At 43.2% G+C, this 57,671-nt stretch carries 45 protein-coding genes and 1 pseudogene (2 of these 46 only partly in view); 27 read left to right on the top strand and 19 right to left on the bottom strand.

Annotated elements, in window-relative coordinates; translation table 11 throughout:
- From sdhA to AC2SLO_RS12190, 14 genes are all read left to right on the top strand, one after another.
- Window positions 1-1,274: the 3' portion of a succinate dehydrogenase flavoprotein subunit gene (gene sdhA, locus AC2SLO_RS12255; protein WP_486541517.1), read on the top strand. Its footprint begins 577 nt before the window's first position; 1,274 of the gene's 1,851 nt are visible here — the last part of the coding sequence; its start codon lies beyond the left edge, outside the window; it ends in the stop codon at window positions 1,272-1,274.
- Between the two features lie 175 nt (window positions 1,275-1,449).
- Window positions 1,450-2,160 (top strand): succinate dehydrogenase iron-sulfur subunit, encoded by a 711-nt coding sequence (locus AC2SLO_RS12250; RefSeq protein WP_486541519.1) that lies wholly within the window; start codon window positions 1,450-1,452, stop codon window positions 2,158-2,160.
- Between the two features lie 754 nt (window positions 2,161-2,914).
- The gene (locus AC2SLO_RS12245) at window positions 2,915-5,794 is read left to right on the top strand and encodes a 2-oxoglutarate dehydrogenase E1 component (protein WP_486541638.1); all 2,880 of its coding nucleotides are present in this window, start codon (window positions 2,915-2,917) and stop codon (window positions 5,792-5,794) included.
- A 240-nt stretch (window positions 5,795-6,034) separates the two neighbouring features.
- On the top strand, window positions 6,035-7,276 hold the full coding sequence (gene odhB, locus AC2SLO_RS12240) for a 2-oxoglutarate dehydrogenase complex dihydrolipoyllysine-residue succinyltransferase (protein ID WP_486541521.1): 1,242 nt from the start codon (window positions 6,035-6,037) through the stop codon (window positions 7,274-7,276).
- Window positions 7,277-7,502: 226 nt separating this feature from the next.
- On the top strand, window positions 7,503-8,960 hold the full coding sequence (gene lpdA / locus AC2SLO_RS12235) for a dihydrolipoyl dehydrogenase (protein ID WP_486541523.1): 1,458 nt from the start codon (window positions 7,503-7,505) through the stop codon (window positions 8,958-8,960).
- 183 nt (window positions 8,961-9,143) lie between these two features.
- Window positions 9,144-10,307 carry an ADP-forming succinate--CoA ligase subunit beta gene (sucC, locus tag AC2SLO_RS12230; protein ID WP_486541525.1) on the top strand — a complete coding sequence of 388 codons (1,164 nt, stop codon included), beginning with the start codon at window positions 9,144-9,146 and terminating at the stop codon, window positions 10,305-10,307.
- A 74-nt stretch (window positions 10,308-10,381) separates the two neighbouring features.
- Entirely contained in the window at window positions 10,382-11,257 is an 876-nt protein-coding gene (gene sucD / locus AC2SLO_RS12225; RefSeq protein WP_486541527.1) for a succinate--CoA ligase subunit alpha, read from the top strand.
- Window positions 11,258-11,660: 403 nt separating this feature from the next.
- Window positions 11,661-12,539: a UTP--glucose-1-phosphate uridylyltransferase gene (locus AC2SLO_RS12220; protein WP_486541529.1), complete on the top strand. Its 879-nt coding sequence runs from the start codon at window positions 11,661-11,663 to the stop codon at window positions 12,537-12,539.
- Between the two features lie 125 nt (window positions 12,540-12,664).
- Window positions 12,665-14,317 carry a glucose-6-phosphate isomerase gene (gene pgi / locus AC2SLO_RS12215; RefSeq protein WP_486541640.1) on the top strand — a complete coding sequence of 551 codons (1,653 nt, stop codon included), beginning with the start codon at window positions 12,665-12,667 and terminating at the stop codon, window positions 14,315-14,317.
- Window positions 14,318-14,702: 385 nt separating this feature from the next.
- Entirely contained in the window at window positions 14,703-15,953 is a 1,251-nt protein-coding gene (gene sat / locus AC2SLO_RS12210) for a sulfate adenylyltransferase (RefSeq protein ID WP_486541531.1), read from the top strand.
- Between the two features lie 239 nt (window positions 15,954-16,192).
- Window positions 16,193-17,920 carry an SLC13 family permease gene (locus AC2SLO_RS12205; protein WP_486541533.1) on the top strand — a complete coding sequence of 576 codons (1,728 nt, stop codon included), beginning with the start codon at window positions 16,193-16,195 and terminating at the stop codon, window positions 17,918-17,920.
- A gap of 114 nt (window positions 17,921-18,034) precedes the next feature.
- Window positions 18,035-18,634, top strand: coding sequence for an adenylyl-sulfate kinase (gene cysC / locus AC2SLO_RS12200; RefSeq protein WP_486541535.1), 600 nt, complete (start codon window positions 18,035-18,037; stop codon window positions 18,632-18,634).
- A gap of 396 nt (window positions 18,635-19,030) precedes the next feature.
- Entirely contained in the window at window positions 19,031-20,017 is a 987-nt protein-coding gene (locus tag AC2SLO_RS12195; protein ID WP_486541537.1) for a DHH family phosphoesterase, read from the top strand.
- A 266-nt stretch (window positions 20,018-20,283) separates the two neighbouring features.
- Window positions 20,284-21,648 carry a UDP-glucose/GDP-mannose dehydrogenase family protein gene (locus AC2SLO_RS12190; protein WP_486541539.1) on the top strand — a complete coding sequence of 455 codons (1,365 nt, stop codon included), beginning with the start codon at window positions 20,284-20,286 and terminating at the stop codon, window positions 21,646-21,648.
- Between the two features lie 171 nt (window positions 21,649-21,819).
- On the opposite strand, the gene AC2SLO_RS12185 is transcribed toward AC2SLO_RS12190, so the two are convergent.
- Window positions 21,820-23,274 carry a phosphohexomutase domain-containing protein gene (locus tag AC2SLO_RS12185; RefSeq protein WP_486541541.1) on the bottom strand — a complete coding sequence of 485 codons (1,455 nt, stop codon included), beginning with the start codon at window positions 23,272-23,274 and terminating at the stop codon, window positions 21,820-21,822.
- A 273-nt stretch (window positions 23,275-23,547) separates the two neighbouring features.
- On the opposite strand from AC2SLO_RS12185, the gene mazG reads away from it, so the two are divergent.
- Together mazG and AC2SLO_RS12175 are read left to right on the top strand one after the other, a co-directional pair.
- Window positions 23,548-24,417: a nucleoside triphosphate pyrophosphohydrolase gene (gene mazG, locus AC2SLO_RS12180; protein WP_486541543.1), complete on the top strand. Its 870-nt coding sequence runs from the start codon at window positions 23,548-23,550 to the stop codon at window positions 24,415-24,417.
- A complete protein-coding gene (locus tag AC2SLO_RS12175; protein WP_486541545.1) occupies window positions 24,410-24,835 on the top strand; it encodes a ComEA family DNA-binding protein in 426 nt (141 codons plus the stop codon). The genes mazG and AC2SLO_RS12175 overlap by 8 nt, the downstream gene beginning before the upstream one ends.
- On the opposite strand, the gene AC2SLO_RS12170 is transcribed toward AC2SLO_RS12175, so the two are convergent.
- From AC2SLO_RS12170 to AC2SLO_RS12160, 3 genes are all read right to left on the bottom strand, one after another.
- Complete coding sequence (locus AC2SLO_RS12170; protein ID WP_486541547.1) at window positions 24,813-25,334, bottom strand: hypothetical protein; 522 nt, start codon at window positions 25,332-25,334, stop codon at window positions 24,813-24,815. The genes AC2SLO_RS12175 and AC2SLO_RS12170 overlap by 23 nt on opposite strands.
- 260 nt (window positions 25,335-25,594) lie before the next feature.
- On the bottom strand, window positions 25,595-27,463 hold the full coding sequence (locus AC2SLO_RS12165; RefSeq protein WP_486541549.1) for a sodium:solute symporter family protein: 1,869 nt from the start codon (window positions 27,461-27,463) through the stop codon (window positions 25,595-25,597).
- Between the two features lie 5 nt (window positions 27,464-27,468).
- Complete coding sequence (locus tag AC2SLO_RS12160; RefSeq protein ID WP_486541551.1) at window positions 27,469-27,729, bottom strand: DUF4212 domain-containing protein; 261 nt, start codon at window positions 27,727-27,729, stop codon at window positions 27,469-27,471.
- A 695-nt stretch (window positions 27,730-28,424) separates the two neighbouring features.
- Between AC2SLO_RS12160 and AC2SLO_RS12155 the strand changes: the two genes are divergently transcribed.
- Complete coding sequence (locus AC2SLO_RS12155) at window positions 28,425-29,909, top strand: alanine/glycine:cation symporter family protein (RefSeq protein WP_486541553.1); 1,485 nt, start codon at window positions 28,425-28,427, stop codon at window positions 29,907-29,909.
- Between the two features lie 144 nt (window positions 29,910-30,053).
- On the opposite strand, the gene AC2SLO_RS12150 is transcribed toward AC2SLO_RS12155, so the two are convergent.
- Complete coding sequence (locus AC2SLO_RS12150; protein WP_486541555.1) at window positions 30,054-31,721, bottom strand: electron transfer flavoprotein-ubiquinone oxidoreductase; 1,668 nt, start codon at window positions 31,719-31,721, stop codon at window positions 30,054-30,056.
- A gap of 320 nt (window positions 31,722-32,041) precedes the next feature.
- Here AC2SLO_RS12150 and AC2SLO_RS12145 point away from each other — a divergent pair, with 320 nt between their 5' ends.
- The 3 genes from AC2SLO_RS12145 to AC2SLO_RS12135 all read left to right on the top strand — a co-directional run bounded on the left by AC2SLO_RS12145 (window position 32,042) and on the right by AC2SLO_RS12135 (window position 34,405).
- A complete protein-coding gene (locus tag AC2SLO_RS12145; protein ID WP_486541557.1) occupies window positions 32,042-32,650 on the top strand; it encodes a DUF1285 domain-containing protein in 609 nt (202 codons plus the stop codon).
- Between the two features lie 229 nt (window positions 32,651-32,879).
- Complete coding sequence (murI, locus tag AC2SLO_RS12140; RefSeq protein WP_486541559.1) at window positions 32,880-33,902, top strand: glutamate racemase; 1,023 nt, start codon at window positions 32,880-32,882, stop codon at window positions 33,900-33,902.
- Between the two features lie 203 nt (window positions 33,903-34,105).
- Entirely contained in the window at window positions 34,106-34,405 is a 300-nt protein-coding gene (locus tag AC2SLO_RS12135; RefSeq protein WP_486541561.1) for a hypothetical protein, read from the top strand.
- Between the two features lie 242 nt (window positions 34,406-34,647).
- Here the strand turns inward: AC2SLO_RS12135 and AC2SLO_RS12130 are convergent, their stop codons facing one another.
- The 4 genes from AC2SLO_RS12130 to msrA form a co-directional block, all read right to left on the bottom strand.
- Entirely contained in the window at window positions 34,648-36,060 is a 1,413-nt protein-coding gene (locus AC2SLO_RS12130; RefSeq protein WP_486541563.1) for a lytic murein transglycosylase, read from the bottom strand.
- 240 nt (window positions 36,061-36,300) lie between these two features.
- Window positions 36,301-37,254 (bottom strand): D-hexose-6-phosphate mutarotase, encoded by a 954-nt coding sequence (locus tag AC2SLO_RS12125; protein WP_486541565.1) that lies wholly within the window; start codon window positions 37,252-37,254, stop codon window positions 36,301-36,303.
- Window positions 37,255-37,305: 51 nt separating this feature from the next.
- A complete protein-coding gene (locus AC2SLO_RS12120) occupies window positions 37,306-37,998 on the bottom strand; it encodes a class I SAM-dependent methyltransferase (RefSeq protein ID WP_486541567.1) in 693 nt (230 codons plus the stop codon).
- 165 nt (window positions 37,999-38,163) lie between these two features.
- The gene (gene msrA, locus AC2SLO_RS12115) at window positions 38,164-38,688 is read right to left on the bottom strand and encodes a peptide-methionine (S)-S-oxide reductase MsrA (protein WP_486541569.1); all 525 of its coding nucleotides are present in this window, start codon (window positions 38,686-38,688) and stop codon (window positions 38,164-38,166) included.
- Between the two features lie 145 nt (window positions 38,689-38,833).
- On the opposite strand from msrA, the gene cmoA reads away from it, so the two are divergent.
- Window positions 38,834-39,625: a carboxy-S-adenosyl-L-methionine synthase CmoA gene (gene cmoA, locus AC2SLO_RS12110; RefSeq protein ID WP_486541571.1), complete on the top strand. Its 792-nt coding sequence runs from the start codon at window positions 38,834-38,836 to the stop codon at window positions 39,623-39,625.
- On the top strand, window positions 39,622-40,188 hold the full coding sequence (locus AC2SLO_RS12105) for a bifunctional adenosylcobinamide kinase/adenosylcobinamide-phosphate guanylyltransferase (RefSeq protein WP_486541573.1): 567 nt from the start codon (window positions 39,622-39,624) through the stop codon (window positions 40,186-40,188). The genes cmoA and AC2SLO_RS12105 overlap by 4 nt, the downstream gene beginning before the upstream one ends.
- Window positions 40,189-40,273: 85 nt before the next feature.
- On the opposite strand, the gene AC2SLO_RS12100 is transcribed toward AC2SLO_RS12105, so the two are convergent.
- Complete coding sequence (locus AC2SLO_RS12100; RefSeq protein WP_486541575.1) at window positions 40,274-41,359, bottom strand: WG repeat-containing protein; 1,086 nt, start codon at window positions 41,357-41,359, stop codon at window positions 40,274-40,276.
- Between the two features lie 72 nt (window positions 41,360-41,431).
- Here AC2SLO_RS12100 and AC2SLO_RS12095 point away from each other — a divergent pair, with 72 nt between their 5' ends.
- Entirely contained in the window at window positions 41,432-41,992 is a 561-nt protein-coding gene (locus AC2SLO_RS12095; RefSeq protein WP_486541577.1) for a hypothetical protein, read from the top strand.
- A 141-nt stretch (window positions 41,993-42,133) separates the two neighbouring features.
- The gene (cmoB, locus tag AC2SLO_RS12090) at window positions 42,134-43,195 is read left to right on the top strand and encodes a tRNA 5-methoxyuridine(34)/uridine 5-oxyacetic acid(34) synthase CmoB (protein WP_486541579.1); all 1,062 of its coding nucleotides are present in this window, start codon (window positions 42,134-42,136) and stop codon (window positions 43,193-43,195) included.
- A gap of 57 nt (window positions 43,196-43,252) precedes the next feature.
- On the opposite strand, the gene AC2SLO_RS12085 is transcribed toward cmoB, so the two are convergent.
- Window positions 43,253-43,483, bottom strand: a complete 231-nt coding sequence (locus tag AC2SLO_RS12085) for a DUF2788 domain-containing protein (RefSeq protein WP_486541581.1) — start codon at window positions 43,481-43,483, stop codon at window positions 43,253-43,255.
- 359 nt (window positions 43,484-43,842) lie between these two features.
- Here AC2SLO_RS12085 and argS point away from each other — a divergent pair, with 359 nt between their 5' ends.
- The 3 genes from argS (at window position 43,843) to AC2SLO_RS12070 (ending at window position 47,526) form a co-directional block, all read left to right on the top strand.
- The gene (gene argS / locus AC2SLO_RS12080) at window positions 43,843-45,672 is read left to right on the top strand and encodes an arginine--tRNA ligase (protein ID WP_486541583.1); all 1,830 of its coding nucleotides are present in this window, start codon (window positions 43,843-43,845) and stop codon (window positions 45,670-45,672) included.
- Between the two features lie 153 nt (window positions 45,673-45,825).
- A complete protein-coding gene (locus AC2SLO_RS12075) occupies window positions 45,826-46,683 on the top strand; it encodes an SPOR domain-containing protein (RefSeq protein ID WP_486541585.1) in 858 nt (285 codons plus the stop codon).
- A gap of 84 nt (window positions 46,684-46,767) precedes the next feature.
- Window positions 46,768-47,526: an IclR family transcriptional regulator gene (locus AC2SLO_RS12070; RefSeq protein ID WP_486541587.1), complete on the top strand. Its 759-nt coding sequence runs from the start codon at window positions 46,768-46,770 to the stop codon at window positions 47,524-47,526.
- 83 nt (window positions 47,527-47,609) lie between these two features.
- Here the strand turns inward: AC2SLO_RS12070 and mmsB are convergent, their stop codons facing one another.
- The 8 genes and pseudogenes from mmsB to AC2SLO_RS12030 form a co-directional block, all read right to left on the bottom strand.
- Window positions 47,610-48,554, bottom strand: a complete 945-nt coding sequence (gene mmsB, locus AC2SLO_RS12065) for a 3-hydroxyisobutyrate dehydrogenase (protein ID WP_486541589.1) — start codon at window positions 48,552-48,554, stop codon at window positions 47,610-47,612.
- A 69-nt stretch (window positions 48,555-48,623) separates the two neighbouring features.
- The gene (locus tag AC2SLO_RS12060; protein WP_486541591.1) at window positions 48,624-49,847 is read right to left on the bottom strand and encodes an enoyl-CoA hydratase/isomerase family protein; all 1,224 of its coding nucleotides are present in this window, start codon (window positions 49,845-49,847) and stop codon (window positions 48,624-48,626) included.
- A 126-nt stretch (window positions 49,848-49,973) separates the two neighbouring features.
- On the bottom strand, window positions 49,974-50,756 hold the full coding sequence (locus tag AC2SLO_RS12055) for an enoyl-CoA hydratase (RefSeq protein WP_486541593.1): 783 nt from the start codon (window positions 50,754-50,756) through the stop codon (window positions 49,974-49,976).
- Window positions 50,757-50,942: 186 nt separating this feature from the next.
- A complete protein-coding gene (locus AC2SLO_RS12050) occupies window positions 50,943-52,109 on the bottom strand; it encodes an acyl-CoA dehydrogenase family protein (protein WP_486541595.1) in 1,167 nt (388 codons plus the stop codon).
- A gap of 304 nt (window positions 52,110-52,413) precedes the next feature.
- Window positions 52,414-53,901 (bottom strand): CoA-acylating methylmalonate-semialdehyde dehydrogenase, encoded by a 1,488-nt coding sequence (locus AC2SLO_RS12045; protein ID WP_486541597.1) that lies wholly within the window; start codon window positions 53,899-53,901, stop codon window positions 52,414-52,416.
- A gap of 306 nt (window positions 53,902-54,207) precedes the next feature.
- Window positions 54,208-54,704: pseudogene (locus AC2SLO_RS12040) on the bottom strand (GntT/GntP/DsdX family permease); the annotation flags it as partial.
- A gap of 97 nt (window positions 54,705-54,801) precedes the next feature.
- On the bottom strand, window positions 54,802-56,820 hold the full coding sequence (locus tag AC2SLO_RS12035; RefSeq protein ID WP_486541599.1) for a propionate--CoA ligase: 2,019 nt from the start codon (window positions 56,818-56,820) through the stop codon (window positions 54,802-54,804).
- Between the two features lie 425 nt (window positions 56,821-57,245).
- Window positions 57,246-57,671 carry the 3' end of an MFS transporter gene (locus AC2SLO_RS12030; protein WP_486541601.1) on the bottom strand. Its footprint extends 789 nt past the window's final position, so only the last 426 of its 1,215 coding nucleotides appear in the window; its start codon lies beyond the right edge, outside the window; the stop codon is at window positions 57,246-57,248.

Genomic DNA, 57,671 nt, shown 5'->3' with positions numbered 1-57,671 from the left:
AACAAGAAACAGGTACTGTTGCGGTATTCCAAGCAAACCATACTGTTCTTGCTACTGGTGGTGCTGGTCGTATCTTCTCGGCATCTACTAACGCTTATATCAACACCGGTGACGGCCTTGGTATGGCAGTACGCGCAGGTATTCCATTACAAGATATGGAGTTCTGGCAGTTCCACCCAACGGGTGTATTCGGTGCCGGCGTACTATTAACCGAAGGTTGCCGTGGTGAAGGCGCTATCTTACGTAATAAAGATGGCGAAGCATTCATGGAGCGTTATGCACCAACTGTTAAAGACTTGGCACCTCGTGACCTAGTATCACGTTCAATGGACCAAGAAATTAAAGAAGGCCGTGGTTGTGGCCCTAATGCTGACCATATCGTAATGGATATGACTCACTTAGGGGTTGAGACCATTATGAAGCGTTTACCATCAGTGTTTGAGATTGGTAAAAACTTTGCTAACGTTGATATCACTAAAGAGCCAATTCCAGTTATCCCAACCATTCACTATATGATGGGCGGTATTCCAACCACTATTCATGGTCAGGTTATTGTTCCTGATTTGGACAGTGGTCCAAACGAAGAAGGCTTATACACTGAAGGTAAAGTAGTTAAAGGCTTATACGCTATCGGTGAATGTGCTTGTGTGAGTGTTCACGGTGCGAACCGTTTAGGTACTAACTCACTGCTTGACTTGGTTGTATTCGGCCGTGCTGCTGGTAAGCACATCACTGATGATTACCATCATGCAGACCACAACTACAAGCCAATCGATCCACGCGTTCTTGACTATACTGTTGGCCGCTTAAACAAATTGCAGCAATCAACTCAAGGTCACAACGCACAAGACGTCGCTGATGAGATTCGTGCATTGATGCAGAAGCACGCCAGTGTATTCCGTACTCAAGAATTAATGGACGAAGGTGTTGAGAAACTATTGGCGCTAGGCGAGAAAGTGGAGAATATTCATCTTGCTGATAAGTCACAAGTATTTAACACTGCGCGTATTGAAGCATTAGAAGTGGCTAACCTTTATGAGGTCGCTAAAGCAACAATGATTTCAGCATCAAAACGTCACGAATGCCGCGGTGCGCATACCGTACTTGATTATGATCGTCCAGAAGATGATCCAGTTGCACCAAACGGTCGTAACGATAACGAGTGGATGAAGCATACGCTTTGGTATTCTGAAGGCAATAAGGTTATCTATAAGCCTGTTCGCAAAGTACCACTGACTGTTGATTACGTTGAGCCTAAAGTACGCGTTTACTAATTTACCGGTAGGTTAGAGGCGATAATCGTTTTTCTAACCTACTTATAGAAACGCTTAAATAAGCTATTTGACGTTAATTTTTGAATTTAATTTTTAAATTAGTAAAGCTGTTTTATCAGATGTCAGATTTTAATGCGTTTGAAAAAACAGCTCTACACCGTGTGGAGTTAGCACTATGAGCCGAGGTACTCGCACCATTGAGTTATACCGCTACGACCCTGATAAGGACGCAGCCCCTTACATGCAAACATATACGGTTGAGCTTTTAGACTCAGATCGTATGTTGCTTGACGTTTTACTACGTTTGAAAAAACAAGATGAAAGCATTACTTTCCGCCGTTCATGCCGTGAAGGTATTTGTGGTTCTGATGGTATGAACATCAATGGTAAAAACGGATTGGCATGTTTGCTTAACATGAACACGCTTCCTGAAAAAATTACCATTCGTCCATTACCAGGTTTGCCAGTTGTACGTGACCTAGTTGTGGATATGAACCAGTTCTATGAGCAGTATGAGAAAGTTCATCCTTTCTTAATCAACGAACAGCCTGCACCGCCAACAGAGCGTCTACAATCTCCTGAAGACCGTGAAAAGCTAAATGGTCTTTATGAATGTATTCTATGTGCATGCTGTTCAACCAGCTGCCCATCATTCTGGTGGAACCCTGATAAATTCTTGGGCCCATCTGCGCTATTGAATGCTTACCGCTTTGTTGCCGATAGCCGAGATAGCGATACCCAAGCTCGTTTAGCACGTCTTGATGATCCGTTCAGCTTATTCCGCTGCCGTGGTATCATGAACTGTGTATCGGTTTGTCCGAAAGGCCTAAACCCAACGCGTGCTATCGGCCATCTACGTAACTTACTACTTGAGCAAGCGGGTTAAGCGTGCTCTTTATTATTAAGTTTTAACTGTTACAGAATAGATAGCATATATTAGCGATACTTTACGTGATTACGACAGACCTCTATTTGTTGATAGGGGTCTTTTTTTGTTAAAATTGCGTTAGTGCGAATGATGAACATTTAGTTTCTAAATATCTACTATTGAACAAACAAACGATGAAGATTTAGGTTCCATGTTACCCTTATATTCAGTGAGCAACTGTAGCCTAAACTATCGTAGTCTAAACCTATAAATAATAAATAAATGTTCAGGTAAGTTAAGTACGCATAAAACTGGCACGGTATCTGCATCAAAGTAGGTAAGAGGTGCCGGCTTTTATCGTTGTCATAAGACTGGCATCGTTTTAAGTCAAAATAAAGGCTAAAAGCGGTGTTATTTGGCAAGACTATTAAAATAAAAGCCGCCGATAGTCTTAAAGTTGTACTTTGTACCCTAAACATACAACACTCGCTATAACTGTGAGTAAAATAAACACTAATCTAGGTTACGGATAGCGAAAAGAGAGAGTAAAATAGAGGGTTTTTAATGGTCAATAGTGCCGTTTACTCTCAAATATGCATTCTGGTGGTATAAATAGAAGAATAATGGCTTATCATTTTTAGAGTCGCTTGTATAAGCCACTATAAATTTGCACTAAGCATCCCATAATGTTGAATCATCCATAGCCAGTGTGACTTAATCGCGTTTTATTTTAATTAAACCTTAATGTAAATAAGAAAAGACTATGAATACTATGAATCAAGATGTCCAAAAAGCCGCGGCCACAGAGCTTGCTGGAGACAATGCAAGCTATATTGAGTCTCTATATGAGCAGTATCTACAGGATCCAGACAGTGTAGATGCTGACTGGCAAGCCTATTTCAAAGAATTTGAGACAGGTAACGATGCACTGCATCATGTCATTCAAGATCAGTTCTTACTACTTGCTCGCAACCAAACTGCGAATAAGCTACCTGCTGTAGGGGCTGCTAGTAACACTGGTGCACAAGGTAACAATGTCGCCAACTGTGTTGACCCAAGACAGATGGGTGTGCAGAAGCTTATCTCGGCTTATCGTCGTCGTGGTCACCGCCGTGCACAGCTTGATCCTTTACAGCTACATCCACGTGCTGAAGTAGAAGATCTAACGCTTGAATTCCACGGGCTATCAGAAGCGGATTTAGACACCGTGTTCCCGACCAGTGATTTTAATATTGGTAAGCCTGAAGCGACACTTCGTGAAATTATTGAAATTGCTGAGCGTGTTTACTGCCGTCACATTGGTCTTGAGTACATGCACGTGACAACCAGTACTGAAAAGCGTTGGTTTGAAGAGTACGTAGAAACCAATTTAGGCCATATCAAATTTGATGCTGAAAAACGCAAATCAATTCTTGAGCGTTTAACGGCTGCTGAAGGTCTAGAGAAATACTTAGCACGTAAATACACTGGTGTTAAGCGTTTTGGTCTAGAAGGTGGTGAAAGCTTCATCCCTGCTGTTCACGAAATCATTCAACGTGCTGGTGGGTATGGTACAAAAGAGATGGTTATCGGTATGGCTCACCGTGGTCGTCTAAACTTATTGGTAAATATCTTGGGTAAAAACCCAGCTGATTTGTTTGATGAGTTCGATGGTAAAGTCGTTCCTCAAAAAGGTTCAGGCGACGTTAAATACCATAATGGTTACTCTTCAAACATCATGACCCCAGGTGGCGAAGCGCATTTAGCTTTAGCGTTCAACCCATCGCATCTTGAAATCGTCTCTCCTGTATTAGAAGGCTCTGTTCGTGCGCGTCAAGTACGTCGTAACGACACAGACGGTAATCTAGTATTGCCATTAGTTGTCCATGGTGACGCTGCGATTGCTGCACAGGGTGTGGTTCAAGAAACTTTCCAAATGTCACAGACTCGCGCCTATACCACAGGTGGTACGGTTCACTTAGTTATCAATAACCAAGTGGGCTTCACAACCAGCCGTCAAGAAGACGCACGTTCTACTGAATACTGTACTGATATTGCGAAGATGGTTCACGCACCAATTCTACATGTGAATGGTGATGATCCTGAAGCAGTGGTATTTGCGGCTCAAATGGCGTTAGATTATCGTCATGAGTTCCATAAAGACATCGTGATTGACTTATTCTGCTATCGCCGCAATGGTCATAACGAAGCAGATGAGCCATCAGCGACACAGCCATTAATGTACTCAGTTATTAAGAAGCTACCAACGACTCGTACGTTATATGCGCAAAAACTAATCGAAGACGGTGTGATCTCTGATGGCGAAGACAAAGCATTAGAAGATGAATACCGTGAGTCATTAGACAAAGGCGAGTACGTTGCCAGCGCTCTAGTTAGTGAGCCAAACGAAGAATTATACGTCGACTGGACACCATATCTTGGTCATGACTTAGAAGATGACTGGGATACCAGTGTTGATATTGAGAAGCTAAAAGAATATGGGCGCCGTATGGCTGAGATGCCAGAAGGCTTCAAGCTACAGCGCCAAGTTAAGAAAGTAATCGAACAGCGTTTAGCGATGCAAACGGGTGAAGAGCCACTTAACTGGGGTGCCGCAGAAACATTAGCTTATGCCTCACTAGTTGATGAAGACTTCCTAGTTCGTATTACTGGTGAAGACGTGGGCCGTGGTACTTTCTCTCATCGTCATGCAGAGATTTATAACATTGAAAATGGCGATATGTATGTGCCATTAGCCCATGTTACTGAAGACCAAGCCCGCTTTGCGATTTATAACTCGCTATTATCAGAAGAAGCGGTGTTGGCCTTCGAATACGGCTATGCGACCACAGTGCCTAATGCATTGATTATTTGGGAAGCACAGTTCGGTGACTTCGTAAACGGTGCACAGGTTGTTATCGACCAGTTTATCTCTAGTGGCGAAACCAAATGGCAACGTGTTTGCGGCTTAACTATGCTACTACCACATGGCTTCGAAGGTCAGGGTCCTGAGCATTCATCAGCCCGTCTAGAGCGCTTCTTACAATTATGTGCTGAAGATAACATGCAAGTGATTACACCAACAACGCCCGCACAGATTTTCCATGCGCTACGTCGTCAGGCTGTTCGCCCAATCCGTAAGCCATTAATTGTTATGTCGCCTAAGAGCTTGTTACGTCATAAGCTTGCGACCTCTCAATTAGAAGAGCTTGCTAATGGTAAGTTTGAGACTGTATTGCCAGAGATTGATGAGCGCGATAACGATAAAGTAACTCGCTTAGTAATGTGTGGTGGTAAGGTTTATTATGACTTACTAGAGCAGCGCCGTGAGCTTGGTTTAGACCATGTAGCGATTGTTCGTATCGAGCAGCTATATCCATTACCAGAAGAAAGAATGGTGGCGGAAGTGCAAAAATACAGCAACCTTGAAGAAATCGTGTGGTGTCAAGAAGAGCCATTGAACCAAGGCGCTTGGTACTACTTAGCACCGCATATGTTCCGTATCTTCGGACCAAAAGGCGATCAGCCACGTGTGACTAAAGCACGTATTGTTGAGCCAGTAGCGCGTCCAGCATCTGCTGCGCCAGCAACTGGTCTAACCTCTATCCATGTCCGTCAGCAAAAAGAATTAGTCGCGGGTGGTCTGGGTGTTGACGTTGATCAACTTAAATAATTAAAAAGGGACCTAGGCAGAGTGCTGCCTAGGTCCTCACGCTTATCTAAACGTTTAAAAAAGTTTATTTTAAATAACAGGTTATTTTGTCGTTAATTGGCTTGAAAATTTTCGAGAAAAGATTATTTAAGGGCAGGTTTAACCGCATTAGTTTTGCAAAGCACGCGTTACTTTCTAAATCATAAAAAACAATGTGCTAATCATTAAGATCTTAATATTAATATAACAGGAGCAATTCCCATGGCAGAGATCAAAGCCCCCGTATTTCCAGAATCAGTTGCTGACGGTACTATCGTAGAATGGCATTACAGCGAAGGCGATCAAGTTAATCGTGACGATATCCTAGCTGAAATTGAAACAGATAAAGTGGTATTAGAGGTTGTGGCACCAGATGACGGTGTACTGACTAAAATCGTTAAGCAGGTAGATGACACTGTATTATCTGATGAGCTTATTGCTGAATTTGAAGCAGGCGCAACAGGATCTACTTTAAGCGATGACAGCTCAGATGATAAAGAAGAGTCTAGCGATGCTGCTGCAGAAAAAGAAGCATCAGACGGTGGCGAGCCTAAGCAAGCATCTAAAGATTCTGCAGATGATCATAAAGATCAAAGCCCAGCAGTTCGTAAAGCTGCAAAAGAATCTGGTGTAGATCCTAAGAATGTTGAAGGTTCAGGCCGCGGTGGTCGCGTAACTAAGCAAGATATGGCGAATCCTAAACTGAAAGCAGACAGCTCTATCAAGTCTGACAGCGGTCGCCCTGTTGCAGAATCTGTCGGCGAGCGTACTGAGAAACGTGTTCCAATGACTCGTCTACGTAAGACTGTTGCGAACCGTCTATTAGCCGCGACTCAAGAAACAGCAATGTTAACCACGTTCAACGAAGTTAACATGAAGCCATTAATGGATCTTCGTGCTAAGTATAAGGAAGAGTTCGAAAAACGCCATGACACGCGCCTAGGCTTTATGTCTATGTTTGTTAAAGCGGCAACTGAAGCTTTAAAACGCTTCCCAGCAGTTAACGCATCAATCGACGGTGATGACATTGTTTATCATGGTTACTATGATGTTGGTGTTGCAGTATCTTCTGACCGTGGTCTAGTAGTACCTGTACTACGTGACACTGACCGCATGAGCATGGCTGATATCGAATCAGGTATCCGCGAATTTGCTGGTAAGGCACGTGATGGTAAATTGTCTCTAGATGATATGACTGGCGGTACATTCACTATCACTAACGGTGGCGTATTCGGTTCATTAATGTCAACTCCAATCTTGAACCCACCACAAACGGCTATCTTAGGTATGCATGCGATCAACGACCGCCCAATGGCAGTTAATGGTCAAGTAGAAATCCTACCAATGATGTACCTAGCATTATCATACGACCACCGTATGATTGACGGTAAAGATGCGGTACAGTTCTTAGTAACTATCAAAGAGCTTATCGAAGATCCAGCTAAAATGTTATTAGACCTATAAGGTCAACGGGCTTGTATCGGAGCAAATCTGGTACAAGCTTTTTCGTTATGGATTGATTATTGAGCTCATTAAAAACGATTGTTGTTAATCATAAGGCAGACTTAGAGAGTAATCGAAGCTGCCTTATTCATTAACCTGATAATAAAAGCTTAAGCAGATCATTTCATGATTCAAATTATAAATAAAAGAGCTTTTAAAATTCTCTGATTAAAAGACGGAATATATTATGAAAGACAGTTATGATTTAGTTGTTATTGGCGGTGGTCCAGGTGGTTATGAGGCGGCAATTCGTGCCGGTCAGTTAGGTATGAGCGTTGCTTGTATCGAAAAGCGCGTTTATAAAGGTGAGCCTGCTTTAGGTGGTACTTGCTTAAACGTTGGTTGTATCCCATCAAAAGCATTGTTAGATTCTTCACATCGTTATGAAGCCACCAAGCATGAGCTTGAAGAGCACGGTATCACGACTGGTGATGTTGAAATCGATGTTCCTAAAATGATTGAGCGTAAAGAAGCCATCGTTAAACAGTTAACCGGTGGTGTTGCTGCTTTATTAAAAGGCAACAAAGTAGACTGGTTACAAGGCTGGGGTACTTTAGTTGACGGTAAAGGTAGCGATAAAAAAGTTAAATTTACTGCGCTAGAAGATGAATCAGAAACGACTATCACTGCTAAAAACGTTATTTTAGCAGCAGGTTCTGTGCCAATTGATATCCCAGTTGCGCCAGTTAACAACGAAGAAGGCATTATTGTTGACTCTACTGGTGCTCTAGATTTTACTGAAACGCCTAAGCGTTTAGGGGTAATTGGTGCTGGTGTTATCGGTCTTGAGCTTGGTTCAGTATGGCGTCGTTTAGGTGCCGAAGTGGTAGTTTATGAAGCGCTTCCAGAATTCCTAGCTGCTGCTGACAAAGACATCGCTAAAGAAGCAGGTAAACTACTTAAGAAGCAGGGTCTAGACATCCGCGTTGATACCAAGGTAACCAATGCTGAAGTAAAAGACGGCCAAGTAGTGGTGACCAGCGAAAAAGGTGGTGAGTCATCTGAGGAAACCTTCGACAAATTAATCGTTTGTGTCGGTCGCCGTGCTTACTCTGAAAAATTACTGGGTGAAGACTCAGGTATTACGTTGACTGACCGTGGTCTGGTTGAAGTTGACGATCAGTGTAAAACCAATCTAGAGGGCGTTTACGCTATTGGCGACTTGGTGCGTGGTCCAATGCTTGCCCACAAAGCAATGGAAGAGGGCATGATGGCCGTTGAGCGTATTCATGGCGAAAAAGCACAAGTTAACTATGACACTATCATCAATGTTATTTACACGCATCCAGAGATTGCATGGGTTGGTTTAACTGAGCAAGCCGCTGAAGAACAGGGCTATGAGGTTAAAACGGGTTCATTCAACCTAGCAGCTAACGGCCGTGCATTGGCTCAAAGCGAAGGCCAAGGTTCAATCAAAGTGGTGGCTGATGCTAAGACCGATCGTTTATTAGGTATGCATGCGATTTGTGCGGGTGCCGGTGATATCGTTCACCAAGGTATGATTGCTATGGAATTTGTTTCAAGCATTGAAGACCTACAGTTAATGACCTTTGCTCACCCAACCATCAGTGAGGCGGTACACGAAGCAGCGCTATCAGCAGATGGCCGTGCTATTCACGCTATTCAACGCAAAAAACGCAAATAAGACATTATTGTGCGAATAGTGAATCATTGTAAATAGACTTAAACATCATATTATTAACACAATATTATTTATCTAAGTCTGTTGCGAATAAAGCGGCTGGCTCTAATTTAAAATAAAATGTCCTGCATTTTTGGGTTAGAGCCAGTCTTAAAACTTAAAATTAAAAAATTAAAGGATAACTTTATGAATTTACATGAGTATCAAGCCAAACTGTTATTAGAAAGCTACGGCTTACCTATCCAGAAAGGTATTATCGCGTATAGCGGTGATGAAGCTGCTGAAGCATTTGACAAGACACCAACTGACGTTGCCGTTATCAAAGCACAGGTACACGCTGGTGGCCGTGGTAAAGCGGGCGGTGTTAAGCTTGCTAAGACTCGCGAAGAAGCGAAAGAAATCGCTGATGCGCTAATCGGTACCAACTTAGTCACTTATCAAACTGATGCTGAAGGTCAACCAGTAAACTTCGTATTGATTGCAGAAGATATGTACCCAGTACAAACTGAGCTATACCTAGGTGCGGTTGTTGACCGTGCAACTCGTCGTGTGACTTTCATGGCATCTACCGAAGGTGGTGTTGAAATTGAGAAAGTTGCAGAAGAAACGCCAGAGAAAATCTTTAGCATCACAGTGGATCCATTAGTGGGTCTAATGCCTTTCCAAGCACGTGAAGTTGGTTTCAAACTGGGTCTTGAAGGCAAGCAAATCAACCAGTTCGTTAAACTAATGACGGGCGCATACAAAGCATTCGTCGAAAATGATTTCGATATGATTGAAATCAACCCACTAGCCGTTCGTGAAAATGGTGAATTGGCTTGTGTTGACGGCAAAATCGGTGTTGATTCAAACGCGCTATTCCGTCAGCCAAAAATTGCTGAGCTACATGACCCTTCACAGGAAAATGAGCGTGAGCTTAAAGCGGCCGAGTTTGACCTAAACTATGTTGCGCTTGAAGGTAACATCGGTTGTATGGTTAACGGTGCTGGTCTTGCAATGGCAACAATGGACATCATCAAGCTGTATGGCGGTAAGCCAGCTAACTTCCTAGACGTTGGCGGCGGAGCAACTAAAGATCGCGTTGTTGAAGCATTCAAAATCATTTTAGAAGATGAGAGTGTAAAGGGCGTTCTAATCAATATTTTCGGTGGTATCGTACGTTGTGACATGATTGCTGAAGCAATTATTGCTGCTGTTAAAGAAGTAAATGTCACTGTACCTGTCGTGGTTCGCTTAGAAGGTAACAATGCTGAATTAGGTGCTAAGTTATTAGACGAGTCGGATGTTGAAGTTATTTCAGCACAAGGTCTATCTAATGCTGCACAAAAAATTGTTGATGCTGTTGCTTAATAGCAAGCCCAACACAAAAAATTCAAATTTATAAATAACCTTTTAAGTTATATAACCATAATTCGGAGTAAATAATGAGTGTATTAATCGACAAAGACACCAAAGTATTGGTGCAAGGTTTTACTGGTAAAAACGGTACTTTCCATTCAGAACAAGCGATTGAGTACGGTACTAAAGTTGTTGGTGGTGTGACCCCAGGTAAAGGTGGTCAAACTCACTTAGGCCTACCAGTATTCAATACTATGAGCGAGGCAATGGAAGCAACGAACGCTGATGCGTCAGTTATCTACGTCCCAGCGCCATTCGTTCTAGATTCAATCATCGAAGCAGTAGACGCTGGTGTTAAGCTAATTGTTGTGATCACTGAAGGCGTACCTACTTTAGATATGCTAAAAGCGAAGCGTTACATCGAAGAAGCGGGTGATGTGAAAATGGTTGGTCCTAACTGCCCAGGCGTTATCACTCCAGGTGAGTGCAAAATCGGTATCATGCCAGGCCACATCCATCAGCCAGGTAAAGTGGGTATCATCTCACGCTCTGGTACATTGACTTATGAAGCGGTAGCTCAAACTACTAAACTAGGCTTCGGTCAGTCTACATGTATCGGTATCGGCGGTGACCCAATCCCAGGTATGAACCAAATCGATTGCTTAAAGATGTTCCAAGAAGATCCTCAAACTGAAGCGATTGTACTAATCGGTGAAATCGGTGGTACTGCTGAAGAAGAAGCGGCAGCTTACATCAAAGAGCACGTAACCAAGCCAGTTATCGGTTACATCGCTGGTGTTACTGCCCCTAAAGGTAAGCGTATGGGCCATGCTGGTGCGATTATCTCTGGCGGTAAAGGTACTGCTGAAGAGAAATTCAAAGCATTCGAAGATGCGGGAATCGCCTACACCCGCGACCCATCTAAGATTGGTGAAACAGTTAAAGAAGTTACCGGTTGGTAATTTGCAGACCCTGTTAGCCTAAATGCTATTGTTTTTTATACGAATAGCATTTAGAACCTGTATTCATAAGCTACAGTTATGGTATTTTTAGAATAAAATGAGACAATACGAGGCAAAATTGGGTTGAATAGTCATTCTATTCGAGCCGAATTTTAACAAAGTAGTGGCTTGTTTTAGGCAAAAAGAGCCAATTATAGCTTGTGAATACAGGTTCTTAGCTAAAATAATAAAAGAGCATCCTTCGGGGTGCTCTTTTTTTTGTTTATATTAATTTGTCAGTCATCTTAATTGATTATGATACGGATATTTATATCAATGCTTATAGAGATAGCGGTTAAGTTTGCTACAATAGCTTCATAACCGATAAATCATTCTAATTTTACTCATACTGAACTGGATGCTTATGAACTCACCTGTTACCCATGCCGTTATTCCTGTTGCTGGATTTGGTACCCGTATGTTGCCACTATCAAAGTCAGTGCCTAAAGAGCTGTTACCTTTGGGCAATCGTCCGGCGATTCATTATGTGGTTGAAGAGGCGATAGCCGCCGGCATCAAAAACATTGTACTGGTGGGTCATGCACAAAAAAGTGCTATTGAAAACTATTTTGATGTTAATGCTGAGCTCGATAATCAGTTACGCGCCAAGAGTAAAGATGAGCTTGCCGATAGCTTAAACTGGCTGCCTGATGACGTGTCGGTGTCAGTGATTCGGCAAGGCAAGCCCTTAGGTTTAGGTCACGCGGTATTAAAGGCACGTCCTATCGTGGGTGATAATCCTTTTGCCGTACTGCTGCCGGATGTGGTGCTTAATCCATTTACGACCAATATGAGCACAGATAACCTAGCGTTTATGATGACAGCGTTTGAGAAGTCCCAACACTCACAAATCTTGGTCAGCGCCGTTGCCGATGACGATGTGCATAAATATGGTATTGCTAAGTTAAAACAAGCAGAGCAGCTTGAGCGTATAGCCAATACCGACAATAGTAATGCCAGCTTTGCGGTTGATGGATTTGTAGAAAAGCCAAGTCTAGAACAGGCGCCTTCAAATCTGGCTGTGGTTGGTCGCTATGTGTTCGCCCCTGAGATTTTCAATTATTTAGCGAAGACTGAACCGTCAGTAGGTGGTGAGATTCAATTGACCGATGCTATCGATGCCTTAATCAGTACTCAAGGCGTAGATGTGACGACCATGTTAGGTGATAGCTTTGATGCCGGTGATATGACCAGTTATATGCAGGCCTTTATTTATTTTGCTCAAAAACAGCTTGAGAGCTAAAAGCTTGCAGCTCATGAATTGTGTGTACTGGTCTATATTTTTTAAATAGGTAAAAAGTCATGTCTTTAAATCAACCCACTTCATCGGCCGATAAATCAGAACGTGCAGCAGTCTTGCCAAGCGCATTGCCAGAGTGGCAAACGCTTGAGAAACTGGGTCAAAAGTCTTGGTCATTAAGTACGCTTTTCGATGATGATCCAAGTCGAGCCGAGCGTTTTAGTGTCAGCACTCAAGGTATATATTTTGATTATTCCAAGCAGTGTATGGATGATGAGGTACGCGCTAAACTGATGGAATTGGCTCAAGCGTGTGGATTAAAGCTGCGCATCCAATCGCTATATCGAGGCGACAAAGTCAATAGTAGTGAGCAGCGAGCAGCATTACATACCGCACTGCGTCTGCCAGGTGATGCACAGTTGATCGTTGATGGCCAAGATGTGGTTACAGAAGTACAAGACAGCTTAGATAAAGCCGCTGATATTGTTGAGCGTATCCGCAGTGGCGTATGGCGCGGGTATTCGGGTAAAGCAATTACCGATGTGGTTAATATCGGGGTTGGGGGTTCTGATTTAGGACCGGTCATGACCAATACGGCGCTCGATGAGTGGGCAGACAGCCATATTAATGTACATTTCGTGTCCAATATGGATGGTACCCAGTTAGGTAGTCTGCTTGAACGCTTAAACCCAGAGACGACTTTATTTATCATCTCATCGAAATCTTTTGGAACGGTAGATACGCTTTCAAATGCGCAAACAGCTCGAGCATGGCTATATGCGACCGGTGCGAGCCAAACAACCTTGTTACGTCGTCACTTTATTGGTATCTCTGCAAACCCTCAGCGCGTCAGCGAGTGGGGGATAGACCCTAAGCATCAGCTTAAGCTTTGGGACTGGGTGGGTGGTCGTTTTTCTATGTGGTCGGCCATTGGCCTAGCGGTTGCGGTTCGTATCGGTATGGACCGATTTAAAGAGATGCTCGCAGGTGCTCATGCGATGGATGAGCACTTTTTAACTGCTGACTTTGATCAGAACCTGCCTGTATTATTAGGACTAATTGGCGTGTGGAACAGTACCTTTATGGGTATTAACGCCCATACGGTATTGCCTTATGATGGCCGCTTAAAATATCTACCTAGCTACTTAACCCAGCTTGAGATGGAGAGTAATGGCAAATCGGTTACTCATACTGGCGAGCCTGTTCGCTATGCTACTTGTCCTATTTTATGGGGCGAGATTGGCTCCAATGCGCAGCACGCTTTTTATCAGCTGCTGCATCAAGGCACACAAAAAGTGTCCTGTGATTTTATTGCTTGCGTTAATTATTATGAGGGTAGGGATGCCGGCGAGCTTAAGCATCAGCATGCACTATCATTAGCCAACTGCTTGGCACAGAGCCGTGTACTTGCTTTTGGTAATAATGCGCTAGCACCCAAGCTGAACCAACCTGTCTCAGAGCTTGATAAATTTAAACGTTACCGTGGTAATCAGCCGTCAACAACCATTCTGTTAAATGAGCTAACCCCAACCAGTTTTGGTGCGCTCATTGCTTTGTATGAACACAAAGTATTTGTGATGGCCAGTGTTTGGGATATTAACCCATTTGACCAGTGGGGCGTGGAGATGGGTAAGCAGGTGGCAAATGAAGTCTTCGCTAGCCTAATAGCAGCAGATTCAGAAGAAAGCGCACAAGCTCAAGCTGAGGCGACGAAGCTAAGACTACAATTTGATGGCTCAACACGGACGCTGCTTAATCATATTAATAATAGTAGTGGTTAAACCCTTTATTCCAATACCTTCTATATCACATCAATTCTTTATTAAAAAGCAACGCCTTGACCCTACAAAGCGTTGCTTTCTTATTCTTATTTAGCCTTTACTTTTTCTGTTCAGAAATTTTTACCCTGCCTATTATTTATAAGCTATTAAAGTATATTAGGCTGACAGCTAGAGCACTCATGGCCTATCGCTATACTCCTTCAAGATTTAGGCTACCCGTTTATCGTCTATTTTGTTGCATAGAGCATCGATGAAGCAGGCCGTAAGGCTTTGCTGTACTTGATAATAACGACTGCTGACTTCTATACTAGCGGCTGATACCTTCAGCTATCAAGCTATATCGAATTATTACATCAATAACCCTATTTAAAACAGGATGTCTCGAATGTCAAACAGCCTTGAAGCAGCATTAGATAAATTAGTAACTCCGCACGGTAGCCCTGCTCTAAACATTCTTCTACTTGAAGGCGAAATGTTAGAGAATGCACTTAAAAAAGCCCAAACCCTACCTAGCGTGACCATGACTTCGCGAGAACGTGGTGATTTAATTATGCTAGGCATTGGTGGTTTTACGCCTCTAGATGGCTTTATGAATAAAGCGGATTGGCAAGGCGTCTGTGATGATATGGAGCTAAAATCAGGCGAGAACGAAGGTCTGTTTTGGCCGATTCCTATTACATTATCAGCCAGTCAAGAAGAAGCGGACAGCTTTGAGATTGGCGATGAGATTGCGCTAAAAGCAGAAGATGGTGAAATCATGGGTATTTTATTCTTAGAAGAGAAATACACCATCGACAAAGCACACGAATGCCAAACTGTTTTCGGCACTACTGACACTGACCACCCAGGTGTTAAAAAAGTGATGGAGCAGGCTGATGTTAACTTAGCTGGCCGTGTCGAAGTATTTAGCCAAGGTGAATTCCCAACCGAATATGCCGGTATCTATATGACACCAACCCAGACTCGTGAAGAGTTTGCTAAAAAAGGCTGGAAAAAAGTCGCCGCTTTCCAAACCCGTAACCCGATGCACCGCTCACACGAATACCTAGCCAAAATCGCTGTAGAAACATGTGATGGCGTGATGATTCACTCATTATTGGGTGCGTTAAAGCCAGGTGATATTCCTGCAGAAGTGCGCCAAGAAGCCATTGTCACTTTGATTGATAACTACTTCAGAAAAGACACAGTTATCCAGTCAGGTTATCCACTAGATATGCGCTATGCCGGTCCACGTGAGGCATTATTACATGCGTTATTTAGACAGAACTATGGTTGTTCAGAGCTTATTGTTGGTCGTGACCATGCCGGTGTTGGCGATTATTATGGTGCGTTTGATGCACAAGATATCTTTGATGAGATTCCAGAAGATGCGTTAAAAACCAAACCCATTAAAATCGATTGGACGTTCTGGTGTAATGCGTGTCAAGCAATGGCATCAACCAAGACATGCCCACATGATGCTGAGCATCACGTTAAAGTGTCAGGTACTAAGCTACGTAAAGCGCTGTCTGAAGACCAAGAAGTTCCTGAAAACTTCAGCCGTCCAGAGGTATTACAGATTTTGCGTGATTATTATGCAACGATTGCAAAAGAGGACCGCGCTAAGGTCGAGCTTAAAGGTGCATCAGCAAAATAAGCTGAATAAGAGTTGGGTTTATCTGATGCTTAATCCTGTATAGGGTTAAGCGATATTTAGATGTTAAATGGGTAGTTAAATAACGAGCATTATCGTAGTTAAGCTGCTCTATATACTGATTCGCTATAACGCTTTTCATTATATCCATTTGCAACCCAACAGTTAGGCCTCTATAGTAAATTCGTCAACAAAGTCTCTTCTGGTTGGCGTTATTTCTATTATATTCAGGCCGTTATGTCATGACCCTAACCATGTATTTACTGAGCGCGATATTAGTCATTCTTGTCGCACTCCTTATTAGGTTTCAGCAGCATACCACCGCCATCTTTGGCGGTGTTTTACTGTTGATATTTGGCCTAGGGTGGGTGGACAGTGCTACTTTGCTCGACAATGCGACTAATGAGGGCTTAGCGACGTTGGTACTGCTGATACTAATCTCGTATGCGCTTGAAAAGACCAGTATATTAAATCACCTAACGCGGTATTTGTTTGCTAAGTCAGAGAAGAGCTCAGTTCTACGTACCATTGCTTTTTCTGGCTTGTCGTCAGCGGTATTAAATAATACCGCTGTTGTGGCCGCTATGATTGGTAGTATTCAAAAAAATCCGCAGGTGAATACGTCGCGCTTACTGCTTCCCATGTGTTTTGCAGCCACATTAGGCGGCACGATGACGTTAATAGGCACATCGACTAACCTTGTGGTTAATAGTATGTGGGTCAAGCAGGGTCATGAAGCGATAGGGTTTTTTACCTTAACGCCGGTTGGTATAGCGATATTTTTCTTTGGTTCAGTGATCCTTTATTTCACCAGCTCTATGCTGCCAAAGCATGTAGATAAAAAAGAGTCGGTTGAAGAGTACTTTGTTGAAGCCAAAATTGAAGCAACTTCTAGCCTGATAGGCAAAACAGTGGGAGAGGCAGGTCTACGCAATCTATCTGACTTGTTTTTAGCGGAGATTATCCGTGGTAATCGTCTAATCGCACCTGTATCGCATTCACGTGTCCTGCAAGCAGGCGATAAACTACTGTTTAGTGGAGATGTTAAAAAAATACAGATTTTAAACCAGTTCGATGGGCTGGTGTTGTTTGCAGAAAATAATGGTCTACCCATTCAAGAGCTGACCGAAGTGGTGATTAAACAAGAGTCGAGCTTAACGGGTAGAACGCTTAGAGAAATTGGCTTTAGAGCGCAATTTGATGCCGCTGTTGTGGCGATTCGCCGAGAAAGTGGTAATGTTAGCGGTCGACTTGGCGAAATTACCTTAAGGGCAGGTGATATCTTGCTGTTAGCCACTGGTGCGGACTTTGCCAGTCGTAGTAATATTAGAAAAAACTTCTTTGTACTCTCAGGTATCAATCCTGACAATATGATTAGTGGCTGGCGTGAGAAGCTGGTGTTAATCGGTTTCATCAGCATGATTGCTGCCTCTGTTATCACCGGTAGGCCGTTATTTGATTTAGCACTTATCTTATTTTCAGCGCTATTATTTACCGGCTGTATTACGGTTAATGAAGCGAGACGTCATTTTCCAGTCAGTATTTGGCTGATTGTGGTCAGTGCCTTATGTTTGGCTAATGCAATGCAAACCGTCGGCCTAGATGGACAGATTGCTAACTTTGCGGCCCAAACATTAGCGGGTCATGCGCCATTATGGACATTGTTGGGTGTCCTGCTAATCACTATTAGTATTACCGAGTTATTAACCAATAATGCCGCAGCGGCATTGATGTTTCCTATTGCCTACAGCTTAGCTGAGGGTATGGATATCAATGCCTTTCCCTTGGTATTGGCCGTTTGCTTTGGCGCCTCTTGCTCGTTTATCAGCCCTTTTGGCTATCAGACTAATTTGATGGTGTATAACACAGGACTATACCGATTGCAGGATTTTGCCAAAGTAGGCGGGTTAATTACTGTGGCCTGTATAGCAGTCTGTGTAGTGATGATTCCCATCATCTATCCGTTTTAGGTTGTTGGTATTAAGCTGTCTTTAATAAAAAACTGTCTATATCAAAGCAAACAAACCAGTGAATAACTTTATTGAATAAAATCTAACCCCTAATCGTTTAACTAAGGATGAATTATGAGTAAAGCAACCAATATCGTTTGGCATGATGCAGCAGTAACACCAGCTGAAAGACAAGATAAGCTAGGTAATAAACCGTGCATCTTATGGTATACCGGACTGTCTGGTTCAGGTAAATCAACCATTGCCAATGCCGTTGACCGTATGCTCCACGACAGAGGATATGCCACCTATCTGTTAGATGGTGATAATGTGCGTCATGGCTTAAATAAAGACTTGGGTTTCTCTGATGAAGACCGTGTGGAAAATATTCGCCGTATCACAGAAGTGAGCCGCTTATTTAATGACGCAGGCTTAATCGTATCAACTGCGTTCATCTCTCCTTTTGAGAGTGATAGAGATGCCGCACGCGAATTAGTGGGTGATGACTTTATTGAGATTTTCGTCGATACCCCGTTGTCTGAGTGCGAAAAGCGTGATCCTAAAGGTTTATATAAAAAAGCACGCGCCGGCGTTATTCCTAACTTTACTGGTATCGACTCACCTTATGAAGCGCCAAGTAATCCTGAGCTGTGCTTAAAAACTGAGGGCAGAGCGATCGAAGAGGTAGCAAAAGAAGTCGTCGATTACTTAATCGAGAATAACTATATCAAATAAGATGTCGATTAGGGCGTGTGGAACATTCGACCATGGCACTGGCGGCGACTATTTTTTAGTCAATATGCAGTGAAATTTTTGATGCTTAGTCATTCTAAGTTAGACAATTTCGCAAACTATTGGCAAAAAAGAGTCCCGCCCCTGAGAACGGATTAAGCAAAGCACTGCTTTGCCCGTTCGCAAGGCGAGAGCTGTTCTCGAGTGAGGCTGATGCTAAAATCGCCCCAGACGCTGTTGCAAACCTAGTCAAGGTCTAGACATTAACTACGGTTTAAGCCTAGTCTGAAACAATTTTAGCTATCAGCAGTGCTAATTTGCGAATGTTCCACACGCCCTAAATAAACGCTTGTACATAAATGATGTGCACTGATTTTAGTCGCAAAAAGGCATCTGTATATGACTCAATTTATTGATGTATTTAATGGTGATGCAGACGGGATATTCTCGCTAATTCAATGGCGGAAAGCTTATCCGGTTAGCTCCGGTGACAAGCAAATGCTAATTACTGGTGTTAAGCGGGATATCTCACTGGTCGATAATATATCAGACAAGATGGCAACTAATGCCGACGTGACAGTATTGGATATCTCATTTGATAAGAACTGTCAGGGCGTTAAGCGGGTTTTAGACAGATGCCAACATCTGTTTTATTGTGATCACCATAAAGCGGACTCGCTGTTTGAGCACCCTAAGCTGATCACCAAAATAAACACCAAGCCAACAGTCTGCACAGGGCTGTTGGTTAATGGTGTGTTGAAAGGCAGTCAGGATCTATGGGCAATTGCTGCTGCATTTGGCGATGGTCTCAATGAGGTCGCCGATAAATATGTGGCAAGCCAAAGACTGAATACTCAGCAGAGAAATCAGCTCAAAGAGCTTGGGGTGCTTGTTAATTATAATGGCTATGGCAGCAGCGTGCAGGATTTACATTTTGCGCCCGATACGCTGTATGAATTGCTGATGCAATATAACTCACCTTTCGATGTGATAGCAGATTCCCAGTCGCCCTATGCCCGTTTAAAACAAGGCTATAATGCAGATATCGCTTTGGCTAAAAATAGCGAGCAGCTGACCCAGCAAGGATTGATAGCGGTACTACTAGAGGATGCTGCTTGGGCAAGGCGTATTAGTGGCACTTATGGTAACCAGCTTGCCGCCGATAATCCCGATAAGCCAGTCGTTATTATCACCACCAATGTATTAGGCTCCTATACCATTAGTCTAAGAGCTCCAAAAAGTAATCCGTATGGCGCCAGTACCATTTGTAGCCAGTTTAAAACGGGTGGCGGCCGAGAAGGAGCTGCCGGTATTAACGAGCTACCAAAAGATGAGCTTGATACCTTTTTAACGGCGGTTCGCAAGTTTACGACAACCAATAATTAGATCTTTGCTTAATGAATCCTAGATTAAATCTGGCTAACCTTTAGTCGAATTAGAGGCGATTGTGGTATATTTAGAGAAACCTATCGTTATTCATGTCAAATAAATAATACCCTCTATAGTCGTAGTCAGATATTTGAGATACAAGGCAACCGAGCGTAAGTACTACAAATGTAGGCTTAGCGAGGTTAACACCGTACCTCATTTATATGACTATGACTATAAATAACGACTTAATATATTAATAATAGCTAAGGATTCAGACCATCATGGTTAACAGTATCTCTGCAAGTAAAGCGAAGCCTAAACCGCACTGTGTCATTGTCGGTCATTCAATTGAAGCGATTACAACTGCCACTGTGATGGTCAGTCTAGGTAATACAGTAAGTTTATATGCGGATAATGACGCGTTAGACAGCACTCTGACTAACTATAGCTTTGAGCATCAGCAGCAAGCATTGTGGCAGCTGTACTTAAGTCAAGAATCTATTAGGGTTCATCCGTTACCAGAGCAAGCATCAGAAGTATTTGTAAGTTCTGAGAGTGCCGTACAGGAAACTCAGCATGGAGTAGAGCCAAGCTTGTATTGGGTGTTCTATGGTGATTTACCAGAGTCTTGGCGAGTACAGCAGGGTGACGAGCAAACGTGGATTAATCAGTTAAATGACAACCAAGTACCGGTACAGACCCCGCTTATATTAAGTGGTATCAGTACGTTAGGTATTTTCGCTAATTTGGCTAAGCAGTGTCATCGACCTTGGGTATATTATGTGCCGTTTGTATTCCTACAAGACGGCAGAGCTTATCCGTCTATGTTGTCACCTAAGATATGGTTGATGGGTGAGAAAACAGCAGATTCTGTTGATAAGGTGGTGGTATTACAGCCTTTAATGCAGCAAGCCCAACATCATTTTATTACTGATATTGCCACTATTGAATTCTCGCGTAGCGCCATCATGAGTATGCTAGCGACTCGAGTGAGCTTTATGAATGAATGGTCGCGCCTAGCGGATCAACAAGGCGTTGATATTCTAGAAGTAGCGACCATCATGGGTTTAGACAAGCGTATTGGCAGTAGCTATCTAAAGGCAGGTTGGGGCTTTGGTGGTCAAACCCTGCCGGCGGAAATTGCTGCACTAGAAGATACTTTGCGAGACACACAGGTTGATAACCGTTTGATGCAAGCAGTCACCGCCATTAACGATGATCAAAAAGAACTGATTTTCCGTAAATTCTGGCAGTATTTCGACGGGGCTATTGAGAATAAGCAGGTTAGTATTTGGGGTGCCAGTTATAAGTCTGGTTCTGGGCGCACTTCTGCAGCGGCGATTCATCCGTTACTGCGCCTATTATGGTCATACAACATTACCACTTATGTTTATGCGTTAGAGGCCGAAAGTGAACTAGCAGCTTTATATCCAGATCAGCCACTGCTTAAGTTTATTTCACAGTCTACTGAAAAGTTAAGCAGCAGCGATGCGCTATTTGTGTTGTCTTGGCCAAGCACTAAGCGTTTACCAATCAGTGCGATTAATGAGGTGGTTGTGCCTATTTTTGATGCACAAAATGCCTTTAGCCATCAGCAAATTCAAAGTCTAGTTGGTGATTATCAAGGCATTGGCCGCAGTAAATAAGCGACTGGCTTATTGCGATTAGAATGATTTTATCTGCATAGCTAAAATCATGTGTTCTAGTGGATGGTCCAAATAACAAAAAGCCCCGTTGACTGAGTCGACGGGGCTTTTTACGTTTACTATCGCTACTATAGAGTTTGACTCATCTTTGACGAATATTAATAAAATAAACTAGGCAACCTGAGCACCTTGCTCGGCTAGCCATTGTTTAATCTCATCAATCTTTTGAGTCAGTAGTTTCTCATCACCTTTGGTTTCAATATTGAGGCGAATTAGAGGTTCTGTATTTGATGCACGAATATTAAAACGCCACTGACCAAAATCTAAACTTAGACCATCAAGAGTATTTTTCTGAGGATTTTGCGGCTGATAATAAGCATCGATACGCTGTAATATCTCGTCGCTATCAACATCGGTTAATCTAAAATTAATCTCACCAGAGCTTGGGTAGGCGCTAATACGCTCGTCTACCAGTTGTCCCAGAGTTTTACCGGTTGTGGAGAGCAGTTCAATGGTTAATAACCAAGGAATCATACCGCTATCGCAGTAAAAGAAGTCACGGAAGTAGTGATGAGCGCTCATCTCACCGCCATACACAGCGCCTGATTCACGCATAACTTGTTTGATAAAGGAGTGACCAGACTTACTGATAATTGCCTTACCATCTCCTTCGGCGATAATCGCCTCGGTGTTATACAGCACGCGTGGATCATAAACGATTGCAGCGCCAGTATTCTTCTGTAGGAAGGCTTGTGCGAGCATACTCACGGTATAGCTGCCTTCAACAAATTCACCCTTGTTATCAAACAAGAAGCAGCGGTCAAAATCACCATCAAAGGCGATACCTAAGTCAGCCTTATTTTCAATAACAGCCTGTTTGGTAGACTCACGATTGGCGAGAATCATAGGGTTAGGAATGCCATTCGGGAAGCTGCCATCTGGCGTGTGATGTACTTTGATAATATCAATGGGTGCACCGCTTTGCTGCAAACGCTGCTCTAGTAAATCAACTGTCGGACCAGCGCTACCATTGCCTGAGTTAATCACAATCTTCAAAGGAAGAAGCTTATCGGTATCAATAAAGCTCATTAAATGATCGACATAAGCTGTCTTATCTAATTTTTGAGCAACTTGCCCTGTTTCGATAACGTCCGCGAACCCACCTTGTTCAGCAAGCGCCTGAATATCAGCAAGTCCTGAGTTCGCGCTTATAGGTTTGGAATTTTCGCGTACTAGCTTGAGGCCATTATAATTAATTGGGTTATGGCTGGCCGTTACCTCTATACCGCCCAATGCTTGATAATAACTGGTGGCAAAATAGACTTCTTCGGTACCGGTCATGCCCAAGTCAATAACATCGACGCCGGCATCAATGATACCTTGAATAGCCGACTGCTTGAGTGTCTCGCTTGAGTCTCTGATATCCGCGCCAATCACAATGCAGTTGTCAACATCATCACTGACGTTATTATTTTGACGCTGGTTAGATAAAATCTGAGCGAAGGCGCGGCCAATACGGTAAGCAATGTCTTCATCCAAATTAACGCCTAATTCTCCGCGAATGTCGTAGGCTTTAAATGAAGTAATAGGGCGATGCGGAAAGGTAGCGCTTGTGTTATCTGTCATAGGGCACTCTTTTTGTTGGTAGGTCTTTTTATTATGGAAGATAGGTTATGGATAATGAGTTATTAAAAATGGATAGCAGCTTTTGTTAATATCGTTATGGTTATTCTAGCATTTTTAATCGGTATTTTTGCAGTGTGAAAGATGAGATAGCTTGACGGTAAATGATGTACGGCTAAGATGCTAAACTATGCAAAAGAAATAGCTGTTTAATCAGTTAAAGATGACAGACCTTTATTAACCACTCTATTGAAAAAAGGATAAGAGACGACTGTTATGCAAAATAAGACCGCTAGACAGAATAACGATGTTCAACCGCCAGCGCCAATACAAGGCACCCCTGAAGCGACCGATAATATTAATGACTTATTGGCATTGATGGCCAGACTGCGTGCAGAGTGTCCATGGGATATTAAGCAGACCAATCATAGCCTGATTCCTTATGCTATTGAAGAGGCCTATGAGCTGGCAGAAGCAGTACAAGAGGGAGATATTGAAGACATTAAAGGCGAGCTTGGGGATGTGTTGCTACAAGTCATCTTTCACTGTCAGATTTATGCAGAGCAGCATCAGTTTGATTTAAGTGATGTTATTTATACGTTGCAAAGCAAGTTAATCCGTCGTCATCCGCATGTGTTTGAAGCAGATAAGCTGCCCGATGATGAAGCAGTTAAGAAACGTTGGGATGAAATTAAAGCATTAGAAAATGCAGAGCGTGAGCGCCGTGGTAAGTCCAAACGCCGCTTGGATAATGTCAAAGCAGGTAGTGCCTTGATGCAAGCACAGAGCCTACAAAAAGAAGCCAGTAAACTTGGGTTTGACTGGGACGGTATTGAGGGCGCGATTGAAAAGTTAGAAGAAGAGATTGCTGAACTAAAACAAATTATCCCAACGGATGGGCACAAGCCCGATGCAGCGTTAAAGGCTGAGCTTGAAAAAGAGTTGGGCGATTGTGTATTTGGTTTGGTCAATGTGGCGCGTAAGCTTAATTTGGATGCCGAAGCCGCAACTTTAACCTGTGTACATAAGTTCCGCTCACGTTTTGGCTATATCGAAGATGAGTTGACTAAACAAGGCAAAACCCCTGAGACCATTAGCTTACAAGAGATGGATGTACTGTGGGAGCAAGCCAAACAGCATGAATAAAGCGGAAATGCTTAACCTATATAGAGATAATGGTCTGAGCCAAGTAGTGATGGTTTTGGCGATTGGTTTGGCTTTGATGCTATCGACGATGCCAGTTTATGCCCAAGGGCAAACCTTACAGTGCTTTAGTGATATGAATAAGGCGTATAGCTACTTAATGACGCAAGAGCAATCAGCTGGCAAGAATAGTCAGCAATCAAATACGACATCTTTGATTAATATAAATACTGCCACTGAGGGTGAGTTAACCGGATTAACCGGCATTGGTAGCCGCAAAGCGCAAGAAATTATACGCTACCGCGAAGCATTCGGAGATTTTGATACGATTGATACGTTGGTCGCCGTCAAAGGCATTGGCGTGAGAACTGTCGAGAAAAACAGATCTCGACTCACGATTAGCTCTGACACACAGCCTTAATGAGCGCGTCGTTTTTTGTTAAAGAATGCCATTTGACGTCACTGGCTAAATTAGCTGACTCGGGAATACTGGCATAAGCAGATTGGGTGCAGTCGATAAGCTGCGGCACAATTTTGGTACTGATACGGCGTTCAAGCAAGTATAAGTTCACTTTATAAACATTAGATGATTGAGTACTCTCACTGGCCTTAATAGGCTGGGCTTCATTAACGGCCATAAAGCGAACAACTTGTGGTTTAAGATAGCTCCAAGGTCGATACCAAGTTGTCTCTTCAATACTTTTGACCACACTGACTTGCTCAGGTAGCTGATTTAACTGATGATCCTGCCAGTTATATTCTTGATGTAATTGAAAACCAAGCATGCCAATACCTGCAAAGATAGGCAGTAGCCATTTGGGTGCAAGATGCCCTGTAAACTTGCTTAAATGCCGAATAATAAGGGCAATTCCCGCCATACCAAATCCTGCGGTAATAGTGGCAATAAATTCATAAATCATAACGCTTTTCCTAAGTGCTCTATACTCATGTGTTTCTGTATAGGGTTTTTCTGTGTTCTATAGTCAAAATTATTTAAAGGTCATCTAGTAACACGTGAAGTGATTTTCTTATCGAGTAGTACGGCGAACTAAGCTAACGGCATATTCGTCTAAATGACTTTGACTATAAAACCTATGGTAGGTTAGGGCTGTGTCCGCTTGCAGTAGCAAACGGATACAGTTTTAAGCAATTTAAAAGCAGTTTGTTTTAGTGATGTAGATTAATGATCGACCGCACCTGTCGCACCGCGGGGGGTACGTACACTTTCAACCAATTGTTGAATATGCGCAGGTGGTGGTGCAGTCATAGACGATACTAAGAAGGCTACGCCAAAGTTAATCAATGCACCAATCGCACCAAATGACAGTGGCGAGATACCAAATAACCAAAACTCTGCGGTATCTGGGAAATTCGCTGTGCTTGATACAAAGAACCAGCCTTTAAACACAAAGATATAGACAAGCGTTGTGATTAAGCCTGCAAGCATCCCTGATATAGCACCAATGCTATTAATGCGTTTTGAGAAGATGCCCATCATCAATGCTGGGAATAAAGAGGCACCGGCGATACCAAAGGCAAGTGCTACAACCTGAGCGGCAAATCCTGGTGGATTTAGACCTAAGTAGGTTGCCACAACAATCGCCACACCCATAGAGATACGCGCTGCTAATAGCTCACCTTTATCACTAATATTAGGGTTTAAGTTACGCTTGATTAAATCATGGCTAATGGCAGATGAAATAGCCAATAACAAACCTGCTGCGGTTGATAGAGCGGCAGCCAGACCACCAGCAGCGATAAGACCAATAACCCAAGGTGGCAGATTGGCAATCTCAGGATTAGCCAGTACCATAATATCTTTATTTACATTAAGCTCATTACCCGTCCAACCAGAGCTATCAAACTTACCTTCTAATACGAGACCGTGTGCTAAGCGTGCTTCATCTAATAGTGCAGTAGCCGCCGCAATATCGCCACCATTGGTTTTAGCCTCATCAAGATTAAGCTGTGCTTGACCTAAGCCACTATCATTGTACATTTGAATACGGCCGTCATTATTTAAGTCGTTATATTGGATAAGACCAGTTTCTTCCCAAGTCTGCATCCAGTTAGGACGCTCATCGTAAGACAATGCGGGTGCGTCAACACCTTGAGGATAAATGGTATCGATAAGGTTTAAACGGGCCATAGCACCGACCGCTGGTGCAGTGAAGTAAAGTAGTGCGATAAATACCAGTGCCCAACCTGCTGACCAACGCGCATCAGAAACCTTAGGAACGGTAAAGAAGCGAATAATAACGTGAGGTAGGCCTGCTGTACCAATCATTAATGATAAGGTAAACAGTACCATGTTTAGTTTGTTAGGAACGTCCGCAGTATAAGCGGTGAATCCTAACTCAGTGACTACTTGATCAAGTTTGGTTAATAGAGGAATACCTGAATCTACATGGTCAGAGAACAGCCCTAAACCAGGAATCGGATTACCCGTTAATTCAAGTGAGATAAATACTGCAGGCACAGTATAAGCAATGATAAGAACCACATACTGAGCGACCTGAGTATAAGTAATGCCTTTCATACCACCAAGTACAGCGTAGAAGAAAACAACAACGGCAGCAATAATGAGGCCTGTTGTGTTATCCACTTCTAAGAAGCGAGAAAATGCCACACCAGCACCGGTCATCTGACCGATAACGTAGGTCGTTGAGGCAATAATCAGACACACCACAGCGACTAAAGCAGCTGTTTTGGAATAAAATCGATCACCGATAAAGTCGGGCACCGTGAACTTACCAAACTTGCGTAAATAGGGTGCTAATAGTAAGGCCAGTAATACATAACCGCCTGTCCAACCCATAAGATAAGTAGATGCGCCATATCCGCCAGCGGCCAATAAGCCCGCCATTGAGATAAAGGACGCGGCACTCATCCAATCGGCACCAGTTGCCATACCGTTAATAACAGGGTGGACACCGCCACCAGCAACATAAAATTCTTTAGTAGAACCTGCGCGGGCCCAAATAGCGATACCGAAATATAGCAAGAAAGAGGCGCCCACAAATAAAATATTAATCGTAAATTGACTCATTAGAGCTATTCCTCGTCTACGCCGTATTGTTTATCGAGCTTGTTCATACGCCACGCGTAGAAGAAGATGATGATAATGAAGGTGGCAATAGAGCCTTGTTGGGCAAACCAGAACCCTAAATCAGCCCCACCAAATTTAATGCCGGCTAGTAGCGGCCGAAGTAAAATGGCAAAGCCGTAAGGAACAATTGCCCAAACTGTAAGGCAGCCCAAGATAAGTCGGACATTAGCCTTCCAGTAGGCGGAAGAGGTATCAGAATGATGCATACGACAAACTCCTTTTGTCAGAATAAGGGAGGCGGCGATGGCCTCCGAGATAGACTGCATCCTGCAGTCGCTATTTGTATGATTTTTATTAATTAATTTTCTTTATTACAACTGAATGTTAAAAAATAGTTAACAGCTTGATTTAGTTTACAAGTGTATTATGACGATAGCAACCAACTATTTTGATAAATCTATTTTATTTTCAATAGATTTATTGGTTTCGGTGTCAGTGCGGAGTCAATAATCGCTAAAGTAAGTCATGGTGTTTATTTAGCCGTTAAGGTTGTGCTCTTTTATTCAATTTTTTAGAATGACCCGCAACGGTATCTAGCAAAATCCTATTGCTCTGAAATAGCTACTTTTTGCTAAAAAAAGCCACTTTGATGGTTACTATGAATTTAGATAGTTACTATGAATTTAGATGGTTACTATGTATTTACTTATTAATTTTGGCTAATGTGATTCACTACAGCCCAAAAATTTGAGCACGCAGATAAGCTGTGTGAGCGTCAACCACTTAACTTATTATCTAGACCTAATTCATCTTAACATCCATGTTGATGGTTGCTGCGCTAAGTAAGGTAGCAGTGCTGGCCATATTTGTATATGCGCATCCATACTCTGTGCTCTATTAAAGGATCAAAGGCGTTTATAAAGCGATAATCAAGAGAGGTCTGGATTAAAGGAGATAACTTATGTTGGATGCTTTTAATGCTTTTGTCGGATGGGGTAATGGTCTTATTTGGGGTAATGATGATTGGCTCATCATGAATAATCCTTGGTTCGGACTATTGGTTTTTGTATTAATTGGTGCTGGACTCTTCTTTACGGTCGCAACTCGATTTATTCAATTTCGTCATTTTGGTCATATGTGGAAGCTGCTACGTACCTCAGGACAAGGGCGTAAAGATGGCGGTATTAGCTCTTTTGAAGCATTAATGACCTCACTTGCAGCACGTGTTGGTACCGGCAACCTAGCTGGTGTTGCTATTGCGGTGTATGTCGGTGGTCCAGGGGCCGTGTTTTGGATGTGGATAACTGCGCTGGTGGGTATGTCAACCAGCTTTATTGAGTCAACTCTCGCGCAAGCTTATAAAGTACCGCACGATGATAACGTCTACCGAGGTGGACCTGCTTATTATATCGAGCGCGGTGTCGGTCAGCGCTGGATGGCAGTGCTATTCTCACTATGTTTATTGGTCGCCTTTGGTCTTGCGTTTAACGGTGTACAGGCCAATACCATCGCTCAAGCGACTAATGAGGCCTTTGGTATTCCGGCTTGGGCAACCGGCTTAGTTTTAGTGGCACTGGTTGCCCCTGTGGTCTTTGGCGGACTGCGTTCGGTGGCGCAAGTGGCCGGTAAAGTGGTGCCTATTATGGCAATTTTATATATCTGCCTTGCGCTATTTATTATTATCACCAACTTCTCATTATTTCCTGTCGCTATTGCGCACATTGTTAAATCAGCATTTGGTCTCGAGCAAGCCGCAGGCGGTGTGCTCGGTTATGGTATTGCCCAAGCGATGATTAATGGTATCAAGCGTGGTCTGTTCTCGAATGAAGCCGGTATGGGTTCAGCGCCGAATGCTGCTGCAACCGCAAAAAGTCATCCTGACCATCCGGCAGTGCAGGGCTTTATGCAAATGCTAGGCGTGTTTATCGATACATTAGTGATTTGTACTGCGACAGCCTCTATCATTATCTTATCAGGAGTGGTTGACCCAAATGTCGAGCAAGAAGGTATTCAATTAACACAGCTTGCTTTATCACAGTATGTGGGCGATTTGGGCGTGTACTTTATTGCCATCGCCATTTTCTTCTTTGCGTTTACCTCTATTATTGCTAACTACAGTTATGGCGAATCGAACCTAGAGTTTATTTCAGGCAGCAAAAATGCTAAGCCAGCCATTATGGTTTTCCGAGTAGTGGTATTGGCAATGGTATTTATTGGTTCGGTGGCCAGTCTGCCTGCTATATGGAACTTTGCCGACTTGTCTATGGGTCTAATGGCGTTAACTAACTTAGCGGCGATTTTGATTTTAACCCCAGTGGCGCTGCGTATCTTGAAGGATTACGAGCGTCAGATTAAAGAGGGTAAATCCCCTGACCAAATCACCTTCGATCCTGATCGATTTGTGAAGCTAAAAGACGAAGCCAATCGTAATGCTTGGAAAGATTAGTTTCCATTTAGCTTGTGTTTTAAACAGCGCTATCTAAAATAACTGTCCATAAAAAATACCCCGCTCAATTGAGTGGGGTATTTTTATGATTAATTCAAACTAATTTTTTAAAAAATTATTTTAAAATCAATAGTTTATAGGCGACTACATGTTTGGATAGTTAGGGCCGCCGCCACCTTCAGGGGTTACCCAAGTGATGTTCTGTGAGGGGTCTTTAATATCACAGGTCTTACAATGCACACAGTTCTGTGCGTTAATCACAAACTTCGCACCTTCGGCATCCTTCACTACTTCATATACGCCAGCTGGGCAGTAACGCTGCGCAGGCTCAGAGTAGATAGGTAAGTTGACCGTGATAGGCACAGTCGCATCCGTCAGCTTCAAGTGGGTTGGCTGATCTTCAGCGTGGTTAGTGTTAGAGATAAACACAGAAGATAACTTATCAAAGGTCAGTTTGCCATCTGGTTTTGGATAATCTGGCTGATAAGCTTGGCTAGCTTTGTCTAACGCATCGTAATCTGGCTTAGTATCATGGATAGTTAATGGCATTTTACCTTTAAGCAGGTTGTGCTCGATAAAGGTAAACGCACCGCCCATAAGTAGGCCCATACGGTGTATTGCAGGTGAGAAGTTACGTGCAGAATTGTTGTCTTCATACAACCATGATTCTTTATATAGCTTGCTGTAGCTTTCTACTTCGTCATGCTGACGACCAGATTGTAGCGCTGCGAATACAGCTTCAGCGGCCAACATACCTGACTTCATTGAAGTATGTGTACCTTTGATTTTCGCTGGGTTTAGGAAGCCGGCATCATCACCAACCAATACGCCACCTGGGAAGGTCAGCTTAGGTAATGAGTTAAGCCCACCTTTGGTCAACGCACGTGCGCCGTAAGAGATACGTTTACCGCCCTCTAATACATTTTTGATAACTGGATGCGTTTTTAGACGCTGCATCTCATCAAATGGCGACATGAATGGGTTGTGGTAAGACAAGTCGATAACCAGACCGAAGCTTACTTGGTTATTCTCGTCATGGTATAACCACCAACCGCCGGTGGAGCCGGTTTCAGTCAATGGCCAACCTAGACCATGCATGACAACGCCTTCTTCATGCTTGCTTGGGTCAACTTCCCAAAGCTCTTTTAGACCGATACCATAATGCTGTGGATCACTGTCTTTGTCTAATGCAAAACGGCTGATTAAACGCTTACCTAAATGACCACGGCAGCCTTCAGCGAAGATAGTGTATTTGGCTAATAATTCATAACCAGGCTCATAGCTTGGCTTGTGTGAACCATCCGCTGCAACGCCCATATCGCCGGTTAATACACCGCGTACTGAGCCATCATCATTGTATAAGATGTCAGAAGCACTAAAGCCTGGGAACATCATTACTTCAAGCTCTTCTGCTTGTTCGGCAAGCCAGCGAACCACATTACCTAGAGACACAATATAGTTGCCATTATTGTGCATTGGTGCAGGAACAAAAGCATCAGGTACTTGCATTGAGCGAGTGGCAGAGTTTAGATAATAAATGCGGTCTTCTTTAGCAGGTACGTTAAGCGGTGCACCTTTTTCTTTCCAGTCAGGAATAAGCTCGTCAAGTGCACGTGGCTCAATGACAGCACCAGATAAGGTATGAGCACCAAACTCAGAGCCTTTTTCGACCACACACACCATAAATTCGTCATTACCAGCTTCTAGAGCGAGTTGACGTAGGCGAATGGCTGCTGACAGGCCAGAGGGACCACCCCCAACAATAACAACATCAAACTCCATCGATTCACGTTCTATTTGTTCATCTTGCATTTCAGACTCCTTATAGCTGGCTCAATAATGCCATCACACACCACGAAAGGGGGTATGGATTATGTTAGTTTGATCGCGAAGGTTTTTTATTACTGTGAATATACCCAATTGACGCATAATTAGCGACAATCAGTCAGCATATAAAAAAGCTTTTATGACCAAGGCTGGCGGAAATATAAAAAAAGGGTTGCAGTTAGTTACCTATTATAAAATAAAAGTTAGACAAAGACGACACGATTTGTGACTAGGCCGTGATAAAGTGGTAATTATCCTCAGTTTGACCTATTTATAAGCAGAATTCCAATAAGGATAAAAGAATAATGACAAACTCAAATCAGAACACGCCGCCTGTTGGCAGTAGTTTAAACAACATCTCAGAATATATTAAAGAGGCAGCCACTGAACGCCGTGGCCGCTCGATTCCGCCACTCGATAAATGGAATCCAGAGCATCATGGCGAAATGGATTTAGTGATTAAAGCCAATGGAGAGTGGTGGCATGAGGGCGGCCGAGTCACCCGTCAATCTTTGGTCGATTTGTTTGCGACTGTATTGTGGGCAGAGGGTAGCGGTGATGATATACAGTATTATCTAAAGACACCGGTCGAGAAAATCAGTATTACCGTTGAGGATGTGCCGTTTTTTATCACTGAGGTGAATGTTGTCGAAAAAGACACTGGTCCTGTGCTTGAGTTTTTGACCAGTACGGGCGATGTGATCGATTTAGATGATGAGCATCCACTACAGATGGGCGTTTATAATGGTGAAGAGCGACCTTATATCGAAGTGCGCTTTGGTATGAAAGGGCTTATCTCACGTAATGTATTAATGCATTTGATTAATTTAGGGCAATTAACCGAGAAGGATGGACAGACCTTATTGACCTTAAACAGTGGCGGTAACGCATATGCGTTATCGGTGGCTAACTAATTAGGATTAAATAGTTAAGTGAGCGTTTAGAAGAAGCTTTAGCTATCGGTGAATCCCCAACAGTCGTTTAACTGTCGAGTGTTTATCGTATCGTTTTTAAGCGTCTGGGTTTAAAATAGTCTGACAACAGCATCACAGCTGCTAAATTAAAAGACGATGATGTTCAAAATTGATCAGCTTTGAGAGGACACTCTATATAAGGCTCATCTTCAAAAGGTAATAGATCTGTATGACCGCTATGCCAATACCTGACTCCATGTTATCGACTGACGCTCAGTTAGATGATTTCACCGATTTAGACTTTCCTACACAATTAGATGCTGCTGCACCCATTGGCTTATTTGACTCTGGGGTTGGCGGCTTATCTGTGTATCAGCATCTAAAACAGGTACTGCCAAATGAGCGCTTTGTGTATTATGCGGATACGCTTAATGTACCTTACGGGCCGCGCTCGAGTGAAGAGATCAAACAGTTAAGCTTAGCTGCCGTCGATTGGTTAGCGGCGGCCGGTTGTAAATTAATCGTCATTGCTTGCAATAGTGCCTCTGCTCATGCGCTGAAGGTGGCTCGTGAACAGTATCCTCATCTGCCTATCGTAGGGCTAGTCCCCGCGTTAAAACCGGCAGTGCTTAATAGTCAAAACAAAAAAGTAGCCGTACTTGCGACCAAAGCGACGTTAGATGGTACGCTTTTAAATCAAGTCATTGATGATTATGCCAATCCTGCCGGTGTTGAGGTTGTTAAATGGTTTGACCCAGATTTGGTGCCTTGGGTCGAGGCGGGCATGCCACTTGAAAGTAAGACAGCCATTCAGCTAAAGAAGCAGTTGCAAGCCTTTGCCAAACAGCAAGTCGATTATTTGGTGCTTGGTTGCACACACTACCCATTTTTTCGCCAATTTATTAGCGATGAGATAGCCGCTCAGGGTTTAGATATTCAAGTACTTGATTCGGGGGCTGCGATTGCCTCTCGGGTGAAAGAGGTATTAAGAGCAGAGAATAAGCTGGCGAATGGATTAGCCCAAATTGACGCTCATATTGAAATCAACAACTCAAGCATCAATATCAACGTAATAAAGTCAATATTGCCTTCAGAGACACAGTTGTCTAAAGTAGCCGATTCAGATATTACTGATACGCCGCAACTTGGCATAGAGAATCTTATTGGCACAGAGCCACTGACCTTTTATGTGACTGACCCTGAAGCAAATTTGGACGAGGTGGCTTCTTTGGTACACCGCCTATTGACCTAATCAGCTGTTTTTAGGTTATTCTTAACAAATGGCAGGCTAAGTTAACTATATTTTAATATAAAGCATACGTATTATGGTTGTACTGGCCTCAGGGTTACAGTAAAATTCATTGAAAATTTGCAGGACAGTAGGCTCGCTGTGTATTATGGAAAGTGAGTTAACTTTTTTGATTTTAGCGACCGACATGGTCTAAGGATAGAGATATGAGCAGCCCAGAAAGTGAAAGACTAAAAAAAGAATTAGATGAGCTTGAACAAAAAATGCATAGCGCAGAATCTCAGCACACGCTAGATGAGCATGTGGCAGATATGAAGCGCCGTGGTATTGACCCTAGTGAAACCTATCAAAAATGGGACGATGACGAAGAAGAGGAGGACTGGGGCAATGAAGCATGGAAGAAAAATGGTGAGTGGAAAAAGAAAACCCCTTGCGATTTAGATGAGAAAGCACGTGAAAGTTGGGACGGCGATAGCGGCAAACCGAATCCACCACCGTTCGTATAAGCTCTGTATTCAAAAGACAAATAGGTTCTTAATGAGCTAGATTCTATTGGGTAAATAAAAAAGACCACGCATATTGCGTGGTCTTTTTTGTATTCATGACTGTTACTAGGAATGTACTAGCAACAGTATAATTAGCGAACTACTGAATGGTTACCGCTTTAACCTCGCTAAGCCTCTACATTTGTAGTGCTTGAGCTCGGTTGCCGTGTCACCCTTTTAGACTTCTCTGACTATATTTGAATCTATTTGCCTGTATCGGTACGAATTAGGCGAATGGTACCGTCAGCATTAACAACGCGGCGATAACCTTCTTGCTTATCAATGAGCTGAGAAATGCTGTCATTGGTGGCGCTTGGCTGTCTTTGCGGCTGAGCATACGTTGGCTGATAGCTGCCACGATTTGGCTGGCTGTTCTGGCCTTGGCTACCCATGATGAGATGATAGAACTTCTGACCGGCACGGCCATCGGCTGGATAAACGCCTTTACTGGTTTGATACTGTCTGATAGCGGTACGGGTATTGTCACCGATAATGCCGTCAACTTCGCCAATGTCGTAGCCTGCATCAAGTAGCGCTTGCTGAATTTCTCGAGATTGACGGCGGCTAATACCGGGGTCATCGGTTGGCCAAGCAGTGATAAAGTCTGTACGACTGCTGTCTTCTTTCTCAATCAAATCTGATAAATGAGCAATGGCCAGTGCATAATTCTCAGACGCATTATAAGAATAGAAAGTATCGAAGTTTTTACCCACTAAAAAAGCAGGGCCATCCAAACCTGCGGGTAATAACAAGCCCGCACTGCTTAAATCGTAAGGAAGCGGGCGACCATCGGCTAAAGTAAAGCCCTTATCACGCCAGTAGCTTAATGATTTTTTATTCTTGCGATCACTTGAACCCCAAAATCCTGCTGGAATCTTAACTTCATAACCCCAAGGCTCACCACTGCGGTAGCCGCGTTTTTTCAGGAAGTTTGCCGTTGACGCTAGTGCATCTGGTTTGCTGTTTACCAAATCACGGCGGCCGTCCCCATCAAAATCAACCGCTAAGTCTAAGAAGGTACCCGGCATAAACTGAGTTTGACCAAACGCACCTGCCCATGAGCCTTTCATGTCACTTGGCGCAATATCACCACGTTGAACAATTTTTAACGCATTAGCAAACTCACCGCGGAAGTAAGATTGGCGACGGTCAAAGCAAGATAGGGTAGCAAGCGACTGAAATAAGTCTTTTTTACCCAAAGTTTGCCCGAAATTTGACTCAACACCCCACACACCTAACACGTGCTCCGCTTTAACACCATACTGGGATTCAATACGGCGCAAGGTATCTGCCATTTCATGCTTAGCTCGGATACCATCTTCAACACGCTCTTTATCAACGAGTGATGATAGGTAATCCCAGACATCTTTTTGGAACTCTGGCTGATAGTTTAACGATTGAATCACGCTAGGATCAGGCTCGCTAGGGCGATAGTTGTTAAAGGTATAGCTGTCTACACCGCGAAAGGTGCTAGAGTTCTTTAGTGTACTTAAGCACTGCTGAAATTCAGAGTTTGATAAATAGGGTGCAGGCGGCTTGGCGGCATGTGCTGAGGTGGCAGCAATGGATAGCCCAAGAGAGGTGGTGATTGCAGCGGTAATCTTGGTGTAATACATAAAGGTGTTCCTTACTAAGAGGGGCGGTGCGAAATACATGTGATAAATAGACACAAAATATAGGTTAGCTTAGGGTAACTAAATTCATCTTTAAATTAAAGGTGTTAAGGTTTTTAGTTACGATAAGATGACGTGAGAACAAGGTAGGGGTGAGGTCATTGTATCGGTTTTATATAATTAACCTATTAAAAAAGCCCCGATAATGGAGCTTTTAATAATGAGACAATTGATTACTTTGAATTAGACCTTGCTCTGCTTAGATAATCTGAGAGTCAATCTATGTGTTAGTTTGGGCACCAACTCAACCACATCCAAATGGGCATTGGCTGTCTCAATACACAACATACGCTGATAGTCATCATTGGCAAATTGTGAGACTTGTTTTGATTTCTCAATCCAAGGATTCCACACCACCGTACTATTGCTACCGTCAGCGTGAAGATAATAGGTTTGCGTTGGCGTGTTTAAAATAATATCTGGAGCACCATGATAAATACGGTCAACTTCGCCTCCAAAAGTGATATCACCCTGTTGGGTCTTAGTTTGCCAACCCTCGGTTAGCGTATCACTGTAATGGATACCATCAAAGCCTCTAACCGTGGTTTGAGTGATGTCATCAGTGGGCAGATAGGTGTGTAAAGCCTGAGAGATCGTAACGGGGTGGTCACTATTATTCTGGGTAAGTAACGTGATGCCAAAGCCATGAGCATCAAAGTTAAAAGCCGCTGTTAAGTCCAGATTTGGCTCGATATCAGGCGACCTTTTTAGTATTAATAGCAACTCAGCGTTGCCGTTGTTATCGATATTGAAACTGTCAAAATCAAAAGGCTGAGTCCGCGCATAACCATGTTGCGTTAAATCAAATGGGCTGCTCTCAAAGCTTTGTTTGACCGCTTCAGGGTTGGCATTAAATTGCCCAAATACTGGCCAACAAACGGGCACACCGCCGCGCACTGAGTCTTGCTGATTATATTCTGCAAGCTGACTGAGCCACAACCAATTATCAGTATGATAGTGTGGCGCTAGGTTTTCAAAGTCTTTATTTTCTGCATTGTCTACCGTATTAGAGAAGTAAATCAGCTGCGCACCTTGTAGTAGTACGACTGCTTGATAGCGGTCACTGTCTATATGTAGCGCATCGAGCGCACCGATTTTGATAGGGTTAAGTGCAGTATATTGTGAATCAGTTGGCATAGTTATTACGTCTGTAATCGATAAATGGGAATCGGCGGGATAGACAGTCTATCAAGTCTTATTGGTCAATAGCCATGCCTGATTAATCAGAGTGTCCGCCGGACTATAATTGGCTTGAGTCAAAAACGCTACCTGATAGTCGGCTTTATAATAGTTATGCATGCGCTCATCACTGATTACAAACGGTGGTCCAGATTGGGCACGGCTTTGTAGCGTCTGTTCATCTAACGCATCGCTGTTTAATGTAAAGTTAAGCACCAACTGCGGCGCAGTATTTGTCAGCCTAATCACCTGTTGTACGTAACGGCTACGTAATGAGTTATCACCCTTATCAGGTAGGGCGACTAAGGCCGCACGATCATAAACCGCAGCAATGTCACCGATATCCTCTTTGCTTAATTCAAAAATATCACCCGCCCAAATTTGAATTGTTTGTCCGGCATATTCACCTTTATAGAGAGTTAGGTGGATATTGCGTGGATGCTCAGTAATTGTAGCTTCAATACTATTTTCATCAAAAAACTGCTGTACCGCAGACTCAATGAGTTCAACACCGACGACTTCATAACCTTGCTCGGCGAGCCATAACATATCGATACTTTTACCGCATAACGGGACAAAGACATGGCTGGCAGGCGTGATGTTTAAGGTTTTGAAATAGGAGACTAATAAGGTATTAGGCTGAGCTTGATTAAAACCTGGTTGCGGCTTTTGCCATTTTTGTTGCCAAAATTCATGATTCATAATGACTCGTTAGCTATCAAAAGAAGGTAGGTGAGATATTATTGTACAAAAAAAGCCAGAGCTATTTTTAATAACTCCAGCTTTTATTCTCTAGCTGATACTAACCATTAGCGACGGTTAAATTTTCATTTGTCATTAAACTAGTTAGTCAAGAAATCAGCTGACTTATTTTGTCATATATTCTTTGAACTCTTTACGCAGTTTGCCTAATTTTGGTGGGATGACTGCTTGGCAATAGCCTTGAGTTGGGTTTTTATTGAAGTAATCTTGATGGTGCTCTTCGGCAGCATAGAATTCATGCACAGGATGTACTTCGGTCACGATTTGTAGCCCCATATCGCTTAGTTTGCCAATCACTCGATCGATGGTTGGCTTTTGCGCCTCTTCATCGGTATAAAACACCACAGAGCGGTATTGGCTACCGATGTCATTGCCTTGACGGTCTAGACTTGTGGGATCGTGTGTGGCAAAGAAGATATCTAAAATAACTTCTAATGGAACGACAGAGTCATCAAAATCTACACGGACCACTTCGATATGACCGGTTTTACCAGTACAGACATCTTCGTAGTTGGCTGAGGCTTCATCACCGCCCATATAGCCTGAGGTGACGTTTTGTACGCCTTTTACTGATTGGAATACTGATTCGGTGCACCAAAAGCAACCGCCGCCGAGTACTAATGTTTGCATAATTTATCCTTAAAATAAAACGTCAATTAATTGTGTTGTTGTGACTAAATTTTAGCAGGGCATTGCAGTGATATAAGTAACAAACAGTAATGATATAATACAATGTGTTCAACATTAACAACCCTAAATGAATAAGAGAATATCGATGTCAAATACTGGGAATCACCAATCGTCTGTCATTTACGACAACGTCTTCACCACACCCCTAGACAAAGCCGCTCGCTTCTCCTTTGATGAGCAAGTGGTCGCGTGCTTCCCAGATATGATCCGCCGCAGTGTGCCAGGCTATGGGCAGATGTTGGCGATGCTACCGATATTTGCTAAGCGGCATTGTCAGTTTGGCCAGACTGACGATGAAGGTAAGCGTATTAGCCGTGTGTATGATTTGGGCTGTTCGCTAGGTGGCGCAACCATGGCATTGTTGAATGAAGCGGGTGGATTTACTGTTGACCAATTGCAAATTAAAGCGGTTGATATTTCACCAGCGATGACCGAAAAAGCGACGCGTGTGTTAGCGGAAAATTATCCAGACCATGATATTGAAGTGATCACTGCCGACATTCGTGGCTTTGAGCTTGAGCCGTGCGACATGGTGATTTTAAATTTAACCTTACAGTTTTTACCGCCAGAAGACCGCACTCAAGTACTGCAAACCATTTATAACGCCTTAAATGATGGTGGTATTTTGGTATTGACCGAAAAGACGCATACTGGCGATGAGCAAGATGATGCATGGCTAGTCGAGCGTTATTATGATTTTAAACGCGCCAATGGTTACAGTGAGCTTGAGATTAGCGGCAAACGCAACGCCTTAGAAAACGTGCTGATTACTGATAGCTTAGATGCCCATCACAAACGCCTAGCAGAAGTGGGTTTTCGTCGTAGCTTGACGTGGTTTCAGTTTTTAAACTTCGCATCTATGATTGCGTTTAAATGATTCACTACATAACCGGCGGTGAGCGCTCAGGTAAAAGCAGCTATGCGGAGCGCTTGGCCGAACAGCTTAGTGATATGCCTTATTATCTAGCAACCTCTCGGGTGCTTGATGATAATTTTGCTGAGCGTGTTCAGCGCCATGTTAAGGATAGGGCTGAGTCGAGCAGTCAGTGGACAACCATTGAAGCGGATTTGAATTTAGCAGAAGCGTTACAGCGCTATTTTAATCCGCACAAGATTGATTCAGCTGGACATAACCAACCGCTTGTCATTGTTATCGACTGCGTGACCTTATGGCTAACCAATTACGTTATGGATTATGACTATGATATTGATCAGTGTTTGGGTTTAGCCAAACAAGAAGTTGATTCTCTAGTGACTTTTGCCAATCAGTACAACGCCACACTGTTTATTATCTCCAACGAAATTGGTATGAGCTTACATGCTGGATCAGTAGAGGGACGCAAGTTTGTGTCATTGCAAGGTTGGGTGAATCAGTATCTCGCTCAGATTGCTGACCAAGCGACTTTAATCGTGTCAGGATTGCCAGTTAGTTTGAAGTAAACTAAGCGATTAATAGATAACAGATGAGCCAAATCGATACGCTAAAAGTTCAGGCTTCAGCCAATTCAACTCATCTTTATCTCTCTTAATCTATTTCACTAACAGTCAGTTTTTGTTGCTGTTTATCGTACTGATACCGAAGAGGCTTGGGGGAGTTATATACAGTTGCTTCAGACTTATCTATCTCATTCGCTGATGTTGCAAGATGAATAAACTCCTCATCTATGAGTAAAATCTCAAGACCTTCTTCAGGCTCAAACAAAATCTTACCTTGCCAGTTTGCTATCCCAGTACGTCCATCATCTCGTTTAAAAGCCAATAAATCTTCGACATAGCTAGTAACGATGGCATCAGGTGCTGGCTTGATGATGGTATCAATAGTTTTATTTTCTTTATTCACCACTAAAAATTTTGGTTGGTCATAAAGTGTGGCGATTGCAATAGGTGATGGATATTTGGATAGACTTGAAAAATACGTTAATTTTTTATAGATAAAAGGTACGATTATATTATTCTGTTCATCAATAGCACCATATTTGCCATTCAATTGTGTCACACCTATACCGTTAGCAAAAATAAACAGCTGTTGATAGATAAGCGGTATGTCAACTTGCATGGTATCGATATTAACCATACCCCAGTTATTATCATTTCTAACGGGTATTTTGTCAGTATCTATAGTTAAAGGCATGACGTAATCATATATCACGCTTTGATGCGTTTTCAAATGGGTTAACTTAACTTTGCCATTAGCCATTTGCTCATATTCCAAATTACCAAAAACAGAGTTTCTACGCCCATGTTCAGGCGTTATAATTTTTCCAGTGCCGCTAATCTCTCCTGAAATTTCACTATTTTCATAAGTAAATTTAATTGTTTCAGGGTCAGCATTATTCACTAACTTTTCATAAGAGTCAGCTCCAACGGAGTCATAAATAACGGGCAATATAATCTTACCTTTTGAATTAACTAACCCCATTTTTTCGCCTTTTATAGCAATCATAACGAAGTCGCTATCAATGGGGGTATCTGGACAGCCCCACAGTTCGTCATATTGACTGGTGTCAAAAGATACGGTATGACAATCAGTTGCTTCTAGGGAGGCATTAGCGCTGATGGGGATAAGTAATGAGCAGAAGGTCAGGGCGGTCAATGCTTTAAGTTTTTTCATGTTTTCTCAGGGTTATCGGTTATAGTTTGCTAAGCAGTCTCCATTAATCGATTTAATGACTAGGAATAAGTGATGATACCATTTTCACTCGAACAAAAAATTCATCAAGTTATCACCGAAAAGTTGAGCCTAAAAGACTTTGAGCAATGGCTATATCAAGAAGACGATTTGGAGTCTGCAAATCCAGGTTTATATTTTGAGCTGATTTCTTTTGATTATAGTCGTGAGTCTAGTCTTAAAGCATTTCAGCTTAACTTTGCAAAGTATATTGGTTTTCATAAATTTGAAGCAGATTTAATAAAAGAACACTTATATTCGATTATTAATAGAGAAGGTGATTATATTCACTCTATTCGAATGTTATATGAGTTTTATTTTATAGGATATGAGTTTTTACAAAAGTTAGGCTTGAGTTACGGGCTCTGGGTTATGCATGCTCAAACCTCTGATTCAAATGGTAATGTTAAAGATATTGTTGACAGTCATTATCCCGATATTATTTACGATACTAAAAATGCATTAAATTGGTTAGAGTCTGAAAAAATTGTCTTTAAAGCAGAAAAATGTGACTTGGGCGGTTTTGAATATGATGATTTACGTAGTGAAGAAGAAAAGCAACAAGGGTCGTGCTGATTTATTAATTTAAGTGTTTTGACTCATTTTTATATTTAAAACTTCTCAAAGTTCACCCTAAGCGCATTACCCTTTATAATAGCGACCTTCATTATCAAGCCGAATACCAAACATAACGCCAAAACATACAACGAACCGTCTATGACAAATAACACCATCGAAACCGCCGAACGTGAACTGTATTTGGCACTGATTCAGCGTGCCCAATACAGACCTATTGCCACCGAATGGCTGGCTAACCTGCCACATTGGCTAAGTGATATCAAAGACAAACGACGCTATGCTCATGCCCCTGCTTATCTAGCTGCTGTCGAAAAGCTACCAAAACTTGATGTCAAAAATGTTGATTTAAACAGCGATGTATTAACAATAGACACTCAATTGACCGAGGCACAAAACAAGCAGATTACTGCCTTGATGAAACAATTAATGCCATGGCGTAAGGGTCCGTTTCAAATTGGGTCCGGTGAGAATAAGGTGTTTATAGATACTGAATGGCATAGTGACTGGAAATGGCAGCGTATTGCACCTCATATCGGTACGCTTGAAGGTCGTTATGTACTTGATGTGGGTGGTGGCTCAGGCTATCACGGATGGCGTATGGCAGGCGCCGGTGCTAAGCAGGTGGTTATTATTGACCCGTCTTGCTTGTTTTATCATCAATTTATGGCAATTCGTCATTTTGTGAGCGGCTTTGATGCGGATACCGATGATGATAAGACAGGGGTTGGTTACCGTACTCACTATATTCCGGTAGGGTTAGAGGCGTTGCCGTCAAGCTCAGATCAGGGCAACCAGTTATTTGATACCGTATTTTGTATGGGGGTGCTGTATCACCGTCAGTCGCCGTTTGAGCATTTGTATCAACTGAGAAATCAGCTGATTAAAGGCGGGCAATTGGTATTAGAAACCTTGGTTGTCGAGGGTGATAAAAATACGGTGCTTGTGCCGCACGACAGATACGCCAAAATGAATAATGTTTATTTTCTACCGTCAGTGGCGGCATTGACCGGCTGGCTAGAAAAGGTCGGCTTTAGTGAGGTGAAATGTGTGGATATTGATATCACCTCGACTGAGGAGCAGCGGGCGACAGATTGGATGACGTATCAATCTCTGAAAGACTTTTTAGATCCGAATGACTCAACTAGGACAATTGAAGGCTACCCTGCGCCGATGCGAGCGACCTTAATAGCGACCAAATAGCCACTCTTTAGTGGCTATTTGCAGCGGGTTTAATAGCTGATCATGAGAATGAGCTAATTATAGAACCCATTTTTCAAACACAACTTCTAATAGTAGTTTTAATAAAAATCCGACAAAGCCTGCGCCTAAAGCTAAGAAAATCCAAAAGGTGCCGGCACGACCTGCGTCAGATTTTTTGGAGATATCCCACATAATAAAAAATAGAGTGGCGATAAAGATAGGCAATAAAACGTATAAGCCCCAGTTGGTAATCGTTTCAGCAGCAATAGCAAATACAGTAGCAATCATAATTTTGTCCAAGCGTTAGTATAAAAGTATTATTAGAATAAAAAGTATTAAATAAAAAGGTACTAAATAAATATAGAGATGACCCATTATAAAGGACTCACTACCCACAATACTATGAACCATCCCAAACGCTAACAAAACAACAATATCAAAGTTGATGGAAAAAAAGGGCTAACCTTGATATATTAAAGGGTTGCTACAAAGATAATCGTGTTTGTTTTTTATTATAAATAGGCCATCGATTATTGCACCTTATATTTGGTTTTGTACCACCCAATTCATTTAGCACCACCTTAATAATAAATATCTCGTTGACCCTTTAAATCTCATATTCACTTAACTTCAGAGTTTAATAAATTATGTCGCAAGCTCAAATTGACACTATCTTCGCACTATTAGACACCGCAGCTAATACACTGATTCAGTCGGGCGGTTTACCAAATGACTGGCAAAATAACAGTCAAATTACACGAAGTAAAAGCCCTGAGCATGGTGATTATGCCAGTAATATCGCATTAACCGCTGCAAAAGCGGCTAGGACCAATCCTCGTGCTTTGGCAGAACAGTTAATTGCCGCACTACCAGAGAATGCAGATATTGCCAAACTAGAAGTAGCAGGCCCTGGTTTTATTAATATCTTTTTAAACAGTGATGCCAAGTTTGCGGTACTCGATGCCATTTTTGATAAAAATGAGCGTTATGGCTTAACCGATGAGTTTTCGGATAAGAAGATACAAGTTGAGTTTGTATCAGCGAACCCAACCTCAAGCTTGCATGTGGGTCATGGCCGCGGCGCTGCCTTCGGTATGAGCGTGGCTAACCTGCTCGAAGCGGTGGGTTATAACGTGACACGTGAATATTATGTCAATGATGCCGGCCGTCAGATGGATATCTTGGCGACCAGTACTTATCTGCGTTATTTAGAGCTTAATGGTGAGCAGATTCACTTCCCAATCGGCGGTTATCAAGGTGATTATGTGACTGAGATTGCTGAGACGATTAAAACTCAGCAAGGTGATGCATACGTACACAGCTATGTTGATATCAGCGCTAATGCTCCAGAAGATGAAGTATCAGAGATTAATGAGGCCGGCGAAAAAGAAGTGGTTTCTGGTGATAAAAATGCGCATATTGATGTGGTTATTGCCAACAGTAAGCAAGCGCTGGGTGACAGCTACGAGATATTCTTGAATGCCGCGTTAACTGAAATCTTGGGCGATATCAAAGACGATTTAAATGATTTTGGTGTTCGTTTTGAGCGCTGGTTTAGTGAAAAGTCAATCGCTGATGAGATTGAACCGGTACTCGCTGAGCTTGATGCCAAAGGCTATTTATATGAAAAAGACGGTAACACGTGGTTTAAATCAACAGAGTTTGGTGATGAAAAAGACCGCGTGGTACGCCGTGCTAACGGCTTAACCACTTATTTTGCTTCAGACATTGCCTATCACAAAAACAAATTTGAGCGCGGCTTTGATACCGTGATTAATGTTTGGGGTGCCGACCACCACGGCTATATCGCCCGTGTTCGTGCTGCGCTAACTGCTCTAGGCATCGATGAAAAACGTTTAGAAGTTATCTTGGTGCAGTTCGTGGCATTATGGCGCGGGGATGAGAAAATCCAAATGTCATCACGTTCAGGTAAATTTGTGACCTTACGTGAACTGCGTGAAGAAGTGGGCAATGATGCAGCACGTTTTTATTATGTGGCGCGTAAGCCTGAAGTGCATATAGACTTTGATTTAGAGCTTGCCAAATCGCAAAGCAAAGACAATGCAGTGTATTACATTCAGTATGCGCACGCACGTGTGTGTAGTGTGCTTGAGAAAATCAATGAAAAAGGCTTTAGTGTTGATGACACTATCGGTGCCGCCAATCAAGAGCTGTTATCTGGGGAAGCTGAGAGCGAGCTAATTAAGCTATTGGCTGCGTATCCTGCCACGCTAAAACGTGCAGCAACTGGTTATGACCCGCATATTTTGACCAACTATCTAAAAGACTTGGCCGCATTATTCCATGGTTGGTATAACGACAATCGAATTTTACCCGTGAGTATCATTGCTGATGAAACCCCAACTGAGGAAGAGTTGGCATTAATGCAAGCCCGTCTGCGCTTATCAAAAGCAGTACGCCAAGTTATCGCTAACGGCTTGAGCTTATTGGGTCTATCAGCACCAACCAGCATGTAGGTTAAGTTGAGCAGATGTGGATTGAAGTCTGCTTGCAATGACCAAATTTAGAGTGATAAATAATTAATATATTTGCTCATGTTAGTGACTTAATGGTTGACTGATAATTTGCCAACGAGCATGGCTTGACTGATTCATAAATGGAGACACGTTATGTTAGCAAGAAAACCGAAAGGCGCAGTAGAGAAGCGCGGCAGCGGAGTATCAAGCTTGCTGTGGATGCTCGTTGGCGCTATTTTGACAGTCATGGTTGGAGTTTCCATGTATCTGTGGAATCCATTTGATCTTGGTACAGAGACTAAGGTAGAGGAGCGTACAATTGAACCTATTGATCAGCCAGCACCGCAAACCGATGACTATGAGTTCTATGACTTATTGCCTGAGCAAGAGATAACCAGTATTCCAGATGAGGCCATTGTGCGAGACGATGAGCTATATGGCGAGGATTACGAGCTTGAGCCAGATGTGGTCGTCACCGATGAGAATTCAGCAAGGAATAACCGCACAAATAACTCAGATGCTGGTAACTATGGTATCTCTGAAGACACTGTCTCGAATCCTATGGGTTCAGACAATCAGAATGTCGCAGATGACGAGATAGAAATGGTAATTGTTGAGGAAGAGGGCACTTATGACGAGCCGTCAACGAACAACAATAGCAATAATAATCAGAATAACTCAGGTCAAAATACAGGTGCGAGCCAAAACAATGGCCGTGCCAATACGGTGAATAATAGCGCGAATGCTACGGCAGCACGCGCTAATGCGCCTAAGCTAAGCTATATCTTGCAAATCAATAGCTTTAGTAATGCACAAGAAGCGGACAAACGCCGCGCTCAAGTATTAATGGCAGGTGTTGATGCGCATGTTGTAAAAAACAAGATGGCTAATGGTCAAGTGTTCTATCAAGTTGTCTCTTCTACCATGACCAACCGTCAGGGTGTTATCTCGGCACAGCAAAAGCTGCAAAATAACGGCATTGACTCTCTAATCGTTGAGCAGCGCCGCTAATTTAGCCGTGCCATATCCAAACGGTATTTGTTAAATTGCTGATAACCTGCTGTATTTGCCTTCATTTATAAGGGTCTGTTTGCTATGCCAAAAGTCTCCTCTATTACTCGAGTGCTGCAAATTATTGAGGCGGTATCGTATGCAGCAAAGCCGGTTACCCCTTTAGAGTTGTCACAAGAATTAGATATCCCTAAGCCGACCATTCATCGATTATTACAGCAATTGGTGGATGAAGGCTTTGTCAGTATTGATATTAGCGGCGGTATTATTGCTGGTCGCCGAGTAAGAAACCTAAGCGTTGAGCTGTGGCAGCAGCGTCAGTTTTATAGCGAACGTCATGTGATACTGCAGCGCTTAGTGCGTGATGTGAAAGAGACTTGCGGGATCAGTGTGCCACACAATATGGACATGATTTATACCAATCGTGCTAAGACTGATTTACCGCTGCAAATCTATTTGCCTGTTGGTGCCAAATCACCCATGTGGTGTACGGCAACGGGTAAGCTGTATTTAAGTCAACTATCTTGTGAGCGCCGCAGTAAAATGCTGCAGAACTTAAGCTTGGATAAATTTACCAAAAATACCATTACTGATATTGATCAGCTCAATATTGAGTTAGATGCTATTGCCGAGACAGGTATTGGTATCGATAACGAAGAGTTTATTTCAGAGATGGTGGCGGTGTCTGTGCCAATTTTGGATAAGCAAGACCGTTATTTGGCATCGCTATATATGCATGCGCCAACGGTTCGAATATCGCTTGATGAGCTGATTGCCACGGTGCCACGTTTGCGAGAGGCCGCAGCCGATATTCAAACTTTGGTGTATGAATTGCAAAGCTAATCGAAAATTTTGGTGGTTATGATAAATAAAAAGCCCAAGTCAGTGACTTGGGCTTTTCTGTAAATGCTTAGTTGATAATAGGTCTAAATATCTTTTAATACACTGTCGTCAAAGTAGCCCATGATGCTTGAGAAGTCTTTTTCTTTATACTGCTCAATATGGCCGTCATATAAATGTGCCGCTTGGCTACCCATAGGCACTTCTACGCCCGTTTCTTCAGCTGTTTGCAGCGCTAGATGTAAGTCCTTGTGCATATGCTGACTCATAAAGCCGCCCGTATAGCCGCGACTCGAGGGCACGCTGTCAGAGACACCAGGGTAAGGGTTGTATACCTCAAGCGTCCAGTTACGGCCTGAGCTTTGTAGCATAATCTCTGATAACACGCCGGCATCTAGGCCGTTTTTGACACCTAAGTTGATGGCTTCAGCAGTACCACTCATTAAGATGCCCAGTAGCATGTTGTTGCAAATCTTAGCGACCTGTCCTGCGCCATGATCCCCTGCATGAAAAATGTTTTTACCCATAGCCTGTAAGATAGGTTTTGCACGATCAAATGCAGCATCTTCACCCCCTACAATGAAGGTTAGCGTTCCTGCTTCTGCACCAGCAGTACCGCCAGATACTGGGGCGTCAATAAACTCAATACCTTGATTCTGGGCAATCGCCGCAACTACTCTAGCATCTGCTGCTGCAATGGTTGAGCTGTCAATGACTAGCGTGCCTTCTGGCAGTTCTGAGAGTAAGCCATCTGAGCTTAATTCGGTCGCTTCTGCATCACCTAAATAAACGTTTTTAACATGCTTACCGGCAGGTAACATAGTAATCACGATCTTGGCATTTTTAGCGGCATCTTTGGGAGAAGTAGATGTTGAGGCACCAGCTTCAGCCAATTGCTGCTGTGCGGCATCGGATAAGTCGAACACGGTGACATCGTAGCCACTTTTGACTAGGTTCTTAGCCATCGGTCCGCCCATGTTGCCAAGTCCAATAAAAGCGATACGGGTGGTGTCTTTGTTATTGTCTGTCATATCATCACTCCTTGATGAAAAGATAAAGAGTCAGGGGGTAAGATTACTTCAGGCGTAATCAGCCTTCAGTCAGTTTAGGGTCTGTTGAACAGCTAGGGCATAACGACCTAACCAGTCTTCAAAAATATGCTCGCCGGCAGGGTAGGGATTTCTAAAGTGGCTAGCAATAAAGTCATCGCCCGCCTTATCTAAGCAGTTCTCTAAAGAGCGAGACCAGTTTGGATTTTTGTCTTTATCAATCAATAAAGCGCGAACGCCTTCTTTGAAATCTGGATTATTTGCGCAGTGTACAGCAACATTGGCTTCTAGATATAGAATCTGCTCAAGCGATAAGTCTTTAACACGGTGATACAGCTCATAAGTTAGAGCAGCAGTTACCGGACAGCCGGCACGGTAAGTGACCAAGGCACGCTGCGCCCATTTATCTTGCGCAAAATCTGGGTCAAGTTTGGCAATAGCGTCATCGTCCTGTAGCAGGGCATCGATTTCTTTCAGGCCGCCGCTGACCATAAGCGCCTCAATGGTTTGCCAGTATTCAGCCAGTTTGCTAGGGGTTAGGTCGGCAGGTGTGTTTTGCGATAACGTGGCTAGACAACGACTGGTTAGATGACTGGCTTCACTGGTGAGGCCATGCTTATTTGAGTCTGTGTTCCAATCCATTTTGCTCAAAGCATCGATAACTTGTGGGTAGCTGTCACTAGTTAGAGCATACTCGGCAAGGCTGGCAAACTGGGCGTCACTGCCATTACACAGGGCACCGGTTAAGCCTAAAAACAGTCCCGTTTTTGCAGGCATACGCTGCAAGAACCAGCTACCTGAGGCATCTGGGAATAAACCAATGCTAATTTCCGGCATAGCAAATTTGGTGGTCTCAGTCACAATACGATGGCTACAAGCGGCCATTAGGCCCATACCGCCGCCCATAATAATGCCATTGCCCCATAAGATAATCGGTTTGGTGTAAAAGTGCATTTGGCGGTATAACGCGTATTCACTACCAAAAAATTGAGTCGCATAAGGGTTTGGCATCGGCGGATTATCGAGCATACTGTCGTATAGTTTACGAATATCACCGCCGGCACAAAATGCTTTATCACCCGAACCACGTAGCATCACAGCGATAACTTTGTCATCATCTTGCCACTGCTTGAGCTGCTCACTCATTAGCTGACACATATCAACACTCAACGCATTAAGTGATTTGGGTGAATTTAATGTCATCTCACCGATCATATGACCTGAGTCGGTAGCGTGTGTGGCAAATAACACCGGTTTATCATCTGGTTGCTGCATATTAAAATCCTTTTTTGATATTACTTCTAACAATTTCTTTGTCATCTTCCCTGACATAGCGAGCGTGGTTAGTTAAACATATTGAGCGTTACTGATTAAATACATTGCATTGGAGCCTTTTACAACTTATTTGTTGGTCCACGTCGGTTTACGCTTTTCTAAAAACGCATTTACTCCTTCGGTTTGATCTGCGGTATCAAACAGTTTAACGAACGCTTCACGCTCATTGATTAAGTTGTAAGCAGGCGGTGTGTGTCTTGCTGCTTGCACCAGTTGTTTGGATAAGGTCACCGAAACAGGCGATTGGTTGGCGACTTTTTGTGCAAGCTTTAATGCTGTATTTAAGCCTTCACCTTTTTCGACCACTTCTTCGACTAGGCCAATGCGTAGTGCAGTGTCTGCATCGACACGTTCACCACATAAAATCATACGCTTAGCCCAGCCTTCACCGACTAGCCAAGGTAGATTTTGAGTACCGCCGGCACAAGGCAGCAAGCCAACAGCCGCTTCAGGCAGCGCCATAACCGCATGTGATTCGGCAATACGAATGTCGCAGGCCAGAGCGGCTTCTAGGCCACCGCCCATGGCGTAACCGTTGATGGCTGCGATGCTCACACCCCGATAGTTTGATAGTGCTTCAAAGGCTTCGCCAAACGCAATTGCCATGGAGATGGCATTGCCTTTGTCACCGTCAGCAAAGGTATTGAGGTCAGCACCGGCTGAAAAGAATTTCTCACCATCGCCATGAATGACTAATGCATAGACTGAATCGTTGTTATTTAAGTCAGTCACCAGCTTTTTTAAAGACGCTAAGCTATCAGCCGTCCAGGTATGGGCTGGTGGATTATTTAAGGTAATAGTGGCCACGTGGCCATCAATTTTAAGATCTAGGTTGGTGTAATTACTCATAATATCCCTATTTTTTATATTAATATTTTATGTTTTTACTAAGCGACTGGGGCCATTTTTTATACTTCTGGCTTTATCTTTCAGACAGTGATAATAAATCATATCCAGTCGTCATACAGCTCAGTTTACGCATATTGCGTTATGACTATTTCAGTCCATAATGCGCTAGACAGTTTATTGAGCTAACTAACGTAAACTATTTAACGCGCCATCACTCATCATTTTGCGTGATACGATGACACGCATAATCTCGTTAGTGCCTTCTAAAATTTGATGCACACGCAAATCACGGACATGACGCTCGAGCGGGTATTCGTTTAGATAACCATAACCGCCATGCAATTGCAGCGCCTCATTGGCAACCGCAAAGCTAAGATCAGTGGATAGGCGCTTTGCCATAGCACAGTAAGTGGTGGCATCTGAATGCTTTTTATCCACTTTGCTGGCAGCAAGATATAGCATCTGACGGGCAGCGATAGTTTGGGTCAGCATATCAGCGAGTTTAAACTGCACCGACTGTAATTCGCTAATTGCACTGCCAAACTGCTTGCGCTCTTGCACATAGTTTAGTGCTGTCTCTAGTGCGGCTTGAGCGGTACCGACGGCACAAATACCGATATTAATACGGCCGCCATCAAGCCCTTTCATGGCAAATTTAAAGCCTTCGCCTTCTTTACCCAGTAGATTTTTGGCAGGGACTTTAACGTCCTTGAAATGGATAGTGCGCGTTGGCTGTGCTTTCCAGCCCATTTTGTGCTCATTTTTGCCGTAGCTGATGCCATCACTGTGCGCATCAACTACAAAGGCAGACACACCTTTAGGGCCGGCATCGCCAGTGCGCGCCATAACTACTAATATATCGGTTGAGCCTGCCCCTGAGATAAAGGTTTTTTCACCACTGAGTAGATAATAATCGTCGCCGTCTTGTTTGACTGACTTAGTGGTCAAAGAACCTGCGTCAGAGCCGGCGTTGGGTTCTGTGAGGCAGTAGCTTCCTAGCAGCTCACCACTGACCAGTCGAGGAACGATGTCAGCACGGACATCATCTTTGGCATATTCACCAATCATCCAAGTGACCATATTATGGATACTGATATAGGCAGCAACAGCGGTGTCACCCCAAGCCAGTTCTTCAAATACTATCGCTGAATCAAGACGGGGTAGGCCAAGGCCGTCGTAATCTGGGTTGGTATATAACCCTAAAAAGCCAAGTTCGCCTGTTTTTTTGATCACATCAACAGGGAAGTGGCTGTTTCTATCCCAGTCGGCAGCGTTGGGTTTCAATTCCTTTTGGGCGAATTGGCGTGCCATTCTTTGGTACGCCAATTGGTCGTCGGTCAATGCAAAGTCCATGATGCATCCTGTTTAACAATTTATAAGGTGGTGCGTATGTAGTATAACAAGCAAAATCTGTTGTGGTAGATAATATAGTCATAGCCAGACTAAAGAGTTACGGTGTTAACCTCGCTTAGCCTACTACAGTAGTACTTGCACTCGGTTGCCTTGTACCTTTTTTAGCTGGCTTCGACTATATATTAATGGTCTCAAATGGTAATGAGGGGTAACTCGGTTAGCGATCGAGAGATTTATGGATATACGTATTACCCTCTCAATCGCTATCCTAGCGTCTATTTACCGTTTCTTTTTTATGCTAAAACTACATAGAGATGGTGGTATTTACCTTACCTTTACTCGCTTCATCATCAAACCAGCGCGCGGTGACTGTCTTGGTCTGAGTATAGAACTGTACGGCTTGCTTACCATAAGGACCTAGGTCGCCAAGCTTACTAGCACGTGAGCCTGAGAATGAGAACATTGGTAGCGGTACAGGAATCGGTAAGTTGATACCTACTTGACCCACGTCAATGTCTTGCTGGAATTTATGAGCGGCAGCACCAGATTGAGTAAAGATAGCGGTACCATTACCGTTTGGATTAGCGTTAATGATTTCAATTGCTTCATCTAGCGAATCGGCGCGCATGATACACAGTACAGGACCAAAGATTTCTTGGCTATAAATCTGCATATCGGTTGTCACATTATCAAAGATAGTTGGACCAACAAAGTTGCCGTTCTCGAAACCATCAACACGAATGCCGCGACCGTCTAATAACAGCTTAGCACCTTCATCAACACCGCTTTGAATCAAACGCTCAACACGCTCTTTGGCTTGTGGGCTAATCAGCGGACCTAAGTCTTTGTCGTTTTTGCCGGCAGATACGACTAAGCTTTCGGCTTTTGCTTTAATCTCATCGATCCAGTTTTTAGCATCACCAACCAATACCACAACCGACAGTGCCATACAGCGCTGACCAGCGGCACCAAAGGCAGCACCAGCTAATTGGTTTAGAGTTTGTTCTTTGTTGGCGTCAGGTAATATTACTGCATGGTTTTTCGCGCCCATCATACACTGAACACGTTTGCCGGCTTTGCTGGCACGGTCATACACATGATGGCCAACATTGGTTGAACCAACGAATGATACCGCTTTAATATCCGGATGATCACAAATAGCGTCTACGGTTGGTTTGCCGCCATGCACCACGTTTAAGACGCCTTTTGGCACGCCAGCTTCAATAGCCAGCTCGACCAGACGCATGGTTACCATTGGATCTTGCTCTGAAGGCTTAAGTACAAAGGTGTTACCGGTAGCAATAGCCATCGGGAACATCCATAGTGGAATCATCGCAGGGAAGTTAAATGGTGTGATACCGGCACAAACCCCAAGTGGTTGCCAAATACTATATGTATCAACGCCACGAGCGACATTTTCAACAAACTCGCCCATTTGCAGGTTTGCGATACCAGCCGCATGCTCGACCACCTCCAAACCGCGGAACACGTCACCACGGGCATCAGCGATGGTTTTGCCTTGTTCTGAGGTTAATAATTCAGCAAGCTCATCCATGTGCTCACGGATTAGGGCTTGATAGGTCAAAAAGATACGTGCGCGTGTGGTAATCGGTGTTTTGCGCCAAGTTTTAAACGCTTCTTTCGCAGCCGCAACTGCCTCGTTGATTTCATCATTGGTGGTTTGTGGTACTTTGGCAATGACGTCTTGAGTTGCCGGATCGGTTAAGTCAATCCATTCTTGAGTATTAGAGTCGACGAATTGTCCGTTGATGAGTTGTTTAACTTGATGCATAAGATGTCCTTATCTTTGGTTGTTGAAAAGGTTAGCGGTCTTCCTAATTAGGTGCCAACCTTGTGATAATTATAAAATTAATAATGATATAAATCGTATCATTTTACAAGGATTATTTTGTCAGATATATCATTACCTTATAGGCGGTGTAGATATGGAGCATGATTAGAATGAGCCAAATAGTGTGCCTAATAGCAGAATCACTATTAAAGTAAAAATAGGAACAATGACAGCAGTCACAAAAATATCTTTATAAGATTCTTTGTGAGTCAGACCACAGATTGTCAACATGGTGATGATTGCACCATTATGAATAGCAGGAGAGCCGGGAAGCGCTGTCATGGTCAGGGTTAAAGCACCAATACTAATTGCCCCTGGTATTAGCCGTTTGGGAATATTAACCTCTTTAAACAAAGCAGCGGCCATCGGATAAATGGCAAAGGTCACCACAAATGCTGAGACACCGCCATATGTCAAAATGGCGCAGGCTAATACCACGGCCAGTAAAGCGTGTTTGTCACCAAGCTTTTTGACGATATTGTGTGCAATACTGTAGGCATAGCCTGAGTCTTCCATCAGCTTGCCAAAAATAGCGCCTAGTATAAATAAGGGAAAGTATTTGACTGCAAAGCTGCCCATACCTTCCATAAAGACTTGGGTATAAAACCCCATGGCTTGACTGCCTTGACCACTTAGCACAACTGCCAAGACCGACAATACCGGTGCCAATACTAAAACGCTAACGCCTCTATAAGCGAAATACATTAGCAAAGCTAAGGATATAAAATCGCAAAAATACTCATATTTAGCTCCTTCTAAATATTATTGTGAGTCTACGATGTTGAGCACATAAAAAACGTCATCCATGGCGCTTTTTATGTATCGTAATGGGTAATCCTATTAATAATTGTCTAATGCCGCCTTAACTGCATCAATCGCAGTGGGATCATCCAAGGTCGACATATCACCGGTGGCTTGACCTTCCGCTAGAGCGCGTATAGCACGGCGTAGGATTTTGCCAGAGCGGGTCTTTGGTAATGCCGTGGGGAAATAAACAGCAGCAGGGCGGGCCAGAGACCCTAAAGACTTGGCAACGATACCAAATATCTGTTGTTCTACTCTAAACCTATTTTCGGTATCCTCAATTATCGACGGGTCACGCAAAATACAAAAGGCAATGGGTAATTCGCCTTTTAAGTCATCCTTGATACCAACAACCCCAACTTCTGCCACTTCAGGATGCTCGCTAATCGCCGCTTCAATCTCCTGCGTACCTAAGCGGTGTCCTGCAACATTGATCACGTCGTCGGTACGACCTAGGATATAAAAATAGCCTTCTTCATCGGTTGTTGCATAGTCGGAACTGGAGTATTGATTGCCATCAAATAAGCTGTAATAACTTTTGATAAAGCGCTCATCATTACCCCAAACGGTGGTTAAGCAGCCCGGAGGTAGCGGTGCTGAAATCGCTAACAAGCCTTTTTCACCAGGCGAGCAAGGCTCTCCCGTTTCTTCATTAAGCACTTTGGCATCATAGCCAAACATAGGGTAACCGGGTGACCCTGCTTTATGATCTTTATGATCAAACTTAGGAACATGGCTTAAGATAGGCCAGCCTGTCTCTGTTTGCCAATAGTGATCTATAATTGGCACCCCAAGATGATTTGAGAGCCATTCACCCGTCGGTTCATCCAATGGCTCACCGGCTAAAAAGAAGGACTTCACGCTGCTGGTGTTATAACGGGTTAGCCACGATTCATCTTGTTTTTTGAGCATTCGGATGCCTGTTGGCGCAGTAAACAGAATATTAACCTTATTGGCCTCGACAATGCGCCACCAAATCCCTGGGTTTGGATAATGGGGCAGACCTTCGTACATAATACTGGTCATGCCAGCGAGCAGCGGGGCGTAAATGGTATAAGAGTGTCCGACCGCCCAGCCAATATCAGAAATGGCCCAGAATGTCTCTCCTGCCTTGCCATCATAAATGTAGTCAATCGATGTGGTTAAGGCGACGGCATGTCCACCCGTATCACGCTGTACGCCTTTGGGTGTGCCAGTGGTACCTGAAGTATAGAGTAAGTAGCAAGGTTCGTTTGACTCAAGCCAGACTGGTTCAACGACGGCTTTTGCGTCACAACTAATGCGGCGCTCAGTAGCATAGTCGACATCGATGGGTTGCGGGGTGTATGGCATGATGCCACGATTCACCACCAATACTTTTTCTGGTTTATGCGCCGCTTGTTCAACTCCTTGATTGACTAAGTTCTTATAATTAATCACTTTGCCACCGCGCAGACCGGCATCGACTGTGACCACTAATTTTGCTTGTGCATCATCCATACGCACCGCAAGGTTATGCGCTGCAAAGCCGCCAAATACCACAGAATGAATCGCGCCGATACGGGTACAGGCTAACATGGCGTACGCCGCCTCTAGAATCATCGGCATATAAATAATAACACGGTCGCCTTTACCAACGCCTAAGCGTTGTAGCACATCTGCGAAATAATTGACTTCTTTATATAAGCGGTTATAGGTGAGGCGACGCTTAGCATAGTCGGTGTAAAACTCAACATGATTGTCCAGCTCTTTAAAGGCTTCGGCAACACCAGGGTGATTGTCTAGTAGGTCTTGATTAATCTCAGAGGATACCCAAACAAAGGCGTCTTGCTCGGCGCGTTCTTCTAAATGGCGATCGACGCAGTTATAGCAGACATTGGTCTCACCACCGACAAACCATTTTGCAAAAGGTAAGTTGCTGTTATCAACAATTTGCTCAGGTGCTTTATGCCAATAGATGCGTTCGGCTTGTCTGCCCCAAAATGCTTCTGGGTCATTAATTGACGTGGAATACAGCTGAGAGAATGATTCGGTAGAATTAGGCTGATAATGGGTTTGGGTTTTGGCATTAGTCATGGCGCTATCCTTAGCTATCTATGTTATGACTGTTTGAATGGGATTTTTAATTTAGAAAGTTTTAAATAGGCACTAAGGTTTCGTAAAACGTACCTCAATGCATCCTTATGACATCATTCGCATTCCTTGCTAATGATGTTGTTTTAAATGGGTATATTCGATACAAAATATCTCATTTTAATTAAAATTTAATTTAACAAAGATATCTATGATCGGTCAATACAAATTATAATTTTAATTGAGATAATTCAAAGTAATGGTTCAAAAGACGCAAATTCAATTCATTAGTGAGCTTACAGACTATAGTCGTAGGCAAACTAAAGAGCGACAGCGATAACCTCACTAAGCCGACAAAATAGAACCATAGCCATAGTGCTGCTTTAAGTATAAATTAAATCAAGGGAATGCGTTTGATGTGCTACTGGTTACGAATTAAGGGGCGTTTTAATCATGCCAAATCGTGCAATTAATAGAGCCATGAGCTGCATAAACAGTAGTGCCCAAACTGTATAAGTCCACTCGCCATGGGCATAAGCCAGTCCACATACCCATGCCCCAACCGTACCGCCAGCATAGTAAAACATATAATATAAACCTGAGGCCAGAGACCGCCCTTCATGCACATTGGTGGCAATATAGCCGATCGTGGCAGACTGAGTAATAAATACCCCTGAGGACATGACGCTGATACCGATAATAATCAACCATAAAGGGGCAGATAAGGTCATCAATACGCCCAACATCGACATAATAACGGCCACAACAATGGTTCGTGCTGCCCCAAAGCGTTGAAGTAACTTAGTTGATAACGGTGTGATAATGACTCCAAGTAAATACACGGTAAAAATATT

It is taken from the genome of Psychrobacter sp. CX14 (genome assembly GCF_057396205.2).
The sequence above is the reverse complement of the archived record's forward strand: the minus strand, read 5'-3'. Positions and strand labels throughout refer to the sequence as shown.

Coding starts and splice junctions, on each gene's coding strand:
- AC2SLO_RS12100 (WP_486541575.1), bottom strand. CDS start 41,359: ATGAAAAAACTTAAAGCATTGACCGCCCTGACCTTCTGCTCATTACTT.
- AC2SLO_RS12045 (WP_486541597.1), bottom strand. CDS start 53,901: ATGCATCAAGTTAAACAACTCATCAACGGACAATTCGTCGACTCTAAT.
- AC2SLO_RS12085 (WP_486541581.1), bottom strand. CDS start 43,483: ATGATTGCTACTGTATTTGCTATTGCTGCTGAAACGATTACCAACTGG.
- AC2SLO_RS12055 (WP_486541593.1), bottom strand. CDS start 50,756: ATGAGTAATTACACCAACCTAGATCTTAAAATTGATGGCCACGTGGCC.
- AC2SLO_RS12160 (WP_486541551.1), bottom strand. CDS start 27,729: ATGCATCATTCTGATACCTCTTCCGCCTACTGGAAGGCTAATGTCCGA.
- AC2SLO_RS12105 (WP_486541573.1), top strand. CDS start 39,622: ATGATTCACTACATAACCGGCGGTGAGCGCTCAGGTAAAAGCAGCTAT.
- AC2SLO_RS12135 (WP_486541561.1), top strand. CDS start 34,106: ATGAGCAGCCCAGAAAGTGAAAGACTAAAAAAAGAATTAGATGAGCTT.
- AC2SLO_RS12050 (WP_486541595.1), bottom strand. CDS start 52,109: ATGGACTTTGCATTGACCGACGACCAATTGGCGTACCAAAGAATGGCA.
- cmoB (WP_486541579.1), top strand. CDS start 42,134: ATGACAAATAACACCATCGAAACCGCCGAACGTGAACTGTATTTGGCA.
- AC2SLO_RS12155 (WP_486541553.1), top strand. CDS start 28,425: ATGTTGGATGCTTTTAATGCTTTTGTCGGATGGGGTAATGGTCTTATT.
- AC2SLO_RS12190 (WP_486541539.1), top strand. CDS start 20,284: ATGGTTAACAGTATCTCTGCAAGTAAAGCGAAGCCTAAACCGCACTGT.
- murI (WP_486541559.1), top strand. CDS start 32,880: ATGACCGCTATGCCAATACCTGACTCCATGTTATCGACTGACGCTCAG.
- AC2SLO_RS12150 (WP_486541555.1), bottom strand. CDS start 31,721: ATGCAAGATGAACAAATAGAACGTGAATCGATGGAGTTTGATGTTGTT.
- sucC (WP_486541525.1), top strand. CDS start 9,144: ATGAATTTACATGAGTATCAAGCCAAACTGTTATTAGAAAGCTACGGC.
- sucD (WP_486541527.1), top strand. CDS start 10,382: ATGAGTGTATTAATCGACAAAGACACCAAAGTATTGGTGCAAGGTTTT.
- AC2SLO_RS12075 (WP_486541585.1), top strand. CDS start 45,826: ATGTTAGCAAGAAAACCGAAAGGCGCAGTAGAGAAGCGCGGCAGCGGA.
- AC2SLO_RS12185 (WP_486541541.1), bottom strand. CDS start 23,274: ATGACAGATAACACAAGCGCTACCTTTCCGCATCGCCCTATTACTTCA.
- AC2SLO_RS12095 (WP_486541577.1), top strand. CDS start 41,432: ATGATACCATTTTCACTCGAACAAAAAATTCATCAAGTTATCACCGAA.
- odhB (WP_486541521.1), top strand. CDS start 6,035: ATGGCAGAGATCAAAGCCCCCGTATTTCCAGAATCAGTTGCTGACGGT.
- AC2SLO_RS12130 (WP_486541563.1), bottom strand. CDS start 36,060: ATGTATTACACCAAGATTACCGCTGCAATCACCACCTCTCTTGGGCTA.
- sat (WP_486541531.1), top strand. CDS start 14,703: ATGTCAAACAGCCTTGAAGCAGCATTAGATAAATTAGTAACTCCGCAC.
- AC2SLO_RS12245 (WP_486541638.1), top strand. CDS start 2,915: ATGAATCAAGATGTCCAAAAAGCCGCGGCCACAGAGCTTGCTGGAGAC.
- AC2SLO_RS12120 (WP_486541567.1), bottom strand. CDS start 37,998: ATGAATCATGAATTTTGGCAACAAAAATGGCAAAAGCCGCAACCAGGT.
- AC2SLO_RS12175 (WP_486541545.1), top strand. CDS start 24,410: ATGAATAAAGCGGAAATGCTTAACCTATATAGAGATAATGGTCTGAGC.
- cmoA (WP_486541571.1), top strand. CDS start 38,834: ATGTCAAATACTGGGAATCACCAATCGTCTGTCATTTACGACAACGTC.
- AC2SLO_RS12205 (WP_486541533.1), top strand. CDS start 16,193: ATGACCCTAACCATGTATTTACTGAGCGCGATATTAGTCATTCTTGTC.
- mmsB (WP_486541589.1), bottom strand. CDS start 48,554: ATGACAGACAATAACAAAGACACCACCCGTATCGCTTTTATTGGACTT.
- AC2SLO_RS12035 (WP_486541599.1), bottom strand. CDS start 56,820: ATGACTAATGCCAAAACCCAAACCCATTATCAGCCTAATTCTACCGAA.
- AC2SLO_RS12220 (WP_486541529.1), top strand. CDS start 11,661: ATGAACTCACCTGTTACCCATGCCGTTATTCCTGTTGCTGGATTTGGT.
- AC2SLO_RS12145 (WP_486541557.1), top strand. CDS start 32,042: ATGACAAACTCAAATCAGAACACGCCGCCTGTTGGCAGTAGTTTAAAC.
- AC2SLO_RS12250 (WP_486541519.1), top strand. CDS start 1,450: ATGAGCCGAGGTACTCGCACCATTGAGTTATACCGCTACGACCCTGAT.
- mazG (WP_486541543.1), top strand. CDS start 23,548: ATGCAAAATAAGACCGCTAGACAGAATAACGATGTTCAACCGCCAGCG.
- lpdA (WP_486541523.1), top strand. CDS start 7,503: ATGAAAGACAGTTATGATTTAGTTGTTATTGGCGGTGGTCCAGGTGGT.
- AC2SLO_RS12165 (WP_486541549.1), bottom strand. CDS start 27,463: ATGAGTCAATTTACGATTAATATTTTATTTGTGGGCGCCTCTTTCTTG.
- msrA (WP_486541569.1), bottom strand. CDS start 38,688: ATGCAAACATTAGTACTCGGCGGCGGTTGCTTTTGGTGCACCGAATCA.
- AC2SLO_RS12170 (WP_486541547.1), bottom strand. CDS start 25,334: ATGATTTATGAATTTATTGCCACTATTACCGCAGGATTTGGTATGGCG.
- AC2SLO_RS12195 (WP_486541537.1), top strand. CDS start 19,031: ATGACTCAATTTATTGATGTATTTAATGGTGATGCAGACGGGATATTC.
- AC2SLO_RS12060 (WP_486541591.1), bottom strand. CDS start 49,847: ATGCAGCAACCAGATGATAAACCGGTGTTATTTGCCACACACGCTACC.
- cysC (WP_486541535.1), top strand. CDS start 18,035: ATGAGTAAAGCAACCAATATCGTTTGGCATGATGCAGCAGTAACACCA.
- AC2SLO_RS12070 (WP_486541587.1), top strand. CDS start 46,768: ATGCCAAAAGTCTCCTCTATTACTCGAGTGCTGCAAATTATTGAGGCG.
- AC2SLO_RS12125 (WP_486541565.1), bottom strand. CDS start 37,254: ATGCCAACTGATTCACAATATACTGCACTTAACCCTATCAAAATCGGT.
- argS (WP_486541583.1), top strand. CDS start 43,843: ATGTCGCAAGCTCAAATTGACACTATCTTCGCACTATTAGACACCGCA.